This window comes from Ruegeria sp. D7 (assembly GCF_056534355.1).
Genome location: NZ_JBQFPG010000014.1, coordinates 1 through 57,117, shown reverse-complemented (window position 1 = coordinate 57,117; position 57,117 = coordinate 1). Strand labels below are relative to the sequence as shown.

Annotated in this window: 51 protein-coding genes and 2 riboswitches (1 of these 53 only partly in view); of the genes, 27 read left to right on the top strand and 24 right to left on the bottom strand. The window is 56.4% G+C overall.

The genetic code is table 11. The features are described 5' to 3' along the window. Nucleotides 1-701, bottom strand: partial view of an amino acid ABC transporter ATP-binding protein gene (locus ACRZ9U_RS17195; protein ID WP_480902483.1) — the 5' portion only. It extends 46 nt beyond the left edge of the window; 701 of the gene's 747 nt are visible here — the first part of the coding sequence; its start codon is at nt 699-701; the stop codon falls past the left edge of the window. 269 nt (nt 702-970) lie between these two features. Here ACRZ9U_RS17195 and ACRZ9U_RS17190 point away from each other — a divergent pair, with 269 nt between their 5' ends. The 3 genes from ACRZ9U_RS17190 to ACRZ9U_RS17180 are packed head-to-tail and all read left to right on the top strand — an operon-like array spanning nt 971 to nt 3,549. After that, nucleotides 971-1,549: a carboxymuconolactone decarboxylase family protein gene (locus tag ACRZ9U_RS17190; protein ID WP_170393839.1), complete on the top strand. Its 579-nt coding sequence runs from the start codon at nt 971-973 to the stop codon at nt 1,547-1,549. An 11-nt stretch (nt 1,550-1,560) separates the two neighbouring features. Next, entirely contained in the window at nt 1,561-2,148 is a 588-nt protein-coding gene (locus ACRZ9U_RS17185; protein WP_170393837.1) for a helix-turn-helix transcriptional regulator, read from the top strand. 12 nt (nt 2,149-2,160) lie between these two features. Beyond that, a complete protein-coding gene (locus ACRZ9U_RS17180; RefSeq protein ID WP_170407006.1) occupies nt 2,161-3,549 on the top strand; it encodes an MATE family efflux transporter in 1,389 nt (462 codons plus the stop codon). On the opposite strand, the gene ACRZ9U_RS17175 is transcribed toward ACRZ9U_RS17180, so the two are convergent. Genes ACRZ9U_RS17175 through ACRZ9U_RS17160 form a run of 4 tightly spaced genes read right to left on the bottom strand, consistent with a single transcriptional unit; the run spans nt 3,524 to nt 9,843 of the window. After that, nucleotides 3,524-4,768 carry an FAD-dependent oxidoreductase gene (locus ACRZ9U_RS17175; protein ID WP_170407003.1) on the bottom strand — a complete coding sequence of 415 codons (1,245 nt, stop codon included), beginning with the start codon at nt 4,766-4,768 and terminating at the stop codon, nt 3,524-3,526. The two genes, ACRZ9U_RS17180 and ACRZ9U_RS17175, sit on opposite strands and share 26 nt — an antisense overlap. A gap of 11 nt (nt 4,769-4,779) precedes the next feature. After that, nucleotides 4,780-5,793, bottom strand: coding sequence for an Ldh family oxidoreductase (locus ACRZ9U_RS17170; RefSeq protein ID WP_170407000.1), 1,014 nt, complete (start codon nt 5,791-5,793; stop codon nt 4,780-4,782). 60 nt (nt 5,794-5,853) lie between these two features. Beyond that, a complete protein-coding gene (locus tag ACRZ9U_RS17165) occupies nt 5,854-7,374 on the bottom strand; it encodes a trimethylamine methyltransferase family protein (protein ID WP_170393827.1) in 1,521 nt (506 codons plus the stop codon). A 15-nt stretch (nt 7,375-7,389) separates the two neighbouring features. Further along, entirely contained in the window at nt 7,390-9,843 is a 2,454-nt protein-coding gene (locus ACRZ9U_RS17160; RefSeq protein WP_170406997.1) for a GcvT family protein, read from the bottom strand. 255 nt (nt 9,844-10,098) lie between these two features. On the opposite strand from ACRZ9U_RS17160, the gene ACRZ9U_RS17155 reads away from it, so the two are divergent. Then, nucleotides 10,099-10,992, top strand: coding sequence for a LysR substrate-binding domain-containing protein (locus tag ACRZ9U_RS17155; protein ID WP_170406993.1), 894 nt, complete (start codon nt 10,099-10,101; stop codon nt 10,990-10,992). A 54-nt stretch (nt 10,993-11,046) separates the two neighbouring features. Here the strand turns inward: ACRZ9U_RS17155 and ACRZ9U_RS17150 are convergent, their stop codons facing one another. Genes ACRZ9U_RS17150 through ACRZ9U_RS17135 form a run of 4 tightly spaced genes read right to left on the bottom strand, consistent with a single transcriptional unit; the run spans nt 11,047 to nt 14,166 of the window. Beyond that, nucleotides 11,047-12,060 carry an iron ABC transporter permease gene (locus ACRZ9U_RS17150; RefSeq protein WP_170406990.1) on the bottom strand — a complete coding sequence of 338 codons (1,014 nt, stop codon included), beginning with the start codon at nt 12,058-12,060 and terminating at the stop codon, nt 11,047-11,049. 1 nt (nt 12,061) lies between these two features. After that, nucleotides 12,062-13,009 carry an ABC transporter substrate-binding protein gene (locus ACRZ9U_RS17145; protein WP_170406987.1) on the bottom strand — a complete coding sequence of 316 codons (948 nt, stop codon included), beginning with the start codon at nt 13,007-13,009 and terminating at the stop codon, nt 12,062-12,064. A gap of 18 nt (nt 13,010-13,027) precedes the next feature. Continuing rightward, the gene (locus ACRZ9U_RS17140; RefSeq protein WP_170406984.1) at nt 13,028-13,813 is read right to left on the bottom strand and encodes an ABC transporter ATP-binding protein; all 786 of its coding nucleotides are present in this window, start codon (nt 13,811-13,813) and stop codon (nt 13,028-13,030) included. Continuing rightward, the gene (locus tag ACRZ9U_RS17135) at nt 13,810-14,166 is read right to left on the bottom strand and encodes a DUF1636 family protein (RefSeq protein ID WP_170406981.1); all 357 of its coding nucleotides are present in this window, start codon (nt 14,164-14,166) and stop codon (nt 13,810-13,812) included. The genes ACRZ9U_RS17140 and ACRZ9U_RS17135 overlap by 4 nt, the downstream gene beginning before the upstream one ends. Before the next feature lie 102 nt (nt 14,167-14,268). Continuing rightward, nucleotides 14,269-14,476: riboswitch (cobalamin riboswitch) on the bottom strand. Between the two features lie 258 nt (nt 14,477-14,734). Here ACRZ9U_RS17135 and ACRZ9U_RS17130 point away from each other — a divergent pair. Both ACRZ9U_RS17130 and ACRZ9U_RS17125 read left to right on the top strand, forming a co-directional pair. Further along, nucleotides 14,735-15,802: a catalase family protein gene (locus ACRZ9U_RS17130; RefSeq protein ID WP_170406978.1), complete on the top strand. Its 1,068-nt coding sequence runs from the start codon at nt 14,735-14,737 to the stop codon at nt 15,800-15,802. A gap of 18 nt (nt 15,803-15,820) precedes the next feature. Continuing rightward, nucleotides 15,821-17,482, top strand: a complete 1,662-nt coding sequence (locus ACRZ9U_RS17125; RefSeq protein ID WP_170406975.1) for a peroxidase family protein — start codon at nt 15,821-15,823, stop codon at nt 17,480-17,482. On the opposite strand, the gene ACRZ9U_RS17120 is transcribed toward ACRZ9U_RS17125, so the two are convergent. Continuing rightward, nucleotides 17,479-20,481 (bottom strand): AAA family ATPase, encoded by a 3,003-nt coding sequence (locus ACRZ9U_RS17120; protein ID WP_170406971.1) that lies wholly within the window; start codon nt 20,479-20,481, stop codon nt 17,479-17,481. The two genes, ACRZ9U_RS17125 and ACRZ9U_RS17120, sit on opposite strands and share 4 nt — an antisense overlap. Nucleotides 20,482-21,062: 581 nt before the next feature. Here ACRZ9U_RS17120 and ACRZ9U_RS17115 point away from each other — a divergent pair. Further along, nucleotides 21,063-22,379, top strand: a complete 1,317-nt coding sequence (locus ACRZ9U_RS17115) for a UDP-glucose dehydrogenase family protein (protein WP_170406968.1) — start codon at nt 21,063-21,065, stop codon at nt 22,377-22,379. Nucleotides 22,380-22,409: 30 nt separating this feature from the next. Here ACRZ9U_RS17115 and ACRZ9U_RS17110 read toward each other — a convergent pair whose 3' ends face one another. The 6 genes from ACRZ9U_RS17110 to ACRZ9U_RS17085 all read right to left on the bottom strand — a co-directional run bounded on the left by ACRZ9U_RS17110 (nt 22,410) and on the right by ACRZ9U_RS17085 (nt 28,678). After that, entirely contained in the window at nt 22,410-23,222 is an 813-nt protein-coding gene (locus tag ACRZ9U_RS17110) for a hypothetical protein (RefSeq protein ID WP_480902474.1), read from the bottom strand. Between the two features lie 126 nt (nt 23,223-23,348). Further along, a complete protein-coding gene (locus ACRZ9U_RS17105) occupies nt 23,349-24,662 on the bottom strand; it encodes a TRAP transporter large permease subunit (protein WP_170393803.1) in 1,314 nt (437 codons plus the stop codon). Nucleotides 24,663-24,666: 4 nt separating this feature from the next. Beyond that, entirely contained in the window at nt 24,667-25,200 is a 534-nt protein-coding gene (locus ACRZ9U_RS17100) for a TRAP transporter small permease (protein WP_170406962.1), read from the bottom strand. Between the two features lie 70 nt (nt 25,201-25,270). Then, on the bottom strand, nt 25,271-26,245 hold the full coding sequence (locus tag ACRZ9U_RS17095; RefSeq protein ID WP_170393799.1) for a TRAP transporter substrate-binding protein: 975 nt from the start codon (nt 26,243-26,245) through the stop codon (nt 25,271-25,273). Nucleotides 26,246-26,297: 52 nt separating this feature from the next. Then, nucleotides 26,298-27,548 (bottom strand): NAD(P)/FAD-dependent oxidoreductase, encoded by a 1,251-nt coding sequence (locus ACRZ9U_RS17090; protein ID WP_170406959.1) that lies wholly within the window; start codon nt 27,546-27,548, stop codon nt 26,298-26,300. After that, nucleotides 27,545-28,678: an enolase C-terminal domain-like protein gene (locus ACRZ9U_RS17085; RefSeq protein ID WP_170406956.1), complete on the bottom strand. Its 1,134-nt coding sequence runs from the start codon at nt 28,676-28,678 to the stop codon at nt 27,545-27,547. The genes ACRZ9U_RS17090 and ACRZ9U_RS17085 overlap by 4 nt, the downstream gene beginning before the upstream one ends. 96 nt (nt 28,679-28,774) lie before the next feature. On the opposite strand from ACRZ9U_RS17085, the gene ACRZ9U_RS17080 reads away from it, so the two are divergent. Further along, nucleotides 28,775-29,695 (top strand): LysR family transcriptional regulator, encoded by a 921-nt coding sequence (locus tag ACRZ9U_RS17080; RefSeq protein WP_170406952.1) that lies wholly within the window; start codon nt 28,775-28,777, stop codon nt 29,693-29,695. Here the strand turns inward: ACRZ9U_RS17080 and ACRZ9U_RS17075 are convergent. After that, nucleotides 29,656-31,350, bottom strand: a complete 1,695-nt coding sequence (locus tag ACRZ9U_RS17075) for a thiamine pyrophosphate-binding protein (protein WP_170406949.1) — start codon at nt 31,348-31,350, stop codon at nt 29,656-29,658. The genes ACRZ9U_RS17080 and ACRZ9U_RS17075 overlap by 40 nt on opposite strands. Before the next feature lie 111 nt (nt 31,351-31,461). Between ACRZ9U_RS17075 and ACRZ9U_RS17070 the strand changes: the two genes are divergently transcribed. The 7 genes from ACRZ9U_RS17070 (at nt 31,462) to ACRZ9U_RS17040 (ending at nt 38,284) form a co-directional block, all read left to right on the top strand. Then, entirely contained in the window at nt 31,462-32,166 is a 705-nt protein-coding gene (locus ACRZ9U_RS17070) for a GntR family transcriptional regulator (protein WP_170406946.1), read from the top strand. After that, nucleotides 32,163-32,873, top strand: a complete 711-nt coding sequence (locus tag ACRZ9U_RS17065; protein WP_170406943.1) for an aspartate/glutamate racemase family protein — start codon at nt 32,163-32,165, stop codon at nt 32,871-32,873. The genes ACRZ9U_RS17070 and ACRZ9U_RS17065 overlap by 4 nt, the downstream gene beginning before the upstream one ends. A 194-nt stretch (nt 32,874-33,067) precedes the next feature. Beyond that, nucleotides 33,068-34,075: a phosphate acetyltransferase gene (gene pta, locus ACRZ9U_RS17060; RefSeq protein ID WP_170406940.1), complete on the top strand. Its 1,008-nt coding sequence runs from the start codon at nt 33,068-33,070 to the stop codon at nt 34,073-34,075. 69 nt (nt 34,076-34,144) lie between these two features. Further along, a complete protein-coding gene (locus ACRZ9U_RS17055) occupies nt 34,145-35,176 on the top strand; it encodes a putative sulfate exporter family transporter (protein WP_170406937.1) in 1,032 nt (343 codons plus the stop codon). A 170-nt stretch (nt 35,177-35,346) separates the two neighbouring features. Further along, on the top strand, nt 35,347-36,576 hold the full coding sequence (locus ACRZ9U_RS17050; protein ID WP_170406934.1) for an AGE family epimerase/isomerase: 1,230 nt from the start codon (nt 35,347-35,349) through the stop codon (nt 36,574-36,576). 144 nt (nt 36,577-36,720) lie between these two features. Further along, nucleotides 36,721-36,963, top strand: coding sequence for a hypothetical protein (locus ACRZ9U_RS17045; protein WP_170393778.1), 243 nt, complete (start codon nt 36,721-36,723; stop codon nt 36,961-36,963). 46 nt (nt 36,964-37,009) lie between these two features. Next, nucleotides 37,010-38,284 (top strand): hypothetical protein, encoded by a 1,275-nt coding sequence (locus tag ACRZ9U_RS17040; RefSeq protein WP_170406931.1) that lies wholly within the window; start codon nt 37,010-37,012, stop codon nt 38,282-38,284. A 310-nt stretch (nt 38,285-38,594) separates the two neighbouring features. Here ACRZ9U_RS17040 and ACRZ9U_RS17035 read toward each other — a convergent pair whose 3' ends face one another. Then, entirely contained in the window at nt 38,595-40,064 is a 1,470-nt protein-coding gene (locus ACRZ9U_RS17035) for an aminotransferase-like domain-containing protein (protein WP_255612214.1), read from the bottom strand. Between the two features lie 628 nt (nt 40,065-40,692). Between ACRZ9U_RS17035 and ACRZ9U_RS17030 the strand changes: the two genes are divergently transcribed. The 4 genes from ACRZ9U_RS17030 to ACRZ9U_RS17015 all read left to right on the top strand — a co-directional run bounded on the left by ACRZ9U_RS17030 (nt 40,693) and on the right by ACRZ9U_RS17015 (nt 44,203). After that, on the top strand, nt 40,693-41,193 hold the full coding sequence (locus ACRZ9U_RS17030) for a TRAP transporter small permease subunit (RefSeq protein WP_170393772.1): 501 nt from the start codon (nt 40,693-40,695) through the stop codon (nt 41,191-41,193). Nucleotides 41,194-41,261: 68 nt separating this feature from the next. Next, a complete protein-coding gene (locus ACRZ9U_RS17025; RefSeq protein ID WP_170393770.1) occupies nt 41,262-42,311 on the top strand; it encodes a TRAP transporter substrate-binding protein in 1,050 nt (349 codons plus the stop codon). 160 nt (nt 42,312-42,471) lie between these two features. Further along, nucleotides 42,472-43,779 (top strand): TRAP transporter large permease, encoded by a 1,308-nt coding sequence (locus ACRZ9U_RS17020; RefSeq protein WP_170393768.1) that lies wholly within the window; start codon nt 42,472-42,474, stop codon nt 43,777-43,779. A gap of 13 nt (nt 43,780-43,792) precedes the next feature. Then, nucleotides 43,793-44,203, top strand: coding sequence for a universal stress protein (locus ACRZ9U_RS17015; protein ID WP_170393765.1), 411 nt, complete (start codon nt 43,793-43,795; stop codon nt 44,201-44,203). 70 nt (nt 44,204-44,273) lie between these two features. On the opposite strand, the gene ACRZ9U_RS17010 is transcribed toward ACRZ9U_RS17015, so the two are convergent. Together ACRZ9U_RS17010 and ACRZ9U_RS17005 are read right to left on the bottom strand one after the other, a co-directional pair. Continuing rightward, complete coding sequence (locus ACRZ9U_RS17010) at nt 44,274-44,573, bottom strand: CcdB family protein (RefSeq protein WP_170406924.1); 300 nt, start codon at nt 44,571-44,573, stop codon at nt 44,274-44,276. Next, nucleotides 44,573-44,803, bottom strand: coding sequence for a type II toxin-antitoxin system CcdA family antitoxin (locus tag ACRZ9U_RS17005; RefSeq protein ID WP_170406922.1), 231 nt, complete (start codon nt 44,801-44,803; stop codon nt 44,573-44,575). The genes ACRZ9U_RS17010 and ACRZ9U_RS17005 overlap by 1 nt, the downstream gene beginning before the upstream one ends. Nucleotides 44,804-44,982: 179 nt before the next feature. After that, a riboswitch (TPP riboswitch) is annotated at nt 44,983-45,088 on the top strand. Nucleotides 45,089-45,120: 32 nt separating this feature from the next. Between ACRZ9U_RS17005 and thiB the strand changes: the two genes are divergently transcribed. From thiB to ACRZ9U_RS16990, 3 genes are read left to right on the top strand one after another with little or no spacing between them, the layout of a single operon-like run. After that, on the top strand, nt 45,121-46,101 hold the full coding sequence (gene thiB, locus ACRZ9U_RS17000; protein WP_170406919.1) for a thiamine ABC transporter substrate binding subunit: 981 nt from the start codon (nt 45,121-45,123) through the stop codon (nt 46,099-46,101). Then, nucleotides 46,077-47,624, top strand: a complete 1,548-nt coding sequence (locus ACRZ9U_RS16995) for a thiamine/thiamine pyrophosphate ABC transporter permease ThiP (protein ID WP_170406915.1) — start codon at nt 46,077-46,079, stop codon at nt 47,622-47,624. Before thiB ends, ACRZ9U_RS16995 begins: the two co-directional genes overlap by 25 nt. Next, the gene (locus tag ACRZ9U_RS16990) at nt 47,611-48,303 is read left to right on the top strand and encodes an ATP-binding cassette domain-containing protein (RefSeq protein WP_170406911.1); all 693 of its coding nucleotides are present in this window, start codon (nt 47,611-47,613) and stop codon (nt 48,301-48,303) included. The genes ACRZ9U_RS16995 and ACRZ9U_RS16990 overlap by 14 nt, the downstream gene beginning before the upstream one ends. Here ACRZ9U_RS16990 and ACRZ9U_RS16985 read toward each other — a convergent pair. The 4 genes from ACRZ9U_RS16985 to ACRZ9U_RS16970 all read right to left on the bottom strand — a co-directional run bounded on the left by ACRZ9U_RS16985 (nt 48,291) and on the right by ACRZ9U_RS16970 (nt 51,353). Beyond that, a complete protein-coding gene (locus ACRZ9U_RS16985) occupies nt 48,291-48,809 on the bottom strand; it encodes a putative molybdenum carrier protein (RefSeq protein ID WP_170406909.1) in 519 nt (172 codons plus the stop codon). The genes ACRZ9U_RS16990 and ACRZ9U_RS16985 overlap by 13 nt on opposite strands. Continuing rightward, a complete protein-coding gene (locus tag ACRZ9U_RS16980; protein WP_170406906.1) occupies nt 48,806-49,738 on the bottom strand; it encodes a 4-hydroxyproline epimerase in 933 nt (310 codons plus the stop codon). The genes ACRZ9U_RS16985 and ACRZ9U_RS16980 overlap by 4 nt, the downstream gene beginning before the upstream one ends. Further along, on the bottom strand, nt 49,729-50,688 hold the full coding sequence (locus ACRZ9U_RS16975; protein WP_170406903.1) for a dihydrodipicolinate synthase family protein: 960 nt from the start codon (nt 50,686-50,688) through the stop codon (nt 49,729-49,731). The genes ACRZ9U_RS16980 and ACRZ9U_RS16975 overlap by 10 nt, the downstream gene beginning before the upstream one ends. 62 nt (nt 50,689-50,750) lie before the next feature. Then, a complete protein-coding gene (locus tag ACRZ9U_RS16970; protein ID WP_170393747.1) occupies nt 50,751-51,353 on the bottom strand; it encodes a helix-turn-helix domain-containing protein in 603 nt (200 codons plus the stop codon). 147 nt (nt 51,354-51,500) lie between these two features. On the opposite strand from ACRZ9U_RS16970, the gene glyA reads away from it, so the two are divergent. The 5 genes from glyA (at nt 51,501) to ACRZ9U_RS16945 (ending at nt 57,001) form a co-directional block, all read left to right on the top strand. After that, on the top strand, nt 51,501-52,754 hold the full coding sequence (gene glyA, locus ACRZ9U_RS16965) for a serine hydroxymethyltransferase (RefSeq protein ID WP_170406900.1): 1,254 nt from the start codon (nt 51,501-51,503) through the stop codon (nt 52,752-52,754). Nucleotides 52,755-52,765: 11 nt separating this feature from the next. After that, the gene (gene lpdA, locus ACRZ9U_RS16960; protein WP_480902464.1) at nt 52,766-54,145 is read left to right on the top strand and encodes a dihydrolipoyl dehydrogenase; all 1,380 of its coding nucleotides are present in this window, start codon (nt 52,766-52,768) and stop codon (nt 54,143-54,145) included. Between the two features lie 14 nt (nt 54,146-54,159). Further along, nucleotides 54,160-55,104 carry a lipoyl synthase gene (gene lipA, locus ACRZ9U_RS16955; protein ID WP_170406893.1) on the top strand — a complete coding sequence of 315 codons (945 nt, stop codon included), beginning with the start codon at nt 54,160-54,162 and terminating at the stop codon, nt 55,102-55,104. Nucleotides 55,105-55,129: 25 nt separating this feature from the next. Continuing rightward, nucleotides 55,130-56,503, top strand: a complete 1,374-nt coding sequence (locus tag ACRZ9U_RS16950) for an alanine/glycine:cation symporter family protein (protein WP_170393738.1) — start codon at nt 55,130-55,132, stop codon at nt 56,501-56,503. Between the two features lie 75 nt (nt 56,504-56,578). Beyond that, nucleotides 56,579-57,001 (top strand): universal stress protein, encoded by a 423-nt coding sequence (locus ACRZ9U_RS16945; RefSeq protein ID WP_170393736.1) that lies wholly within the window; start codon nt 56,579-56,581, stop codon nt 56,999-57,001. The last annotated feature ends 116 nt before the right edge of the window (nt 57,002-57,117 follow it).

Sequence of the window (57,117 nt, the reverse complement as noted above, 5' to 3'; positions counted from 1 at the left end):
GACGGGTTGGTGAAGAACTGATCGGGCGGCGAGATTTCAACGATCTGCCCCGCCTCCATAAAGACCATCGTGTCGGCGACCTTGCGCGCAAACCCCATCTCATGCGTGACAACCACCATGGTCATGCCCGTATCGGCCAGTTCAACCATCACATCCAGCACCTCATTGATCATTTCGGGATCAAGCGCGGATGTCGGTTCATCAAACAGCATGATCCGTGTTTCCATGCATAAGGACCGCGCGATCGCGACGCGCTGTTGCTGCCCCCCCGACAATTGCGCCGGGTACTTGTCGGCCTGCTCGGGGATGTGAACGCGATCAAGATAGTTGCGCGCGGTTTCCTCGGCCTGCGCCTTGGATAGCTTGCGCACCTTCATCGGTCCGATCATCAGGTTTTCAAGCACAGTCAGGTGCGGAAACAGGTTGAACCGCTGGAAGACCATGCCGACTTCCTGTCGCAGTTCACGGATTTCCTTGGCACCTTCATAGACTTCGATCCCATCGATCACGAGACGCCCGGAATTATGCCACTCTAACCCGTTGAAACAGCGGATCAGCGTGGATTTTCCTGATCCGGACGGGCCGCAGATTACCACCTTCTCGCCCTGATGAACGGTCAGATCGATGTTCTTGAGCGCATGGAAATTCCCATAGAACTTATCCAGATTGGTCACTTCGATCATGGGGGAGAGCTGTGTCATGCCGAACCTGTCAAGATGCGGATCAGCTGGCGTCGCTGATCTATGACGCTGTGGTAGTGCGATCGCAACATGAGGTCATGCACGCATGCGCACGAAGTCATTCGCGGCGATTCAGGCAGAGTGGAGAGATCTGGCAAAGCTTCAGAATCCTCAAATTCGTTGCGCGCTGTTCAATATGGTTGCTTAATGTGCAATATTCGTCAATAAAAAACTCAGCCGAACGGCACACGCCGCGAAAATAGAAACAGAAAACACGAGAGGAAACGTGAATGTCCGCCTGGATTCGGATGATATCTGACGAAGATGCCGACGAGCACCTGAGAGCGACTCTGGATCTGGCGCGCACACCACACGGGACCGTGGACAACGTGATGCGCGTGCATTCACTGCGTCCCAACACCATGAAAGGTCACGTCATTCTGTATCGCGCGTGCCTGCATGATGAAGCCAATTCCATACCCATGTGGTTTCAGGAAGTCATCAGCTCTTACGTATCGACGTTGAACACCTGCCCCTATTCTTATGCCAACCATTGGGCAAACGCCCGACATCTGATCGGTGACGACGCACGCGCCGACGCAATCGAGGCCGCGTTAAAGGCCCATCGTCCGCAGGACGCATTTGAAGGTGCGCAGTTGGCCGCGCTGATCTATGCGCAAAAGCTGACCCTGTCGCCGGGTGCAATGGAGGAATCCGAAGTTCGCGCATTGAAAGATGCCGGCTGGGAAGACGGAGAGATTCTCGAGATCAACCAGATCGTCGGATATTTCAATTATGCCAACCGATTGCTGAATGGTCTGGGTGTCACAACGGAAGGGGACGTGGTGGGCTACTACGCCGAGGATTGACGGATTGAATCATGCACGATGACACGCCGGGAAGACAGATTGATCGCGCTATTGGTGCCTCGCTCAGGGAGCTGCGCCAAAGCCGCAAGCAATCCGCCCGTCGGTTGGCAGAACAGTCTGGTATCTCGGCTGCAATGGTCAGCCGTATCGAAAACGGGTTGGTCTCTCCGTCAATCGATACACTGGCTGCACTTGCCGAAGCGTTAGAGGTACCAATCGTATCGCTGTTTCGCGAAGCACGGACAGACCACACCGACTATACGCTGGTTCGCCATGGCGAAGGGCTAAAGTCTACGCGACTGGCGGGCGGCCATTCGCACGAATACGTCAACCTTGCGCTGCATTCCCGGAAGGACCTGCGCTTTCAGGCCCGTCGTGTCACGTTGTTGCGCGACGAGGGGCAGCCACCCACTTATGTCGGCCATGGCGTCGTGTTTGTTCAGGTTCTCGAAGGGCAGGCCATCTATCGTTATGGCGAGGCCCGATTTACTCTTTCAGCAGGAGACAGCATCAGCGTCGATGCAGAGCTGAATCACGGCTTCGAAGAAGTCCTAACGCCAGAGTTCGTATTCCTGACCGTTCAGGCCGAACGTCCGTAGTGGCCAGTTGATATGGCCATCCCAACTGAAATTGATCTGACGCGCGGGCCAATCTCGACCCATTTCCGAACCCTGGCGATCCCGGGCGCAATCGGGATGTTGTTCAACACTCTCTACAACGTTGTCGACATGTTCTTCGCCGGCCTTCTCTCGACCAGCGCACAGGCTGGATTGGCATTAGGGTTTCAGGCTTTTTTCATTGCCATTTCGGTCGGGGTCGGGTTGGGTGCCGCGATGAGCGCGCTGGTCGGCAACGCGTTAGGCGCTGGAGACACTCGCGCAGCGCGGCGTTTTGCAGCACAGGGAATGATCTATGGTTTCATTGCAGCCTGTGTCCTGGCGGCGGCGGGTCTCTGGTACGGCCCTGCGCTGATAAATCTGGTTTCGGAACCGGGACCTTATCGCGATGCAGGTTTACGTTATTTCCACTGGCTCCTATTGGCCTTGCCCGGATTTCTTCTGGCCTTCGGTTGCAATGGCATTCTTCAGGCACATGGTGACGCGGTATCGATGCAACGCGCCCTCATGGTGGCGTTTTTTGCCAATATCGGTCTGAACCCCCTATTGATCTACGGCATTCCGGGCGTGATCCCGGGCATCGGATTTGATGGCCTCGCTGTATCGACGGTGATCAGCCAGACCGGTGTGATGGTGTTTCTGATCCGTCAGGTCCTCAGACGCCGCAGGATGAGGCGCATGCGCCCCCGAAACTTCATTCCGCGCCTACAGAAGTTCAAGGAGATCTCGGTTCAGGTACTTCCCACAGCGACATCTTTCTTCGTGATGCTGCTGTCAGGTTTCGTCATGCAGTTCGCCCTGAAAATCTTTGGAGAGCACGCAATCGCTGGCTTTGGCATTGCCATTCGGCTTGAGCAGATTTTGCTTTTGCCGGTGCTGGGGGTCACGGGGGCACTGCTACCCATCGCGTCCCAGAATTTCGGTGCCCGCGACTATGAAAGGGTACGCGAGGCACTGTTTTATTGCTGGAAAGTCGGGTTCATCATGACCGCCATCGCAGCCCCCATATTGTGGATTTTTGGCCGCCTTATGATGGGCTTTTTCACCGACGATCCCGAAGTGATCCGCGTCGGACTTAGCTATCTACGTGTCGATAGTCTGATCCTCCCGGTCTACATGATGCTTTTTTCCATCAACTCGCTATTGCAAGCCTTGAAGCGACCGATCTGGACCGTGTGGATTAGCCTATATCGTCAAGGATTTGGCGTCGCCTTTTTTGTCTGGATTTTCGTCGGCCTGCTCGGTTTTAACGAAATTGGTGTCTGGTTCGGCACCGCAGGTGCCGTGGTGACTGGCTGGATGATCGCATTGCTGATGACGTCCCATGTGGCTCAAAAAGAGCTGGGCGGGCTTTGGCTCAGGACGAGAACCGATCTGGGCTGAAGGCTTCTATATCGATGTCCGGTGATCTGCCAGCAATTACATCTGCGATTATCCGCGCCGTCGTCGCGCCTAGTGTCAGGCCAAGCTGTCCGTGACCCGTCGCAAAGGCGACGTTAGCCAGTCGCCTGCTGCGGCCAATGATCGGACGTGTGTCCGGTGTAAACGGGCGGCGACCCATCCGGCGTTCCGCACTATCGGTCTTCAAACCCGGTAATACGCGGCATGCACGCCTGACCAGCACATCGGCTCGGTTCCAATTCGGCTGCGCGTTCAGGTCGGCAAATTCTGCGGTACCAGCCACTGCCAGCGCCTGCTGATACGGTGTAATGCCAAACCCACCTTTGGCATAAAACACCGTGTGGCGGAGCTCGACCCCGCTATCTTTCAACGCAGTCGAATATCCGATCACCCCTTCCATCCTCAATTGAACACCCAGCGTCTTGGCCAAGATTCTAGACGGCGTTCCCGCAGCGATGACGAAATCATCTGCGCTGATCGATCGCCCATCGCTCAGCTTCACGCTTTTCACATGTTGTCCGTCCTGCGTAAAACCGATTGCTCTTCCTGCCACGACTGCCCCACCGCGGCTGCTAAAACTCTGCGTCAGCGTTTCAACCAATACCTTAGGGTCCGTCACAAAACTCCAGTCTCTAAGCAAAGCTGCATGTTTGAAATCAGATGCTATTGCAGGATCGATTTCATGCGCTTCCTGACCCGTAACTTGATCAATTGTGCAACCCAGCTCACGCGCTAGTTCAAAAGCTGCGCGCATGGTCGCAAGGTCATTGTCGTCGTCAAACAACTTGATTACCGGCCGTTCGACCAAAAGCTCAGGATGGCCTACATCTAAAAGCTGAGCCTTGAAATCCGCTGTTGCAGCAAACGTAAGTCTTGCCAGATCGGAGGCGATTGCACGCATTTTCGAGCGACGCGCATTGGCGGTAAACCGTGCAAACCACGGCAGCAGCTTCACTGCTGAAGCCGGGCGCAGTGTCAACGGGGCCTCGGCATCCAGCAACCAGCCCGGCACTTTCATCAGCATCCCCGGCTGCGACAGCGGCACGATCTCACCCACTGCGATACACCCGCAGGAAGCCCAACTCGCGCCCTCACCAACCGGACCCGGTTCTACGACGGTGACCTCGTGGCCCTGCGACTGCAATGTCAGCGCACAGGATATTCCGACGATGCCGCCGCCAATTACAACCACCCGTGCCATTACTGGGACCCCTACAGAAGTTCGCGAAGTTGCTTCATCAAGTCCGCCGTGACGCGAACACCATCCGCTTCGGCGGCAGCACGGTTCTTCAAGCGGCCATCTCCGGGAACGCGGGCATCCCCGTTACCTTCAATCTCAGCGCAGATGCGTTGGACATAGCCTTCAAATGCGGCATTCCCGAAACGCGCCGGATCAATCGCGATCAACGTTGAACCGCCCTTGATATTCAAGGCACCGTGCGCTTCGCGGTTGGCATTGTCCACGGACAATGTTCCACCGGCCAGTGCCGCGCCAAGAACTTCGATCAGGAAGGCGATCGCCGCGCCTTTGTGCTCGCCAAACGGCAACAGACTGCGGGTCTCCAAAATCGCGTTGGGATCGCTGGTTGGCTGACCGTTCGGGTCAAGCCCCGCAGGGCGTGGCAATTCGTGCCCTTCGGCCGCGGCCATCCGGATGTCCATCAGCGCAACCATTGACGAGGCCTGATCCCATACAACCGGCGCACGACCCGGTCGCGGGCAAGCAAAGGACATCGGATTGGTGCCAAAAACAGGGCGGATGCCGCCTTGCGGCACCACCATCGAGAGCGAGTTCACAACACCTAGCGCTACCAGCCCAGCGTCCGCCAGCGGACCTGTATCGAAACGTAGTGCCCCCAGATGGTGGCAATTGGCACAAGTAAACGCGGCAATACCATTCGCGCGCGCCATTTCAATAAGCTCGTTTCGAGCTTTGGCGGCCACGATCTGGTAATAGCCATTGTCACCATCTCCGCGCAGAACCCCCGGTGCGATCCGTTCGACAATCGGGTCGGCCTCGGGGTTGGCATATCCCGAAGAAAAGCTCTGCGCATAAACAGGTAACATCCTTAACCCATGGCTACGCGGGCCGTCGCGCTCGCTCATCCGCACAAGCCCGGCCAGAACCGTGCTGCCATGTTCATCCATGCCTGCTGCCACAAGGACAGATTTTGCCAATTCCTCTACTTCGTCGAGTGAGAGAGCGATCGTCGAGTTATCGGCCATGTGCCTAATCCTGTCGTTGGTTGAGGAAACGGGTACATAAGTGCCCGCTTGCAGATCTGTTTAGGCGCTGTATTCCACCCGCTTCTTAGCGACGAATTCATCCAACGCCCCGCGCTGATCGTCCGGCATTGGTGGCTGGACGTAGGTGTTCAGCATACGCTGCGCCTCTTCCGTGCCAACTGTTTCTGCGGTTTTCGCACCTTCTGCCTCCCACTGTTCAAAACTGTCATTGTTTTGCAAGTGGTTCATATGCATTGGGTTTTCGCGCGTGTGGTCAGTACCAAGGAAGTGCCCACCCGGTCCGATTTTGTCAATGTCGCCCAGCAACGTGTCCAGATTTTCTTCTTGCAGGCCGCTGAAGAAACGGTGGAAGTTCTCCAACTGCAACGCATCCTGCACCCATTTTGAGTAGCTGACCCCAAGCGCGCCTTCAAGGAAGCCTGCTGAGTGTACGATGTAGTTTGCGCCACCCAGCAGCACCGGCCACATGGTGTTTGCGGTGTCGAACGCAGCCTGCATATCCGGGGATTTCGATCCGGTCCACATGGTACAGGTCCGCCATGGCACACCATAAAACCGAGCCATCTGACCCACCAGAAGGTTCATCAGCCCTGGTTCGGGCGAACCCATCATCGGTGCACCTGTCTTCATCGAAACGCCCATGATTGCTACCCCCAGCACCATCGGGGCTCCGCGCCGGATGATCTGGCTGTAGGCCATACCGGCCAGAGATTCTGCAATCAGCAGCGCGACACCACCCTGCGGGCTTGCAGGTGTGCTCGCCCCGGCAAGAACAAAGGGCGACAGCAGGCAGGGCTGGTTGGCGGCGGCATAGACGCGCAGGCTCTGCAACATGGTCTCATCCCAGACCAACGGTGTGTTGCAGTTCAGCAGGGCTGCCATCACCACATTGTTGTCAACAAACTCCTCACCAAACACGATGCGAGTCATCTCTACCGAGTCCAACGCTGCCTGCTCGGATAGAACTGAACCCTTGATCGGTTTGTCGGTCAGCGTCAGTGCGGCATGGACCAGCTCCAGGTGGCGTTGCGGGACGGGTACGTCCTGCGGCTCGACCGGCAAAATACCCGGTACCATCATCGACTGACTCATCTGACTGAGTTTGAAGAAGTTATGCGCATCCTCCAGCATCGAAGGGCGGCGCACACCATCCAGACCATAGACAAATGGCGCGCCATACGCATTGGCAAAGACCGAATGCCGATTGCCCACCCGCAGCGAGCGTTCCGGGTTGCGCGCGGCATAGCCCCATTCCGAGGGAACGGCCGAGATCAGGTCCATCAGCATCTCGCGCCCGATGCGCACTCGCTCACCCTGCACATCCGCACCGTACTTCTTCCAATCAGCTAAGGCCACCGGATCGCGGAACTCAATCCCTGTGGTTTCAAGTATAGTCATGGCCGCGTTGTGGATTTTCTCAACGCCTTCGGGACCAAGCAGATCAATCGGACCAACTTTGCGGTTCAGCGTCGACAAGTAGACAGGGGGCGGGTTGGTGCGAGCCTTGACCCGCGCGGCACGTCCACCGCCACGGCCCGAGCGTGCTTTGACTTCTGCCATCTCAAATCCTCCTGATCAGGCGCGCGCGCGGGCGCTGGTGGGATCAACGGCGCAGGTTTCGATCACTTCTGCCTCGCGCATTTCATTGTGGATGAGCACCTGCATTTTGGTGCCGGGTGCCGTCATCTCGTATGGAACCAGCGCCATCGCAAGGTCGTGGTTGCAGTAATACGAGAACCCGCCCGAAGTGACGCGTCCGATCAGCTTGCCATCGGCATAGACACCTTCGTCAAACATCACCGAGGTGTCGCAGAACGGCAGCTTCAGTGTGACCAGTGTGTTGTATCCACCCTGCTCCTGCTGCTTTTGCAGCGCGGCTTTGCCGACGAAATCGCGTTCGGCCACCTGCCCGCCGATCTTCTCGGTCATTGCAACGAAACGGCCCAAATCGGCCTCATATGGGGTCAGGTCCTTGCAGATTTCGCGGTTGATCGCGCGATAGGATTTCTCAAGCCGCATCGACTCCAACGCTTCAAGCCCGAAGGGTTTCACACCCGATTTCAGCAGCAAATCAACGAGGTGGCGATTGTACCCGACCGGGTGGTGCAATTCCCATCCCAACTCACCGGTGTAGGAGACGCGCAACAAGTGCACGCCTTTGGCATAGCCCACCTCGCCCATCTGTGCCGACAGCCATGGGAATGCTTCGTTCGACAAATCATTATCGGTCAATGGTTGCAGGATGTCCCGTGCCTTGGGCCCGGCCAGTGCGATCACGCCCAGCTGTTCTGAGATATCCTCGATCACCACCGAGCCATCACCTGGCAGCACGCGCTGTAACTGATCCCAATTGTAGGCTCGCCAGTTCGGCGTCGATATCAGGTAGAAATCGTCGTCGGCATAGCGCACGATTGTGTACTCTGCATCCATGCCGCCCTTGTCGTTCAACATCAGCGACAAGGTCATGCGGCCCACCTTGGGCAGCTTGTTGGCCATCAGGCTATCCAGCCATTTGGCGGCACCCGGCCCGCGCACTGTGAACTTGGTCATCGGCGACATTTCGATGAAGCCAGCCTCTTCACGGGTGGTGCGCACCTCTTCCTGAACACGCTCCATATGGTTGGTGCGGCGGAAACTGTGTTCGGGGATCGCCTCTTCGGGCGATTTGGCAAACCAGCGAGGAAATTCGTAGCCGTTAAAGCTGGTCCAAACCGCGCCCTGAGCAGTCAAAAGATCATATGACCCCATGGTCTTCATCGGGCGCGCATCCGGGAAATCCTCACCCGGAACATGCGCATCCATATGGGTGCCCCATGTCTCGCGCACCTTATCCATGGTCCAACGTTTTGAGGCGTAGTCCGAGAATCGACGCGGGTCGAGCTCCGACATATCCATGCCCGGATCGCCATCGACGATCCATTTGGCCAAACGGTTTCCAACGGTGCCGCCCCAGAGGATGCCACCAGGCATGCCTTCGGCCAGCCAAAGGTTCTCATGCCCCGGTGCGGGTCCGGCCAGAGGCAGCTCGTCCGGGGTCATCTGGAACGGGCCACGGGTGTTGGCCTTGATCCCAACCTCACCCAAGGTCGGCACACGTTCGATGGCGCGTTCCCATTGGGTTTCCACGGCATCAAAATCCTCGGGCAACAGATCGGCTCCGAACTCGGGCGGGACACGATCCTCGGCGAATAGTTTGAGGTCTTTGGTGAATTCATACGGCCCGAACTGGATCCCGCCCACATCTTCGCGCAGATAAGCGCCGTAATCCTCATCCCGCAGGATCGGGAATTCGGGCAAGCCTTGCGCCCGGCGCTCTTTCAGCAGCGGCACCGTCTCGGTCGTCCAATACTGGTGAACGATCGGGATACATGGCAGGTCCAGCCCCACGCGGCGCGCATTTTCGCGGGCGTAGTTGCCGGTGGCAAAGATCAGATGCTCGCAGGTGATCTCACCCTGATTGGTGGTCACTTTCCAGTGGCCATTGTCCAGCTTCTCATAAGCCTGCGCTTCGGTGTTCTGGTATACCTTGGCGCCGGCATCCCGCGCGAGCTTGGCCAATGCCATGGTAATGTCGGCGGGATTCACATAGCCGTCTTCCGTGTGCAGGATACCACCCCGAATATCCGGGCTTTGGTTCAGCAAGGGATGAACCTCAGCAATCTCCTCTGGCGTCAGCAGCTTACAAGGCACGCCGGCGGCTTCGGCGATCGAGATATAGGACTGGAACTCATCCCAGCGCTTTTCGGTATTAGCCACCCGCAGCTGTCCTACCTTACGCAGTCCGACCGAACTGCCCATCTTCTCTTCAACCTCGGTGTAGATGCGGATGGTTTCCATCGTCATCTTCGACACGTTGTGCGACCGCACAAAGGTCACTAGCAAACCAGCCGCATGCCACGTCGAACCCGAGGTCAGTGTGGTGCGCTCCAGCATAACGGCATCGGAACACCCATGTTCGGTTAACCCGTACAGAATTGACGCACCGACGCACCCACCTCCGACAACCACGACTTTTGCATGTGACTGCATACTGCAACTCCTTCAACTTGTGCACGACCAACCGGGGGTCGCATTGCATGAGGAAAGATCGATATGAACGCCAAGGGTCTTGAGGACCTTTGATACATCCATTGATCATGTCTCAAACGGTTGTGGCGAATTTTCACCGTGAACCGCTGGCGGGCAATTGCAAAAAGATTCACTTTGAATAAGATCAGCTAAGCCTGATCTTCGGATAGTGCTTATATAATATTGGATGTACAAACCATCACAGGTCAAATCACCTTGCTCAACAGGCCCTACGATCTTCCACCTGTAAGTTCGCTTGTCAGCTTTGAGGCTGCTGCGCGGCATGTAAGCTTCAAGACCGCTGCAGAAGAGCTGAACGTCACGCCGGCCGCAATCAGCCATCAGGTCAAAGCGCTGGAAAACGAGCTGCAATGCGCGCTGTTTCTGCGCCATCATCGCGGCGTGGAACTTACTGAAAGCGGTGCTTATCTTCTTGTTGCCCTTCAACGTGGTCTGGAAGGCATCAGCGAAGCACTTGGGCAGTTGCGGCGTCAATATGACAGAAAAGGTGTGACGATCCGCTCAACCACGGCTGTCAGTTCACTTTGGCTCACCCCGCGCCTTGCGCAATTCTGGAAGCAATACGGACATGTTTCCGTGACGCAGGTCGTGACCGACCTCGGCATCGACACGTCAAAATGCGACCTAAGTATCCATTACGGCGATTCCAGTCGCGAAACGGGCATGTTCAAGACACTATTTCACGACAAGATCATGGCGCTTTGTAGCCCAAGGTTTGCGCAACAGAATCCCATCAAACGTGTTGAAGATATTGCCAGGGTCCCCCTAATTCATCTCGACGCTCCGGATACCGGCTGGACCGACTGGCGTGCCTGGACGCAGAAACTCGGCTATGAAGGCCCGCTGAATTCCGCGCATCGGGTCAACAATTACACGATCGCGCTTCAGGCCGCTCAGGACGATATGGGCGCAGTGCTGGGATGGGAGGGACTGACCTCGGAGCTGACCGCATCCGGAAAACTGGTCAGACTGTTGCCGCAAACCATCTCATCGCAACTGGATTTCTACGTGAAACTGCACAACACCTCATCCGACCGCGCCAAGCTTGTGTTCAAGTGGCTCGGCCAAGCGGCTGACGGAAAGGTTTAAACTCGGCTCAGACCTGATCAGGACGAAATATCTTGGGAGCGAAGATCGAGGGCCTTACCGTTGATTTCTCGCTGTCCTGAATAAAAGCAAGAACACAAACACCGATCCGATTGAAGTTGTGACGATCCCCACCGGCAATTCCTGCGGAGCCAGCAGAAGCCTGCTGAGAATGTCAGAGCCGGTCAACAAGGCAGCACCAACCATAGCGGCGGTAGGTAGAAGGTTTTTGTGCAGGGGACCTGCGATCCCGCGTGCAATATGCGGCACCATCAGACCGACAAAACCAATCACTCCGGCTACGGAAACAAACACGGCCGTTGCCAAAGCTGCGGTGAAAAACATGCTGAACCGCAGACCCCGAACCGGCACACCCAGAGTTGCGGCAGTCAAATCCCCGGTCAGCAGCGCATCCAACCAGCGGCTGCGATAAAGCGAATAGCTCAGGATCAGCAGCAGACCGATGCACACCAGCGGGAACGTCTCCCAACGGGCCAGGCCCAGCCCCCCCAGCATCCAGAAGATGACAGAATGGGCGGCGCGGCTATCACCGGCGAAGATCAGATAGTTGGTGATGGCCGAAAACAAAAATGACACAGCCAGACCCGCAAGGATCAGCTTTTCCGGTGCGCTGGTGCGAAGCCCATGAACCAGCGCCAGCACGATGCCCGACGCCACAAGACCGCCGCAAAAGGCAGCCAGAGGCAGAGTCCAGAAACCCAGAATATCTCCGGTCACGGTAATTACAAACACCGCCCCCGCTGCCGCGCCCGAGGACAGGCCGAACAGAAATGGATCGGCAAGGTCATTACGTGTGGTCGTTTGCAGCACCACGCCAACGATGCCCAGCCCGGCACCGATCACGGCTGCCAACAACGCGCGGGGCAATCGCAGGTCGAATACGATCCTATGCAGCGGCGACATCTCTCCGTCCTGCAACCCGGTACCGCGCAAGATCGCGGTGAAGGTCTCGGACAAAGGTATCGAGGTTGTGCCGTAGATTGTGGAAATCAGCAAAAGGGCGGCCAAAACGACCGCCCCCAGCAACAACGTCAGGCCCAATCGGCCCATATCAGCTCTGACCCGGATGCATCGCGCGCGCCATCTTCGAGATCGCTTCGATATTTGCCGGTCCGGGCGTCAGCTCTTCGTAGCGCAATCCGATCCAGCGTTCGTTCTTGACGGCATCAGTCTGCGACATGACGGGATGTTCCTGCAGGAACTTGAAGGTGTCCTCGGCGCCATTGCCGGTCTGATAATCCAACAAAACCAGGAATTCCGGGTTCGATGCGGCAACGGCCTCCCACGAAGTGCGGCCCCAGCTCGTGTCCATGTCATGAGTGACGTTTTCACCACCAGCGGCTGTGATCATCGCATCGGGAATCGCGAATTTACCGGCGGTAAACGGAGCATCTGCAGGACCATCCAGAAGAAAGACGCGGGGCTTGGGCAGTTCAGCAGTCTTGGCATCGATCGCTGCCAGCTGCTCTTTCCAGCCCGAGACCAGAGCCTCGGCCTTGTCTTCGACTTGCATCACCTTGCCCAAGCGCAACACATCGCCAAACAGAAGATCCATGCTGGCTTCGGGGCGATCCTTGTCCAGATGGACACAGCTTTCCGTTAGAACCAAGGTCTTGATTCCGAACGGTTCCAATGTATCTGGGGTCACATCACCACCCGGCTTCATGCCATAGTACCAACCTGCAAAGAACAGGTCGGGTTCAACCGCCACCAGGTTTTCGACGGTCGGATATTTCGGCGCAAGCTCGGGGATGTCGCCGCGCAGAGCATCAAAATCAGGGCTGGTCTTGTACCAGCCGGTGATGCCGGTCAGGCCGACGATCTTGTCCTGCAGACCCAATGCAAAGGCCATATCGGTCATGTTCATGTCATGCACAACCAGGCGCTCGGGCGCGGTATCAAAAACCAGTGGTTCGCCGCAGTTGTCTACGGTGACTTCTTGCGCAGCAGCACCGCTTGCCATGGCGGTGGCAAACGCCACGGGCCAGATGTATTTCATCTCAGTGTGTTCCTTCGACTAAGTTGAGACTGTGGTTCTTCGAATATCAAGCGCCGGGATCACGCGGCCTTCGTGGAGAAAGCAGAGGAAATCAACGCCAAAAGTTTCGCGGACTCTTTCGGGTGTCAGCACCTTGTCCACCGACCCAAACTCGATCATACGGGTCGATTTCATCAGCGCCACGTGTGTGGCGAATTCGGGGATCATGACCAGATCGTGTACAATCATGACCACGGTGATCCCAAGCTCGGCGACCAAAGACAGCATCCGCCCTTTTGCATCAGGATCCAGATGGTTGGTCGGTTCGTCCAGAAACAGCAACGAAGGGTTCTGCGCCAAAGCACGCGCGATATGGGCACGCTGACGTTCGCCTCCGGACAGTTGGGCCATGCGCTTGTCCGCGAGATTGGCGAGACCGGTCAGGTCTAAAATCCGGTCCAGCTCTTGCGCGTGGCCTTCGGTAGAGCGGTCCGCACGGATGGGTATTTGCCCCAGCGCAACATAATCGCGTAACGCCAAGCGTCCATCGGGCAGTTCCTGCTGACCTACCACTGCGATCATGCGCGCACGCTTTTTGGCGGAGAGCTGTTTCAGACTGCGTCCTTTGATCCGAACATCGCCAAGTGCCAGCGGCTCAGCGCCGCACAACAGATTGAGAAGCGTCGTTTTCCCCGCCCCGTTCGGGCCGGCGATGGCTAGAATGGAACCCTCGTCCAACTCGAACGAGACGCCCTGCAACAGGACATCTCCGTTAAGGGCATAATACTCAAGGTTTTCGGCAATCAGAAAGGGTCGCAACGTCATTGCGATGCCCCCTGTTCGATCCGCGGCATGCGCGAGAGGGTTTTATTGAACAACGCCTGCGGGCGATCAGTGGCATTTGTCCAGCCATCCGGGCTTTCACGATATTGCGCTGCAAACTCAGCCAGCGCCTGCACCTCATCCGCGGTCTGAATGCCACCAAAAAGGTATTGCGCCTTTCCTACGGCCTGGAACCCAACCGTTCTGGGACTATCGCAGCCTGCCATGCAAGACGACGCGCGGATCGCAAAACTGCGATGTAATTTCCCGGTCAACGCATCGCAAATTTCATCAAGGGGCAGCCCTTCAGTGCAGCTTTCGCAGACTAGAATGAAATGATCAGGCGTATCTGGCATGGTCCACTCCACTTGTTTCCAAGCGCATGCGGAAGCTGCCGACAATGTAAACACGCGATTGACGCGCCATCAAAGCCTCCTTCCAGGACGCCCCGCCCCGGGTTGGTTAAACATCTGATGGCAGGTCTCCTGACTTGCGGGTCCGCGCTCGGCCAACCTTCCCGACCCTGTGGACCAGTGGCTGTTTGGCCTTGCTCACCGCTTACAGTTGCGGGGGCAGTTACGGAATTGGCACCTTTTGGCAAACCTCACCGTATTCCCTTTTCATCCCGCGGCAACACCACCGGGAACCATCAATCGATTGAGTGCCCGAGAACACCGGACACGTCAATGATAAAGTCGAAGGCACCCAACTCTGGTCGAGGATCGAGCGCGGGCAACCACGTGTCCGTAGCACCAACCGAATGGGTTGGGCTGCGCGCCGAATTTGTCTGGCCACGGCTGTCCATAGTTGGTGTGTTTGGAAATTAGACAATCTGAGGTAAGCTGAACAAATTTAGAGGTTTAGCTTTGTCAGCGCCTTACCCCTGTTTGATCATTGCCTGGGTTTATCCAAGGAGACGGTTCTTTGACGCATGTTTCGCAAAACGCATTGCCGCCGGATATTGTTGATGATGTCATTGACCACAATCTCGAGGCCGTTGCACGGTGGAAAGGCCATCGCTTAAGGGCTCAGCATGGGCGCAGTCACGGGTGCGTGGCTGCAACATTCACTGTCAGAAACGATCTACCAGAACAGTTCCGTCACGGCCTGTTTGAACAGCCCGCTGCCTATTCAGCCGCACTTCGCTTTTCCAACGGCGCGCATCTGGATGACCGGAAATCGGATGCCCACGGGATGGCGATCAAGCTTTTTGACGTGCCAGGCCCCAAGCTGATCGACGCCGAGGCACTTGCGCATCTGGGGACCACACAACTCAGCGACGAGTTCGATTTCGTATTGGTCGATCAGGATGTGTTTCCCAGCTACGTCCCCGATGAATATGAGCGATTGGGCAGGCTTGTCGCCACATTACAAGCGGTCCAGCACGCGATCAAAGGGCGACGAAAATGGAGCCTTAGGTTGATCACCAAAGGGCTGCGCGCAGGATTTCGCGCCTTCCTCACTCGTGAAGGCAAGCGTCAGTTTCGCGTCGCGAGTGATTTTGCCTCGAACTATATGCACTCGCCTTTTGAGGTCCATTTCTGGTCGACAACACCGTATCGGCTGGGCCCCGATCTAACGGTCAGATACTTGGCCCGCAGCGCGAAACCAAAAATTCCGGCACATCCGGTAGACGACCCAGATGGGATCGGGCAGTGTTTGCGGCAAGACGTGGCCGATGGAGATAATCACTTCGAGCTGTGTGTGATTGAGCCCCCGCGCCCGGCCGACGAATTCGATGTGCTCGACAATCGCATCCGGTGGGCATGCGACCCGCAACCAGATGCACCTCTTGATCCGTACCATCATACCGTCACGCCCGTGGCGGATATCACGATTCCCAAAGGTGCAGAATTTGATCCGCAGAATGGAGACGCGATGAGCTTCGCGCCCTGGCGTGTCACGGCAGATCACGAACCTTTAGGACCGATTAATGCGATCCGGCTCAGAACCTATCTGAGCTTGGCCCGCGCCCGGTTCCCGAATCGATGACCAAACGGAGATGTATTGATGCTGGACGTTGATGATCTGATCAAACTCGGATTCAAGATCTCCCCACCCGTTACGAGCTATTTAGCCGCGATCAGGCTTGCAAACGCCGCGAAGATCCACCGACCGCGGCCCTATACGATGGGCGCAGACTACACGACATGGCCCGGCGTGTTTTCCCATCGCTGGATCGGTCGGCATACAACGCCAGAAGACCTCTCACCCGTCCTGCCGTCGGAAAGCGAAGTTGCTGATCTCTTTCGCCGACGGACACAAATGGATGGCAGCCCGCTTACCTTGATGTGCCCGCAAGGATCGACACTTTTGTTTATCTCGGCCGCACAATGGTTTACCGACAGTTTCCTGCGCACCTTTGGGGCGAAAGGACCGGTTGATCAGACGGATTCGAACCACGAGGTCGATCTGTGCCAAATCTACGGGCTGAACGATTTTCAGACCGACATGCTGCGCGAACGCGATCCCGATACCAATGAATTAACCCACCGGTTGGCCTTTCGTCTGGATACACAAGGCGAGATGTGGGCCCCGAAGCTGTTTCAAAAGAACCAATCCGGTGGTGTTAAGCTTGCGCCCCCCTTTGATGGCAGTCTTGCCACTGGCGAGAATTACGGAAAGCCCCTGCACGATCCATGCAAGCTGTGGAATGCGGTGAAACGGGCGCATCCGGGTCTCAGCGATCACGCGATTGACCAGCTACTGCTCGACTTTCATGCAACCGGGCTCGATAATGGCAATGGTACCATAGGTTATATCGCGATCAATACACTGATGTTGCGCGCCCATAACACCTTTGCCGATCTGTTGTGGCGCGAAAAGCGCGGCATATCAGGCTGGGATAAAGAGCGTGTGTTCCAGACCACACGCTGCACCTTGATCGCATTGCTGATCAAGCTTGTGCTTGAGGATTACATCGCCCACATCGCCAATATGCCTTTCAAACTACCCGTTGGCGTCAATCGCTGGCAACCGTGGCATCATTCCAACCAGATCGCGATTGAGTTCAATTTGCTCTACCGCTGGCATTCGATGATCCCCGAGCGATTCATAATCGACGGCGCACAGGTTGGCCCAGAAGGCTTCAGGTTCAATCCACGACTGGTCGAACAAACGGGCTTGGCGGAAATGATCCGATCTTTGTCGCGCCAACCTGCGGCCCGCATGTCGCTGCGCAACACGCCCGATTTCCTGTTCCAAAGGCCTGCGCCCGGTGCTCCTGCCCCTGTCGAAGCTACAATTGCCCTGACGCGTAAGGCGCGTCTTCCGTCGCTGAACACTTATCGTCATCATTTCTGCCGCAAACCGCATTCAAGCTTTACTGAGATGGTTGGTGATCAGCCGTTTGCGGACGAATTGATTGCCGACCTGAGCCGGCTCTATTGCGACGTCAATAGGGTCGAGTTGTTCCCTGGTCTCTTTGCGGAACAGCACAAGGGCGATGTGATCATGGGCGATCTGATGACATCGATGGTGGCGTATGACGCGATCACGCAGCTTATGAACAACCCGATGGTGTCCAAAAACTTGTACTCAGCTGAGACTTTTTCAGAGAAGGGTTTTCAGTTGTTGAAGAAAACTTCGTCATTCTCGCAGGTGGCGCGTTTTGTTGGCTTGGACCTGCAACCCGAAGACTGCACTTTAGGTCGACGTCCCGGCGGGACCTAAGACGCGACCGCGCGCTCTTCCAGCTCAGCAATCCGCGCGGCAACTTCCGTATCGGCTGGCCGGATGCAGGCAAGATCACTCAGCGCGCGCAATTCATACAGCGCCGCGCCCTGATCATTTGCCACGGCTATAGCTTCACGCAAAGCCGCCTCAGCCGCGTCGAACGGACTACCTTGTTCCAGTAGAAGAGCCGCCTTTATCCGGTGGATTTCGGCCTCATAGTTCCGCTCGTCAGTGTTTTCTGCACATGTCAGACCAGCCTCCACCGCATCCAACCCTTTCTGAATCTCACCCAGAGCAAGATAGCCCCGTGCGAGCTCGGCGTTAACGAGCACGCCAGCCGCCTCGGCACCCGTTGCGTGCATCCTTCCCCAAGCGGCCTGCAGCATGGCCACGCCCTCTGTGGCCTCGCCGGTTCTGATGGCAGCCCCGGCAAGATGGGCCGTCGCAACAGCTTGGTAATAAGGGCCGCCCTTGTCCTGAACAGCCGCGCTCAGCGCCTTGGCCATACGCGCATAATCCGGGTGGTCCATCTGCATGTGGATTTCGGTCAACCAATGCATTGCATTTGCGATGATCAAGGGCTGGCCCGACGCCATCGCGGCGTCAACTGCCCGCTTGGCTTTGGCGAGTGCCGCCTCAGTTTTGCCCTGAAAGCTGTCAACCAGCGCGCTCATACTCTCGATTTGTATCACGGCTGCAATATCGGGGCTGTTTCCAGCTTCGGCGCGATGCGCATCCGCATGAGACGCCGCTTGTTCCAGAGCTGCTGCCGCATCCTGAAACCGACCGCGCGGGGATAGCGCGGCCCCACAGATGTAGTTTCCGACCATTCGGGTGTGGTGATCGTCATACGCATCGATGATCGCTTGCCCCCATTGCTCGGCGTTCTGGTAATCACCTTTGACCATTGCAGCGGTAAACAGACCCCTGCCCGCGCGCACAAGAGTACGTCTGTCGCCCAGCTTTTCAGCCAGTTCAAAACTGCGCCCAAAGGCATCGATTGCGGGCTCGGCACCATAACCGACATGCACGCGTTCGGCAGCGGCCAGAAGGAATTGCAAGTTCAATTCAGCTTTATCTCGTTGGTCTGCGGACAACTCGTCCAACAGCCGCAATCCGTTTCGGGCATGCTGAGCCCCTTCGCGATTTGCGTGGCGCCTCAGGTTCAGCCGCGCGGCCTCCGACCAGGCGGCCACCGCCTTCGTTGTTTCACCGGCCAGTTCCCAGTGCCGCGCTATTTGTTCAGGCTGTCGGGCGGCTTCCGGTTGGGCGGCAAGGGCTTCTGCCGTGCGTCGATGCAAATGAATGCGACGGTCCCGCACAAGGCTTTGATATGCCGCCTCACGCACCAATTCATGGCGGAACCGCCAGATCATTTCTGCGTCGTCATTCGCGCCGGGCAGATGTTGCAAAATACCCGTGGCGGCGAGCCCAAAGATCGCGTCTTCGGACTCGTCTTCAGTCAGTTCACTGATCTGAGCCAGCAAAGGTGCCCCAAAGGCACCACCTATAACAGCGGCCTCGATCGCGGCACGTCGGAGTTCTCCGACCTCGTCCACCTGTTGCGCCAGGAGGTCATGCAACGTGGCGGGAATGTTGTCCACGATACGTTCAGGCGACGCAGCGATGGCGGCAGAGCACTCCTTGATGAAAAGGGGCACACCATTGCCGCGCGCCAAAATCTGCGCCGTGGTGCGGTCGTCAAGGCGCTCACCCGAGGCCGCCTTGGCCAGTTCTGACGATGTCGCATCATCGAGCGGTGGAAGCGACAATTGCTCAAGAGACGGTATGCTCTCTTTGATCGCTGATGGCGCCGGCATCCGCGAAACCATCAACATCAGGACGGGAAGTGATGTCAGATGCTCGGCCACGTCGCGCAGCACCGAAAGGGTCGATGGGTCGACCCATTGCATATCCTCAACCACGACAAGCACCGGCCCCTCTCGGCTGAGTTTTTGGTAGACGCGGATGAATATGTCACTCAGCTGCGCGCGCAGTTCGTCCTCACTGGTCGTCCCGCTGTCGCCGGGGCCCGGGGCAAGAATGAAATACAGCGTGCGAAGTTGCGCGTCGTCCAGAATATCGCTCAGATGTTCTGACAACCGGTTGCGACGCGCGGCAATATCGTCCTGATTGTGGATGCCGCACCACCGTTCGACCTGTGATATGAAGGGAAAGAACGGTGTGCTGACATGGAACGGGCTGCAGTGATAGGTCACCCATGCCTGCGGCCCGACCGACGAACGCAGATCACGGATCAGGTGCGATTTGCCAATCCCTGCCTCACCCAATATGTGAATCACCCGCCCTCTTCCAGCGTCCACATCTTTCCACGCGCGGCGGAGTTGTCCGCGTTCGGCTTTGCGGCCAAGCAACGGGGTGCGGTTATGGCGGCGTGCCTGATCCTTGCCTTCACCGGTCAATCGATAAACTGGAACAGGCCGGTCGAACCCCGCGAGGTTCTGAACGCCTTGCGGCTCGAACTCCATTTGTTCGGCCCCAAGCGCTCGTGTTGCCGCAGAAACCATTGTTCCACCGGGGGTTGCCAACGACTGAAGACGTGCCGCAAGATTTAGCGTCGATCCAAAAATCGCGTCGGGCTGAATATTGGTCCCAAGCGCGATGTCCCCGACAAGCACTACGCCGGATGCGATCCCAATCCGGCACCTGAGATCGAGCGGACCCGCCATTGCGGGCAGATCAGTATGGATGCGCAGCGCAGCGCGTAGAGCGCGCTCGGCATTATTTTCAGACGCAGCAGGCCAACCAAAGGCGACGAGGATACCGTCGCCCACGATCTGCAGCACCCTGCCCCCGAACTCAACGGCAATTTGTTCGACCAGTTTATGATAACGTAATGTCGTAGACAGCAAATCTTCGGGCTCAAGCATTTGAGCCAATACCGTGGACTCGACAAGATCCACCATCATGACAGTCAGATGGCGGTGCTCCATCGCGCCAAGATCAGTTTCCGGGCCAGTGGGGTGCAGCACCATCAGCGCGCTCCGCGACCGGCGCTCATGCGGCGTGGAGATTTAAGGCCAACGCCTTCTCCGGAACCCAAAAACGAGAACATGCCCCCCATCGCGAAGCCTTAAAATAATTAACAGATTGTACGCGCCGCCGCTCGACACCACGAAAACTGATTGTGAGACTATATGAAGCTTCGCATTCTGGCTATGCCCAACGCCTGCTGAAGCGAAGAAGTGCCTGATATTACGTTTAGGATTGAGAATGCGCGCCTGCGGTCGAACGAATGTCATCGTCGGAAATCCGATCTGGCAACGAATCTTGATCGTAACACGCCGTTCTTCGCCGAGACCAGATAGCCAGTTCAACGCAAGCCACGAACAGCACTTGAACAATTCACCACAACAAGCATATTCGGTCGCCAAGAAACAGTCTGATGATTTTGCCCTATCGCCCGCAACACCTCAGAAGTGCCGAGCTGTTGTTGAAAGCAAGCCGGCAAAGCCTAAGCGGTTGTAACTATCGAGCCCTAAAAGCTCTTAATTCAGCGGTTGAAAGAGACCATGAAATACGCCACTGGCGAAACCCAAAGGAAGGAATTCGATAAATGCGCATTGCGATGATTGGCACGGGATATGTCGGTTTGGTGTCCGGGGTTTGCTTTTCGGACTTTGGCCATGATGTGATTTGCGTCGATAAATCCGATCGCAAGATCAAGATGCTTCAGGATGGAGAGGTGCCGATTTACGAGCCGGGCCTTGATGTGCTCATGACTAAGAACGTGGCTGCTGGCCGCCTGACCTTTACCACCGACCTGGCCGCTGCGGTCGACGGCGCGGACGCGGTGTTCATCGCTGTGGGCACACCTACGAGACGCGGGGACGGGCACGCTGATCTGACTTATGTGATGGCCGCCGCCGAAGAAATCGCTCATTCCATCACCGGATATACGGTTGTCGTAACCAAATCGACTGTCCCGGTCGGCACCAACCGCAAGGTTCATGAAGTTGTCTCGGGTGCAAATCCGAAGGCGGAATTCGACGTCGCATCGAACCCCGAATTCCTGCGCGAGGGCGCTGCAATTGATGATTTTATGCGCCCGGATCGTGTTGTCGTAGGGGTCGAAAGCGAACGAGCGGCGGATGTCATGGCCGAGATTTACCGCCCGCTTTATCTGCGTGACTTTCCGATCCTGACCACTGATCTAGAAAGCGCCGAGATGATCAAATACGCGGCGAATGCATTCCTGGCGACCAAAATCACGTTCATCAATGAAATCGCCGGTCTTTGCGAGCGGGCAGGCGGCGATGTCAAAGAGGTGGCGCGCGGTATTGGTCTGGATGGGCGGATCGGCAACAAGTTTCTGCACGCAGGCCCTGGCTATGGCGGCTCGTGTTTTCCGAAAGACACCGCTGCACTTGCCCGGATCGGACAGGATTTTGCCCACCCGATGCAGATCACCGAAACCGTCATTCGTGTGAACGATGAGGTCAAGAAGCGGATGATCGAGAAGATCCGGGATGCCTGCGATGACAGCTTCAATGGCAAGACCGTGGCGGTTCTGGGTGTGACTTTCAAGCCCAACACCGATGATATGCGCGACGCACCTTCCCTGACTATCGTTCCCGCCCTGATCGGTGGCGGTGCCCAGGTCCGCGTTGTCGATCCGCAAGGCCGTGCCGAGGGGGAAGCGCTGCTTCCTGGCGTCAAGTGGATGGATGATCCCTACGCCGCGGCCAAAGATGCGGACGTTGTTGTCTTGCTGACAGAATGGAACGAGTTCCGCGCCCTGAACCTGAGCGAGCTGGCGGAGACGATGAAATCGCCCCGCATGGTCGACTTGCGCAATATCTACTCGTCGACGATGGTTCTGGGATCGGGATTTGAGACCTATGTCGGCGTCGGGGTTGGGGATCAGCGTTAGGGCTGGCACCGCCAATGCCTCTCACCCAAATCAACTGGTTGTGGCAGCCGTCTGATACAGTCGGCGCATGATCAGCGGCGTCAGATACATCGGTATCTGATAGGCCCCGATGAACACCATGATCGGCGCGGTCACTTCAGGTGGCAGTGCCACGAAGAATATCGCGATGTTCCGGTTTCCGGCGATCAGAGACACCGCCGTAGCCTCGGCCCCGGGCATTCGAGTTCGTGTGAATTGGAATGAGACAACCTGAGCCCCAAAGTTGATCAGACAGGCAAACGCGATCCAGAACAGCGCGACACGCGGGTCCACAAGTGCGGTTGCGCTCAATGATGGCATCAGGCCAACAACGAAAACGGACAGAGTAATCGTTGCCGCACCTTCTACGTTCAAAAGCGTAGACTTTGAAGGTTGGCGCAGCACCGTGCGGCGCAATATGACAGCCGCGAGAATCGCTATTGTGATGGTAAGAAAAAGCCGAAGCGCGGTCATCAGGACCGCCCTGAGATCACCCAATTCCGGCATCAGCCAAAAGATCGGTAACGCGGTCAGTGGCAAAACAGCCGTTCCAACCACGACCAGTCGCATCGCCGGTTCCGCAGAATAGCCTATCATCAGGCACATATTGGGGCTGCCGGATATTGATGGGGCTGCAGCCATGACAAGCAATGCCAAAAAAACTGGCGAACCGGTCCATCCGCAGGCAATTCCAATCCCAACGACAGACAACGGCAAAACCAATTGAAAGGCGGCAATCGTTCCCGCAACTTTTCGCAGGTCAACCAGCGAACCCACAATGGCCCCCGGCTGCATTCGCAGCAGCGTCAAAAACAGCAGGAGCATGACCAAGGGCGGTAAGAGAGGCCGCATCGGTGCGGCCAGCCCCGGCAGCAGAAGGCCTGCGGCAAGGCCCGATACTAACACATATGGGCCGTGACGCGCCGCGAGGTGAAGCGGGTTCAACGGCGTCTACCCACCGGGGCTTTGACGCAGGTTTTCGGGCAGCCACGTCGCCAACTCGGGGAACCAGATCAGAACGAACACCATCAGCACCATGATCAGGAACATCGGGATCGCAGCGCGGGCGATATAGCTCATTTCATGGTTAGTCATGCCCTGCATCACGAACAGGTTGAAACCAATAGGAGGTGTGATCTGCGCCATCTCGACAACGACCACGATGAAGATCCCGAACCAGATCAGATCGATCCCGGCGTCCCGGATCATAGGCTCGACAACAGCCATAGTCAGCACAACCGAAGAAATCCCATCAAGGAAGCAGCCCAGAATGACGTAGAAAACCAGCAGAACCATGAGCAGTTCGAACCGGGTCAGTTCCCAGCCCGCGATCAAATCCGCAAGCCCGCGCGGCAGGCCGGTAAAGCCCATCGACAATGACAGGAACGCAGCACCCGCTAGGATCAGCGCAATCATCGCACTGGTGCGGGTTGCGCCCATCAAACTTTCAGTGAAGGTCTTCCAGTTCAACGATCCCTGCCCTGCTGCCAGTAGCAGTCCGCCAATCACACCGAAAGCCGCCGCCTCGGTCGCCGTAGCATAACCCAGATACATCGATCCGATTACCACCATGATCAGCAGGATCACTGGCAACAGAAAGCGAGAGTTCTTAACCTTTTCGGAAAAGGTCAACTTGCTCTCATCGTTGGGGTTCCAGTCTTTGCCAACTTTGGAATAGATGGCGACATAGCCCATGAACATTGCGGCAAGCACAAGACCGGGTAGGATGCCTGCAAAGAACAGCTTGGTGATGGACTCGTTGATCGTAACGCCGTACACGATCAACGTCAGTGACGGTGGGATCATTAGCCCAAGTGTTGCCGCGCCGGTCAGCGTGCCGATGACCATGCGTTCGGGATAGTTGCGCTTTCGCAGTTCCGGGATCGACATCTTGCCAACCGTAGTCAGCGTCGCCGCCGAAGAACCCGAGACCGCAGCAAACACTGTACAGCCTACGATATTCGTGTGGACCAGCCCGCCGGGCAAAGGTGCCATCCACGGCGACAGGCCTTTGAACATGTCTTCGGACAATCGCGTTCGGTAGAGGATCTCGCCCATCCAAATGAACATAGGCAAGGCAGTCAGGGTCCAGGAAGAGGACGCCGACCAGATCGTGGTGATCATGACATCGCCTACGGGGCGCGTCGTGAACAGCTCCATCCCGACCCAGGCGACGCCCATCAGGGCCAGCCCGACCCAGACACCGGTGCCCAGCAAGGTGAAAAGGACAAAGAGGAAGAGGATAATAACGGATATATTTTCCATGCTCTTACTCTCCGTGGCTCTGATCGGCCAGATCACGGGTGATGCGGTGATCACCCTTGAACAGGACATGGAACAGGTGATCGGTCAGCGCGATGGCCAGAATGACCGCTCCGATCAGCATGGTAGATTGCGGTATCCAAAGGGCGGTTTTATCTTGCCCCTGGCTGATATCGTTGAACTTCCAGCTCCAGTAAACAAAGCGATAGGCATACCAGCAGAAATACCACATGACCGCCGAACCAATCGCAAAGCACCAGATTTCCAGAATTCTGCGAAAGCCATCGGGAACCGCGTTCAGGAGAATGGAGACTCTAATATGGCTGCCTCGGTTCAGGGCGTTGGCGAAGGCCAGAAAAGACGCAGCGGCCATCGCATATCCAGCATAGTCTGGCGCGCCGGGAAACACCTCACCGGTCCAACGGGCCAGCATTTGCACAACAATCAACACCAGAATGGCAATCAGGCTGAGCGCCGCCAGAACCCCTGCTGCCAGATAAATGAAATCCAGTACGGACCTGAGCCCTCGCATTGCCGCCATGCTGTCCCCGCTGTGCTTTTTGTGGATTGGGAGCAGACGGCAGGATGAACTGCCGCCCGCATTCGAATGGTTACTGAGAGTTGAACGCGTCGACGATAGCTTTGCCTTCGTCTCCGGCGGCCTCAAGCCATTCGTTGGTCATGGTGACGCCGATTTCTTTCAGCTCATTCGTCATCTGTTCGGATGCAGGACCAACTGTCATGCCGCCATCGCGCAGACCCTGAAGCGTAAAGCCGGTATATTCCTTGGCGCGCCAGTTACCTGCATACTCGGCCAGTTCCGCACAGCCTTTGATGACGTTCTTGTTCGCATCCGAGACACCGGCCCAGACATCCGAGTTCACCATCACGTAGTTGCGCGGCAACCAGGCATCCACTTCATAGAAGTAGTTCAGGCTTTCCCAGACCTTCCGGTCATAGCCGGTCGACCCGGATGATACCATGGAATCCGCTACTCCGGTGGCAAAGGCCTGGCTAATCTCAGCCGCCTCGATGGTGACGGGCAGCATCCCAGTCAGTTCGGCCAGGCGTGAGGTGGCGTTGTTGTAGGAGCGGAACTTGATCCCCTCCATATCCGCAACCGAGTTCACTTCGTTCTTGAAATAAAGCCCTTGAGGCGGCCAAGGCACGGCGTAAAGCAGCGTCAGGTTCTGTTCAGCCAGCAGCTTTTCGATGGACGGCTTTGCCGCATCCCACAGCTTGGCGCTGTCGTCGAACGACGTTGCCAGGAATGGGATCGAGTCAAAGCCGAACAGCGCGTTTTCGTTCTGGTGCCCAGACAGCAGACGCTCACCAATCGGGGCTTGCCCGGTCTGGATCGCACGCTTGATGTCGGCACCTTTGAACAACGAGCCGGACGGGTGTGTGACGATTTCAATCTCACCACCGGTTCCTGTGGTGACACATTTGGCGAACTCCGCGCCGGTGGCCGAATGGAAATTCGATGCCGAATAGGCCATCGGCATATCCCATTTCTCTGCCATTACTGGCGCTGCTGCGGCAGCCGTCAGAGCGGTTGCTGCCAGAAGGCTTGTCAGTTTTTTCATCATGTTTCTCCCTGTTGAGTTTTGAGACGCCGGCGTTCTTCGCCAGTCATTTCTATGTTGCGAAACGCGAGGGCGCGTAGACGCTCATGTCAGTGTTCGGTGTTCTGCCCGCAATTATCTGGGCCAGAAGTCGCCCCGTTTTCGGCCCGCCTGTCAGGCCAATGTGATGGTGCCCAAAGCCCATATACGCACCGCTAATCCCCGGAGCCTCACCGATAATCGGGATCGAGTCGGTTGGTGCTGGGCGGTGCCCCATCCATTCCACTTCCTCCTTCCATGTCAAACCCGGGAAGGCCATCCGGGCATTCTTGCGCATCAATTCAAACGGCGCGCGTGAGGGTGGCGCATCAAGACCGCCAAATTCCACGATGCCAGCCAAACGAATGCGGCCATCCATCGGTGTGGCGACAAATTTGCCGGAAACCACCATGACCGGACTGCGCGGCATGGCAGAAGGCTCCACCAATTCAAGATGATAGCCGCGTTCGGTTTCAAGGGGAACAGAAATGCCCAAAAGCTTAGCCAAAGGCCCCGACCAAACGCCCGCAGTTACAATTGCCGTATCACACGCGATGGTTTCGCCTGCCGCCCGTATACCGGTTACGCGACCATTTTCCTGAACAACGTCATCGACCGCCGCACGTAGGATTGTGCCCCCATGTGCCTCGACATACGCCGCCAGATCTTTGACGTACCGACCTGGATCCGTGATATGGCCATGATCCGAAAGCTTCGCCGCAAATCCAATGTCTTCACTATAGACCGGATCATAGGCGTGAAAGGCAGGGCCTTCCAATTCGTCCCATGTGAATCCGTTCCTGCGCCGAATGTCCCAGCCAAACGCATCATCTTTGAAATGCGCGCGGTCGTTGTACAGGAACAGATAGTCAGAGGGCACGATCCACTTTTCAGCGCCCGTGCCCTCAGCCAGCGCTTTGTGGTCGTTCAGGCTATCGCCAACAATTGGCGTCAAAGCTGACGCGATGCGTTCCACATCTGATGCATTCGCATGACTCAGATATTTTGTTAGCCAAGGAATCAGCTTTGGAAGATACCCCCATCTCAGAAACAACGGTTGTGACGGGCTGAGCAGCATTTTGGGCGCCTTCCGGAGCAGCCCTGGAACAGTCACCGGAACAATCGAGCATGACGCCAATACGCCCCCATTGCCGTGCGAGGTGCCCTCTCCCGGTCCGGCCTTGTCGATCAGGATTACCTCGTGACCATCCCGCTGCAGCCAGATTGCGGCTGAAACGCCAACAATCCCAGCGCCGATGATCGCTATGGTCTTCTTCTCGCTCATGCCCCCACCGCCTTGGCCACTGCATAATGCTCAAGCTTGGTTACATCAGGCCTGTTGCCGAGGCCGGGTGCGTCAGGGACTACAACTTCGCCGCTGCTTACTTGGAAGGGATTTTCCAGAATGTCCTCTTTCAGGAAGTAGGAGGCTTGATAGAACTCGCAGCCCAACGTTATCTCAGGTGTTGCAGCAATCATATGTGTGCCCGCCAGATGCGCCAATCCGGCCTCGAACATATCACCGCCATAGGCTGTCAGACCATGTGCTGCAGCGATACGGGCCACAGTCTGGCCTCGTGTCGGGCCACCGGATTTCATGATTTTCACTGAAACCCCGTCACAGATACCGTCACGCGCTGCCCGCTCCATGTCTTCGGGGCCAAAGACGCTCTCATCAGCCAGAAGTGGGACGTCAATCATCTGTCGCAACTTGCCCATCATGCCGAAATGGTGGGCGCGGACAGGTTGCTCAATGAAATCCGGGGCAAATTGCGCGACATCGCGAACCTGCGCCGGTGCGTCCTCGATACTGAGCCCCTGATTATAATCTACACGAACCCTGAATTCCGGGTGGTTCTGTGCGAGATATTCCAATCGCATGATATCGAAGGCGTGATCCTTGAACCCGGTCTTGAGCTTTACAATCCGAACGCTATCGGCCTGCAATTGTGCCAGCAGCTCAACATCCTGAGCAAAATCCGGGTTCGCAATTGAGCAACTGAGTGGAATGGTTCCACGGCACTTCCCGCCCAGCAGAGACCAAACAGGAACCTTGCTGATTCTGCCCGCAAGATCCAGCAAAGCGGTTTCCAATGCAGCCTTTGCCTCGGTGCAATGAGCCACGGCATAAGCTGCCTGTGCCATGATCGCTGAACGGTCGCCCACTCTGGCCCCAACCACAAGTGGGCGCAAATAGCGATCAAGGGCTGCATAAGTGGCCTCTGGGGTGCCCGTGAAGACAGACCAGGGAGAGGCCTCACCAAATCCTTCATTGCCGTCCTCGGATCTCAGCCGCAGGACGACGACTTCGCATGTTCCTTCGACGGACCCGATGCCATGATCACGGCGAGACGTCACGGGCAACTCAAGGTGCCAGAGATCATAGCCGATGATTTTCTGTGTCAGATCGCCCATTGCACCCCCTGCCAATGGCCGAAGCCTGCCTTGACGGGGATATCATTTCAAATACTATATTATCTAGAGGTCATCAGGAAAAATGATACCATAGCGATGTCCCTGCGATTTCGTCAGCTACAGGCTTTTCACGCCATCATGGAAACCGGCACTGTCACGGGTGCGGCCTCGGTGCTTGGGATTTCACAGCCCGGGATCAGCAATCTGTTGGCACAGCTAGAGCGCGAAGCGCGTTTGCCGCTGTTTGAACGCAACAAAGGCCGGTTGCTGCCTACGCCAGAAGCTGAACTTCTATACCGCGAGGTTGATACGGTTGTTCGGGGGCTGGATCACGTGGCGCAGGCGGTCACGGATCTGCAGAACAAGCATCCGGGTCAATTGCAGATCGCCGCACCACATCTGCTATCCTTCGGCTTCATGCCGCGTGAGATCGCTCGCTTCGCAGAAAGCCGTCCGAACCTGTCGGTAAGCTTTCAGTCGCAGTATTCCTCGAAGATTCAAGAATGGGTAATCTCTGGCCTATTTGAGATCGGCATTGTCGAGATGCCCATTCTGCATGACACACTGAACTATCAGGTTTTTGAATTCGAAACACTGGCGACCTTTCCGGAAACCAGCCCTTTGGCAGATTATGATGTGCTCACACCTGAAATTCTTGAAAACGAACCATTCATCGTGATGGGGCCAGAGCATCAAACCCACCGACGAACTCGGGACATCTTCCAATCAGCGGGGCGCAACTGGCGGACCCAGATTCACACCCATCTGTCAGAAAACCTGCTAAGTTTCGTCAAGCAGGGCATGGGGGTCGCGATGATCGATCCCTTCACTGTCACCTTTGACGACGAGAGCGGGTATCAAACCCGCCCCTTCCGACCGGCTGTGATGCTTGATCTGGCCATTATCACCGCGAAAGGGCGACCCCTATCAACGATTGCACAAGATTTTCTGGCTCAGCTAACCCCTTCGATCGCCTCTTATGCCACCCATTCCGAAACCGGTGCAGCGGCCTCGTGAAGCGGTTGTGAGTGAATGTCGACCAATGTCGGGCCATCATGCTCGATAGCCTGTTTCAGAACTTTGGACAGGTCTTCGGGATCTTTGACAGTCCATGATTTCACACCAAAGGCGCTTGCAACAGCGGCGTGGTCGGTGCGGTTGAAATCAACATTGTAGTATCTCTGCCCAAACCCTGCGTCCTGTCCGGCCTTGATCCAGCCAAAGACCGAGTTCGAGAATACAATTGAGGTGATCGGCATGTTGTGCCGCACCATGGTTTCGAACTCACCACAGGTAAAGCCGAATGAGCCGTCACCCATCACCGACAAGGTCTTGACCGAAGGCCGTCCAACATGCGCACCCATTGCGGCACCCAAGGAATATCCTAACGCCCCATGCGCCCGGTTGGTGATGAAATGCCGCTCCGGTGTCTGCCAGCGGTAATGCGCGCTGAAATATGGGCATGGCGTGCCGGGATCAGCGACAACAATCGCATCATCATCCAGGATATCCATCAGCGAAGCCATGACAGCCTCGGGCCGGATCGGCGTTTCTCGGCTGGCTGCAAGCGGGGCGAACGCAGCTAATTTGGCCGCCCATGCCGCGTTTGATTTGGCCGCCCCGCCCAGCCTGGGCAGGTCTTGGCGTGCCGCCAATGCGTCCGCCAATGCCTCCAGCGCGAGACGCGCGTCGGCACAAATAGCGACTTCGGTCGGATAGTTGGCTCCGATCACCATCGGGTCACTGTCGATATGAATGATGGTGGCATCGCGCGCAGGGCTTCTCCAGCGCTCGGTCGTGACGGATCCTGCGCGACATCCGATGAACAGAACGACATCCGCCGCATCTACCACAGCGCGGGTGGCAGGCACCCCGCCATTCGATCCGACAACACCAAGCGCGAGCGAGTCTGTCTCGGCAATCGAGCCCTGCCCCGACACGGTCGTGGCGACAGGCATATCCAACAGTCCCGCAACCCGGCGCAGTGCGTCGCTTGCCCCTGATAGAACGGGTCCACCGCCACAAACGGCTACGGCGGATTTAGACTTTGAAAGTATCTCTGCTGCCGCCTCGACCGCATCCATGTCGGGGCCTGCACGTTCCGCCGGATAGCTGCGATGTCTTGCATCCGCCCAGATCTCTGCCTCGTCCACCGGCGCTTTCTGAGTATCGAAGGGCAAGGCAAGATGTGTGGCCCCAGGTGTACCGGTGGTCATTGCACGGAATGCCGCACGAACCATGGCCGGCAATCGCCTGGCATCATCCAGCGACGCATTCCACTTGGCCAGCGGCTTGAACAGCGCGGGTTGGTCCAATTCGGTCAGCGGGTACTTTCCCCGGCTGGTTGTCGCCACATCCGAGGTGATCGCAAGAATAGGAACCGAGCTTTCGTTGGCTTCGACCACGCCAGGTAGAATATAGGTCGCCCCGCCTCCAGACGGGCCTTCGCAGACACCCGGCTTACCTGTCACCCTTGCATAACCATCCGCCATGTAGGCCGCATGACGTTCATCCCGCGTCAGAATGTGCTGAATACCGTGATCCATCCGAGATAGCGCATCATAGAATGGCAAGGTTGTATCACCACATAGGCCGAACATGTGCTTCACGCCATGCGCCTCAAGCATACGGACCATTGCCTCGGCTCCGGTCAGGTAATTCGTTCCTGTCATGGTCGGCGACTCCCTCGATCCAATCTGCACACAGACCTGTATACAGTTTTGTATATTGATTTCAAGACTGGCCTGTGGCACCTGTGGGGCAACGACCAAAAGGCAATACCAATGGCAGGTCCACGCGTTGATGATATCTACGATCAGATGAAGGCCATGGCGGTTTCATTCCGCCTGCGTCCCGGCGATCGTTTGAACGAAGTCGCCCTGTCGAAGGAGCTGGGCGTCAGCCGCACCCCTTTGCGCGAAGCACTGAACCGGCTGGTCGCCGAACGTTTGTTCGACTTCCGCCCGGGACAGGGTTTCTTTTGCCGCCCATTGGATGCCCAAAGCATTTTTGACCTGTTCGAGCTGCGCCAAATCATCGAAACCGCCGCCGTCCGCGCAGCGTGCACCAAGGCCACCACAGAACAACTGCAGGCGCTTCACGACGAACTTTATGCGACGGGTATCGATATCACCGGGCTTACCGTTGAAGAGGCCGTCACGCGAGATGAAGCATTTCATCTGGGCATCGCCCGGCTGTCTGGCAACATGGAATTGCTGCAAACCCTGATGCGGATTAATGAGCGCATTCGCTATATCCGATGGATTTCCATGAGTCTGGACCGGGTCCAACGCTCAAAAGACGAACATAAGCGCGTCATGCAGGCCTTGATGAACCGCGACGCTGATGAGGCCGCGCAGGCTTTGGGCACCCATATCAACAAGCGGATGGATCAGGTGCAGGACGCGGTGCGCCATGGGATATCAAGCATCTATATGGAAGGGTCGGACGATATCTCGACCCGCATCATTCAGGAGGCGCAGTCATGATCGCGCAGGGCGGAAAATCCATATACGGCGCATCTGTCGGCATCCTGATGTTGGACGCACATTTTCCGCGTATTCCCGGTGATATGGGCAACGCGCAGACATGGCCGTTTCCCGTTCTCTATCGCATCGTGCGCGACGCTTCGCCTGATCTTGTGGTCCGCAAAGGGGCCGAAGGAATGCTTGGAGCGTTCATTGATGCGGCTCGGGAGCTTGTAAAAGACGGGGTGGACGGGATCACCACCAATTGCGGCTTTCTTTCGCTGTTTCAGGATGAATTGGCCGAGGCAGTGCCGGTGCCGGTCGCGACGTCCTCGATGATGCAGGTCGATATGGTGAACCGTGTCCTTCCTGCAGGAAAGCGCGCCGGAATTCTAACAATCTCTGCCTCAACACTTACAGATGAGCACCTGCGAAAGGCACGGGTCCCCGACGGCACTCCGATTGGCACCACCGAAGGCGGCAGCGAATTCACAACCGCGATCCTCAGAAACGCATTGGCGCTGGATGTGGACAAAGCCCGCGACGACAATGTCGAAGCAGCGCTTGCGCTGCAGGCGGGAAATCCCGACCTTGGTGCAATTGTACTGGAATGTACAAACATGTGCCCTTACGCGGCGGACATACAGCAAGCGACCGGTTTGCCTGTGTTTTCTATCGTCACCTTCATCAACTGGTTTCAGGCCGGGCTGAACCCGACGAGGTTCTGATCAAGTGACCCGTAAGTCCAGAGTAGCCGTCGTCTATAACCAGATGGCGATTCTGGACCTATCGGCAACAGCTTGACGGTGACCAGGAACCAAGCAATCAAGAAACGAAATCGGAACAGCGCCAAAACGACCATCGTCAACCTCAAGGTGACCTGTTCTGACACCACTTAACAACAGTTCAGGAACCGAGACGCATGACGAAAACACCGATCGAGTTGTTGGCCGCCAGCGCCTCGGAAATCCGCCCTGTTGTTGCGCTGAGCGAAGGCGCCGATCCGCGCATCGTTGCCGGAGGATTGGCTGCCCATAAGGCTGGTCTGGCAGATATTATTCTCGTCGGACCCAAGGCCGAAGTAGAAGCCGCGCTAGCGGCAGAGGGTGGCTCAGCCGAGGACGGTATTGCCATCCATGATCCTGCGCATTCGGAACTGACTGACGATTTTGCGGCCGAGTATCATTCTCTGCGCAAACACAAAGGTGTCGATGAAGCCAAGGCGCGCAAGGCCGCAGAATCGCCGCTGGTCTATGCAGCGATGCTGGTACGGCTGGGCCACGCAACCGGGACCGTGGGCGGCGCAGTCCATACCACGGGCGATGTCGTCAGAACTGCCATCCAAGTCATCGGGATGAAGCCCGATGCTGGAATGGTATCCTCGTTCTTCCTGATGTACCCACCCGAGGCCGCCGCTGTGGGCGCTCGCGCCATGCTCTATTCAGATTGCGGCTTGGTGATCGATCCGACATCCGAAGAACTGGCTAACATTGCGGCCGCTTCAGCGGTGTCCGCGCGGGCATTGCTGCAGGAAGAGCCAAAGATCGCGATGTTGAGTTTCTCAACAAAAGGCAGCGCCCAACACCCAGCGGTGGACAAGGTCGTCAACGCGACAGAAATTCTGCGGGCGAAACACCCAGAGTTGAATGTGGATGGAGAGCTGCAATTTGATGCCGCCTTCGTGCCGTCGATTGGTGAGCGAAAATCCCCCGGGTCCTCGGTCGCGGGTCAGTCGAACGTCAAGATTTTCCCAAATCTGGATGCCGGAAATATCGGGTACAAGATGACTCAACGGCTGGGCGGTTATCTGGCGATCGGTCCGGTTTTGCAGGGGCTCGCCAAACCGGCCAATGATCTATCGCGCGGATGCAGCGCGGAAGATGTGACGCAGATCATCGCGGTGACCATCCTGCAGGCGCGCGAACCCTAAACTCGGCAGCCGGCCTGCTTTATCGCGCAGGCCCGCGACCCATTCATTACAAACAAAGGACCATCCGTTATGGCGTCCGCCGATCCCTCAGCCCTATCCCTCACCGAGCGGAGCAAGGAGCGTGTTCGCACGCTCTTTCCCGGCGTCATGATTGCCGTAACCGTTGCCGTCGCCGCCAAGTTCCTGTCCGAGCATTATGCTACCCCGGCCATGCTGCTTGCCCTTCTTTTGGGGATTGCGGTCAGCTTTCTGGGCGAAGAAGGAAAAACCGTTGAGGGGATCGGATTCGCCGCACGCACACTTCTGCGCCTTGGCGTGGCCTTGCTGGGTGTGCGCGTGTCGATGACCCTGATGCTGGGTCTGGGCTGGGACCTGATTGCCCTTGTGATCGTCGGAGTGCTGTTGACCATAGGATTTGGCCTGTCCGTAGCTCGTTTTTTTGGCCACAAATGGCGCTTTGCCTTTCTGACCGCCGGTTCGGTCGCAATCTGCGGTGCATCGGCGGCAATGGCGATCAGTGCAATCCTGCCCAAGGACGAACGCTCGGAAGAGCGTCTGATTTTTACTGTCATGGGCGTGACCGTTTTGTCCACCATCGCCATGATCGCCTATCCGATCCTCGTACGCTCATTAGGGATGAACGATATTGCGGGCGGTGTGTTTCTGGGTGGCACCATCCATGATGTGGCTCAGGTTGTCGGCGCGGGATTTTCGATCTCGGAACAAACCGGAGATACGGCGACGCTGGTCAAATTGTTCCGCGTGGCGATGCTGGCACCGGTGGTTTTGGTCGCTTCACTGATTATTCGTGGCTTTGCTGAAATGGACGCAGACGGGAAACGCCCACCGCTGTTGCCGGGATTCGTGTTAGGATTTCTGGTTCTCGCTGCGGCATCCTCATTCGGATTGATCCCGCCAGCGATTTCAGAATTTCTAAGCCAATGCTCTCGATGGTTGTTGCTTGTTGCGATCGCAGCTGTTGGGATGAAGACAAACCTTAAACAGATCCTGTCGGTCGGTGCAGCCGCAATCGCCCTCATCATAGTGGAGACGTTGTTCATCGCCGTGGTAATTCTGGCCGGGATTAACCTATTAACCTGAAGCAGTTACCAAGAGTTTTCCGCCAACTGCGACGGCTGAACGGCAACCCCTGACAGTCCGGTGCGGGTTTGCCGATTGCCTTCGTTCGCGGTGTTTGGTTCATTGGCGACTGGCGCTTTGCAGCGCTTTTTCGTTCGATTCCGAATGATTCCTCAAGCGAGATGAAGAATATGGACAACACCTTGCCTCTGCCACCTGGCCCGCATTCCGAACCGGGTTTTTGGCTTGATACATCTGAACACCGCACGTGGTTGAAAGATCAGGCTATGCGACAGTTGGCGTTTTTCAGCGCAAGTTGTCGGACCGAGCCAGGATTTTTCATCCTCGACCATGATGGCAGCCCGCTGCCAAACACATTGCAGGAACTGCACACGACTACACGCCTGGTGCATTCTTACGCTCTGGGGCATCTGATTGGATTTCAAGGCGCTGAGCGGATCATCGATCACGGTATGGCCTACCTCAACAGCCACCACAAAGACCGGGATCACGCCGGTTACCTTTGGGCTTTGGATGGCGACAACATCAAAGATGATCGCAAGCTTGCCTACGGGCATGTCTTTGTTCTGCTCGCTGCCTCAAGCGCAAAACAGATAGGGCACCCGGAAGCTGACAAACTGCTGACCGAAGTCCGAGATGTTTTGGACACACATTTCTGGGATGATGAGGCCGGGTTGTACTGTGACGAGTGGAACCGCGATTGGACGCCGTTATCCACATATCGCGGAATGAACGCGAATATGCACGGAGTTGAGGCACTGCTTGCAGCTTTTGAGGCGACAGGCGACGAAATCTATCTTACCCACGCCGGTCGTATTCTGGATTTCTTTATCGGCCGGATCGCTCCTGCTGAAAACTGGCGCTTGCCCGAGCATTTCACCTCAGATTGGCAGATTGACCGGGGCTATGCCGGTGACCCGATGTTCCGTCCCGCGGGCACGACCCCGGGCCATTCGTTCGAGCTTGGGCGACTTCAGCTGCAGCATTGGGATTTATCAGGCCGACCAAACTCGGGCGCGCCCGAGTCATCGCGACGATTGATTGAGCAGGCCCTCAAGGATGCATGGCTGCCCGGCGGCGGCATGGCATATACGCTGGATTTTGGGGGTCGGGTCGCAAATGCGTCGCGGTTCTGGTGGCCAGTAGCTGAAGCCATTGGTGCGGTTGGAGCCCTGATCGCACTGGATAAAAGGCAAGAGGATGAAATTTGGTACAGAAAACTCTGGACCTTTGCGAATGAAACGTTCGTGGATCACCAACATGGCGGCTGGTTCCCGGCGGTGGATGAATCCGGTGACATCGTGACATCCATCTTTGACGGCAAACCGGATATCTATCATTCATTGCAGGCTTGCCTGTTCCCGCTATCGGGGCGCTTATCGCGGATGGTGCCGCTTTAGCGCGCGGATTCAAGCAAAGCGAGACCCGCATCGAGCCGGCTCAATTGAAGAGTCGGGGTAAATCTGCTATGTTAAATACATTCAACACCATCCGACGACCTGCGAATTCGGATGCGTTTCTTGACGAACGGATAGGAGAGTTGAATGGCAAATCAAGCACGTGGAAAGCGAACGACCCGAAAGGGCACACTTGAGGTGAGACCACAACCATCGGCCCATTCCGCCCTGAGCGAACGGGCCGGGGCGTCAGGCCTCATGACCCCGCAAATGCTGAGCGAACGCGATGAGCGCGTCTCAAAAACTCGCAAAAAGGGCGGGCCTGCTTTGGAAGAAGATAATTCGGATCAATCCGGCAATGACGCTGATCCGACGGAACTGGATTACTAATCAATTAAGCACATTTTTTTGACATGAATAGATTACGGAGGCTGCTATGCCCTCGACCCATCAGCCAAGGATTTTCAACACAATAAACCTTACGGATTTCGATACTAACGGCCAAACCTCTACTGTGGGCGAGCCGACAGTTTCCAGCAACGGAGGTCAGATTCTGGCCACTGGCAACTGGTATGCAAGTCGGTCACTGGACGGCGGCCAAAGCTGGTCTCACATGAGTCCTTTCACGTTGTTCCCACCTGTTGACGGGGGGTTTTGCTGCGACCAGACCACGATTTACGACCCAAGCCGGGATCTGCTTATCTGGCTGCTTCAATATATCGAACAGGGGGGCACCAACACACTGCGGGTTGCGGTCAAACAAGGGCGCACCTTGGGGAACGACACATGGAACATTTGGGATTTCACCCCCGCCGGGCTTGATCCCGCGTGGAACAATGAGTGGTTCGACTATAATCACGTTTCGTTGTCCGAAAACTATATGTATGCGGGCACCAATGTGTTCTCGGCCGGGGCTAACCAGTTTACCCGCTCGGTCATTCTGCGGATTTCACTGGACGAACTGGCGACCGCGGCAACGCTATCATTCGACATATTCGAAACAGAAGACAACTTCTCTCTGCGCTGCGTACAAGGCGCACGCGGCGCGATGTACTTTGCCAGCCACAACACGAACTCGCAGATCCGCGTATTCAGATGGGCCGAGAACGCCTCGGACGTAGATGAATTCGACATCGATGTCACGCCTTGGTCCGCAGGCAATTATTCCGCGCAGACCACCGGTGGCGACTGGATGTCGCGCACTGATCCACGCATTATGGCTGGTTGGCTGGGACGCGGCGTTCTGGGCTTTATGTGGACAGCTAATCGTCAGACCAACAGGCCACTCCCTTTCGTCAGGACCGTCCGCATTGACGAAGCAACCATGTCATTGATTGACGAACCGGATATCTGGAACAGTCAGATCGCGTTCGCCTACCCCTCAACAGCTGTAAACCGGGTTGGTGATGTAGGGCTTTCGGTCTTTGCGGGTGGTGGGAATTTGCATCCGAGCCATGTTGTTGGCTCATACGACGATATCGATCTGACTTGGCGGCTGGCCCTCGCTCGACGTGGCACAGACACTCCGGGTCTGGGAAAATGGGGCGACTACACCAACTGTGCCGAGGTTGCCGATGATGGCTTCACCTGGCTGGCAGCCGGGTACACGCTGCAGGGCGGGAACACCCAAACTGACATCGAACCAACCATGACCTGGTTCGCACAACAGCGCTATGACGCACCACGTCGCCATCCGCCCGTTATCGTCTAAAACATTATAACCATTTATAATTCAGGGATCTACATCATGCACAGAGCGATTAAATCACAAGGCGTAAAGTCATTCTTGCGGCAGGAAGCCCCCTGGCTACTTATCGCCTTTGTTATTGCTGACCTATTCTACAAATGGGGGTCATTCGCCCTGGAATGCGTCGGCTTTCTGTTGACTTGGTACGTCCTGAGCCTTCTAGCCAGCCTGGTGTCACGTATGCTGTGGGGGGAAAACTCAGCTGTCGGAGATTGAACCATCGATCAATCTTTTTAAGCTTGCGGACTATTGGTTTGCCTCCCGCCCTGGTACATTACGAGTTTGTTGCGCGTAGGTCTGAAATCACTTCGGACAACAGCTCAATCCCTTTTCGGATAGAACCGGGTTGGATTGACGAGACGCCAAGACGAAAGTGGTATCTCCCTGCGGTTTTATTTGAAAAACAGGGCCCGATCGGCTCCACAATAACACCGCGTTTTAGGGCGGCTTGACATATCGTCATGGCATCCAACCGGGCCTCGGGATCAGAAAGCACAAAAACCGTTCCGCCAAATTCGCCCGTTTTCAGGAAATGGGGTAGCTTTTCACGGATCGTCGTATCAGCCAGATGCCAGCGCAGCTCATAATTCTGGCGAACCCTGCGCAACAAGCCATCATAGTACCCCAAGTTGATAAACGCTGCAGCAGTGTGCTGAAGGATCATCGGCGGATGGCGCATCATCATGCCCCGGCAATCGCGCGCGGCGTCAATAAATTCTGGCGCAGCCGCCAGGTACCCCAGGCGCAAACCTGGTGAAAGACCTTTGGAAAGGCTGCCCAAATAGATCAGTCGATCCGTGTCATCCAGACTGCGCAGCGGCAGCAAAGTAGAATGCCGGTAATCCACATCGCATTCGTAATCGTCTTCGACTATGTAAAAATCATACTCTTCAGCGGCCTGCAGCAAGGCCTTGCGGCGGCGCTCGGACATCGTAACGGTGGTTGGGTGCTGGCGATTGGGGGTTACGAATACCAGGTCAGCCTCGCGCAGAAGTTCATCGACGATCAAACCCTCGCTATCAATGGGTTGAAACCTTACATTCCCAAAATTTGCCTGAAGGATCTTGCGTGCATCCGGATATCCCGGATCCTCCATAACCGCAGTTTTATCGCGCCCGCCGAACAACAGGCTGGTGATAAACAACCCGTTTTGCGAACCCAATGTGATCAGGATTGAGTCGCTGGGTTCAAAAATACCGCGACGGGGCAGGATGCGCTGCCGGACCTGCTCGATAAGTTCAAAGCAATCCTCGTACAGCCCGTCCGCTGACCAGATTTTCAGGTGCTTTCGATTCATGGCCAACCGAGTGCATTCGCGCCAATCCGCAACCGGGAATGCGCCATCATCGATTTGGTTGCACACAAACGGATAGTCGTACTTATACCAGTCATTCGGGCGCTGGATGGTTTCGATTTCTTCGGTGCGGCGCAGTTTGTTCAGTTTCTGGCCAATCGATGTGCGCTGTCTGGTGCTGGTTCGCCCAATCGCATCACCGTCCGTGCGAATCCCCACGTCAGAGCAGACATAATAACCCGAGCGGGGCCGGGCCTCGATCAGTTGCTCTTCTTCAAGCTTTCGATAAGCCGCGACGACCGTATTGATCGAAACATCGAGATCCCGCGCCAACCCCCGACATGAGGCAAGCTTTAGTCCAGACGGCATCAAACCTTCAAAAATGAGTCGTGAAATCTGCGAGACGATCTGATCTCGCAAACCGCTGGACTGAGTTTTGTCGATGCTCAACCGTTGTGTCATGTCCTGTCAGGCTCTAGTCGCAAATTCTGCGACGCGATTTGCAAACTGTATCCATGTTTTCAAGTGCTCCATGCAAAGTGGAAACGACGCCAAATTCCCCAATTCTGTACTGGCAATACTGAAAGCAATAGCGCTCTTACTAAAAGCGGGTTGATGATAACTCAAAAAAGAGACTTCAGCCAACGCTATGTTTTTAAAGTACTTATACAGACCAGAGATGTGCTTAAGCAACCTGCGCTGCCATTGTTGAACTTGTAACATCTTAACGCGCGGGACTGAATCGCGGCATCGAACAGTCACTTGGCGCGATGAAATCTGTACCCATTATTACAAACAACTGTATCTTTCTCAGTCGAACTCCTTCGCGTTTGCTGTAGCGATCCGGGAAGTTCCATGTCGAAATTAGGGATCACCCGGGCCGTTCGATGCGACTAGGGAGGGAGACCGTTCGCATGGTTTTGCAGGAGTGGGATATGCGTCGACTCTGTGAACAGCGATTCAGCAGACGTTTCTCTGATGTCCGTCCGAACCCCGACGCGAAGGGTCCGGTACATCAATTCAGCGCACAGATTTTTTGAGGGAGAACCAGATCCATGAAAAACACAACGAGGTTGGCATGCTGATGCGCGGTCTGGAAAAGCTGACAAGCGCAATCTCAGAAGTCATGGGCCGCATCGGCTGGTTTCTCATCTTGTATTGCATGGCGTTTGGCGTGTCGGACGTATTCATGCGCTATGTACTGAACGCGCCCTCCCAGTGGATCGGCACCACATTGCAAGCTGCGATGGTGTTGTTGGCCTGCACCGGCGGCGTCTATGCGTTGCAGCATGACAGTTTCGTCAAACTCGACCTGTTTTATGCAAACGCCAGCAAGCGGTCAAAAGCGATTTTGGATGTCCTGACGGCACCGATTGCAATCCTGTTTCTGGTCGCATTGATCTGGAAGGGTTACGAAGCCGCATCGCTGTCCTTGATGCTTAATCAGAAGACCCCGACATCCATTCCGATCCCGATTTATCCGATCAAATTTGCGATCCCACTCAGCGGTGCAATGGTTCTCTTGGTGGTCCTGAAACACTTGCTCCGCGATCTGCAAACGATCTTCGGGCGCAGTTAGGCACGCTGGCCTGGGCGCCTGCAAATACATACGAAAATAGACTGATCCACTAACGAGGAGGAATTAACATGAAACCAAACAGGTTTGTGCACACAACCATGTGGGCAGGCGCCATAGCCGTGACCGCAAGCATTGCCGTAGCACAAGATGGGCCGCCGGATGAAGTGACCGAGTGGACCTTCCAGCCCGCATTTGACCAAACCGATGCCGGCTGGGACAACGGTCTGATCCCATGGGTTGAAGCAGTTGAAAAAGCGACTGAAGGCACCGTCAAAATCCGTGTTGAGCCCGCAGGGGCGCTGGTCAGTGGTGCAGAGGCCTTTGGCGCAGCGGCGGCTGGACTGACCGATGGCTACGCGGGCTGGGGTTCAGTCTATGGTGGAGACATGCCCGAAGGCATGCTGGCGTTTGGCATGGCCATGGGCGCCGACAACACCGAAGAAGCGTGGGAAGTGATGTGGGGCAACCCCGACTACCGCGTTGGGGACATCGTGCAAGAGGCCGCCAACGCGCGGAACCTGCAGTGGGCAGGCTGGACCAACCAGGGACCGAACGCAATGTTCACCAAGTTCCGCGTCGAAAAACTGGAAGATCTGGAAGGCCGCAAGATGCGCGCCGGTGGACCCCAGGCCATCTTCCACTCGACCATGGGCGGCGCGCCGGTCTCGATGAACGGTGGTGAGATTTACACCGCAATCAAACTGGGCACCATCGAAGGCACCTACTGGGATACAGGCGGCATCGATGACATGTCGTTCCAGGAAGTTATCGACTATGCGATTATGCCCGGCTGGAACCCTGCTCAGCACCAGGAGATCTTCATCAACCTGCAGAGCTGGAACGCCCTGACCGACTGGCAGCGCGAAAAGATCAACGGTGTTTTCGAAGAAACCTATTTCGAAACCAGCCGCATGCATGCGGAAGGTGTCGAAGAAGCGCTTCAAATCCTGCGCGATGCCGGTGGTGAAGTAATCGAGCTGAGCGATGAAGAAGTTGCTCGTATGCGCGAGAAATCCATTGCCGAAGTGTGGCCGCAAGTTGCAGCCGCATCCGAGGGCAACGCCAAAGGCGTGGAAATCTTCAAGAGGTTCCTGGAAGACAAGGCGAACGCGCAATAATCCCGCGCAATGTCATCTTTCCAATATAGCTAAAACTCTTTCGCTGGCCTGATCGTCGGGCCAGCGGACCAGACGGGCGCATGTCAGTGTTAAAAGCACTGCTGACACACAACCCGGCAAAGACCGCGCGAACGGCCACTAGGTAGGGAAACTAAAGATCATGAGCCTCGAACTAATTACAGCGCTGTATTTCTTAATACTGTTTGGGATCCTTTTCATGGGGCTGCCGGTTGCGTTCGGCTTGGGCGGAACAGCGGTTCTATTTGCCCTGGTTTTCGAACCTCGCGCGCTGTTGTCCGTGCCCAGTGCATTCTATTCAACGCCTTGGAATTCGGTACTGGTCACAGTGCCATTGTTCTTGTTCATGGGCTCACTCATAAGATTTTCGGGGATAGCCGAAACGGCCTATGACGCCGTTTACAAGCTGATCGGCCACATTCATGGTGGTCTCGCGATGGGTACAGTTCAGGTCTGTACTGTTTTTGCTGCAATCACCGGCATCACACCACCGGCGACCACCACGATGGGTCAGATCGCCTATCCTTCGATGATGCGCTACAAATATGATCGCCGTATCGCGATCGGTTGTATCGCGGCAGGCGGTGCGTTGGGTGCTCTGATCCCACCAAGCGTTCCGTTCATCTTCTATGGATTGCTGGCCAAGGTTTCGATCGGTGACCTGTTCATGGCGGGGTTGCTACCCGGCCTGATGCTGGCCACGTTCTACACGATCTACATCGGCGTACGTTGTAAAATCCAGCCCGAGCTGGGCCCCGCCCTGCCCGCTGATCAGAAATTCACCCGCACCGAAAAACTGACCGCCGTTCTCAGCATCTGGCCGTTTGCCTTACTCATCATCATCGTTCTGGGCGTCATCTGGGGCGGTATCGCAACACCGGCGGAAGCTGCCGCATTTGGTGCCGCAGGCGCCTTTGTCATCAACCTGATCTACGGCAAACTGACCTGGGAGGTGCTGAGGGAATCGTTGGTGTCCACCTTGAAGCTCAGCGGTATGGGGCTTTGGATTCTGATTGGTGCCACTGTCTATCTTAATGTGTTCAACACGCTTGGCAGCCAGGACCTGCTGACCAATCTGGTTCTTTCCATGCCCGGCGGTGCAACCGGCATCCTGCTGATGATGATGCTGATCATCCTCGTCCTGGGTATGGTGATGGATGATTGGGCCATCATCATGCTGTGCACACCACTGTTCATCCCGATTATCGACGAATTGGGGATCGACAAGCTGTGGTTTGGCGCGCTGTTCATCGTGAACATCCAAATCGCTTACCTGACACCTCCGTTCGGTTTTGTGCTGTTCTGGATCAAAGGGGTTCTGCCCAAGGATGTCAGCATGGGGGATGTCTACAATTCGGTTGGCCCGTTTGTGGCACTCCAGTTCGTTGGCCTGACCCTAATCTTCATCTTCCCGCAGATCGCCACCTGGTTGCCCAACATCCTGAAATAATCCGGAGGTACAGATGTATAACCATATCCTCGTTCCAGTCGCCCCTGATCACATCAACGACTGTGCCAAATCTCTGGATGCAGCAAGCCGCTTGCTGTCGGATGGCGGGACAGTATCGGTGCTGTCCGTTCTCGAAGAACTACCTTCGTATATCGGGTCGTACTTTCCACCCGAGCAGGTTCAGAAAAGCGTTTCTGATTTTGAGGACAAACTGAACGCATCGATGGAGTCTCCGAAGATCGGCACTCATGTTGTTACAGGTCATCCAACAAATTCCATTCTGGATTGGGCCGAAGAACACAAAGTGGACTGCATAGTGGTGGCGTCACACCAACCGGGCCTTTCGGACTATCTGATCGGTTCAACGGCTGCACGTGTGGTCCGTCATGCACATTGCAGTGTCGTGGTACTGCGCGACAAGTAGAGCAGAAGCATAACACCTGACAGGTGTTATGCGCGCAAAGTGGCTGGCCAATGAGGCCAGCTATTGTCGTTCAGAACCCTTGCATCAGCATGTCTACAGCCACGGTGATCTGCTCGAAATCATCTTTCAGATGACCCACTGGTGATTTGAGGAGTCCCACAGGAACAGCAGCCATGAACTGGGTCATCATTACAACCAGCACACCATCTATCAGGAACTCAGGGTTGAGGCGGGTCGCTGGTTTCGGCGCATGTGCTTTTGGTAAAAGCGGCACCACCATGCGGGTATTCAGATCGCTCAAAAGATCGGTTTGCACATCCAGAAGATAGCCATCGCCGGATGGGTTGGGGAATACATCGTATTTCGGCATCAGAACTGACGAAAGCGGTCCAAGGGCAACCCGTGCCGTTCAACATACGAGTTTGAGCTTTGCAGTGCCTCCGCGTTTTCGGCCCTCCACTGTGCTGCCTTCGCAGCGGCAACGGCGGCACGCACTCCTTCTTCGGCGGCACGCGACAGGTTCACGTTCAGCGCTCTGGCCTCGGTGAGCAAAGCGCTATCAAGTGATAGATTGGTCGGTTTGCGTGGTTGAGCGTTCATTCTGTCTTGGCCTCCATGTGCCTGAGAATACCAATATACTATATGCGCGTCAAATATGCGCATATCTCCTAAAGGACTTCTCTGGCTTCTTGGCTCGTTCTTATTGTATTTCACTCAATGCTTATTGAACGAGAACCTAACGATTTCGGTTGAAATCGTCCTCTCATCCCCCTAATCACGACCCTACCTCGGGGTGCGCTAAAGACCGCGCTGAGATGCCAATTGGCAAACCCGTTGAACCTGAACCGGCTAGAACCGGCGGAGGGAAAGGTACAGGTTTCATCCATCCTTACCCTCTCGCCGCATTGGAGGATGATATGAAACATCTGGCAATTGCTGCGGGAATACTGACTGCGACTTCGGCTGTGGCAGCCGATAAGCCCACGTTGACCGTATATACTTACGACAGCTTCGTTTCGGACTGGGGGCCCGGCCCGAAGGTCGAAGAGGCGTTTGAAGCGCAATGCGAATGCGACCTGAACCTTGTCGGCGTCGAAGATGGCGCGGCACTGCTGTCACGCATTCGGCTGGAAGGCGAAAACAGCGACGCCGATATTGTATTGGGTTTGGATACCAACTTGATATCGGCAGCTAAAGAAACCGGCCTGTTTGCACCTCATTCAGTCACTGCCGAGTATTCTCTGCCCATCGAGTGGACCGACACAGTTTTTGCACCCTACGACTGGGGTTACTTTGCATTTGTTCACAATGCAGATTTTGCCGCTCCTAACAGCTTCCGCGAGTTGGCAGATAGTGACATCAAGATCATCATTCAGGATCCGCGTTCATCGACGCCGGGGCTGGGTCTTCTGCTGTGGGTCAAGGCCGCGTATGGCGATGAAGCCCAAGAAATCTGGGCTGACCTTGCTGACAATATCGTGACGGTTACCAAGGGCTGGTCCGAGTCATATGGCTTGTTCCTTGAAGGTGAGGCCGACATGGTTCTAAGCTATACGACCTCGCCAGCCTATCACCTGATTGCCGAGGAAGATGCCAGCAAAGCAGCAGCAGCCTTTGACGAAGGCCATTATATGCAGGTCGAGGTTGCGGCCAAGCTAGCCAATTCCGATCAGCCCGAGTTGGCAGATCAGTTTCTGAACTTCATGGTGTCTGACGCGTTTCAGACGATCATTCCAACAACCAACTGGATGTACCCGGCCGTAACTCCATCTTCCGGTCTGCCCGAAGGTTTTGAAACTCTAACGATCCCTCAGAAGTCTCTGCTGTTTGATCAGGTCCAAGCCGCCATCGCGCGGGAACAGGCGCTTTCGGAATGGTTGGGCGCACTCAGCCAGTAAACCCACTCCCCGGTGTCAGTGCGGCGGCCATCGTTGCCGCACTGATATTGGGCACGTTGTTCATGGTGGCGGTGCGGGCAGATGCAGGCGGCGGGTTTGGTCCCGCCGACTGGGCTGCCTTACGCTTTACCCTGCTCCAGGCGACGCTCTCTGCAATGTTCAGCGCCGGTCTGGCTATTCCGGTCGCCCGCGCACTAGCGCGCCGCCGGTTCACCGGCAGGCGAGTCCTGATCACGCTGTTGGGTGCACCTTTCATCCTACCGGTCATCGTCGCCATTCTGGGATTGCTTCAGGTCTTTGGCCGGGCAGGATGGATCTCGGACGCGTTAGGCTATTTCGGCCTGCCGCCCATTCGAATCTATGGGCTGCATGGTGTCGTTCTGGCCCACGTATTTTTTAATCTACCTCTGGCAACACGCCTGATCTTGCAGGGTTGGCAGGAGATCCCTGCCGAGCGTTTCCGGCTAGCGGCCCAACTTGGGTGCGAAGGAATGGCAATGTTCCGTTTGATCGAATTGCCAATGCTTCGCCGCATTCTGCCCGGAGTGCTGGCCGTGATCTTCGCCATTTGCCTGACCAGTTTTGCGGTTGCCCTGACGCTGGGTGGAGGGCCGCGCGCCACCACGATTGAACTCGCGATCTATCAGGCCTTTACATATGATTTTGACTTAGGGCGCGCCGCCTTATTATCCGCTTTGCAACTTGTCCTGATTGCAGCGGCTGCGTTGGCAGCCTTAAAGTTCTCGCGCGGCGACGGGTTCGGTACCGGCCTGAATCGTGAGATCCGGCGCTGGGATGGCCGAGGACCGCTGTTGGATGCGTTTTGGATTATCACTGCCGCCGCGTTCCTGCTGCTACCTCTGGCATCCGTCACGATTTCGGGTATCGCTGGGCTGTTTGAGATGCCGGTTTTGGTGTTCCGTGCCGCTATAATTTCAATCTGTGTTGCCGCCGCCAGTACCATGCTCCTATTACTGCTGGCACTGCCCATGGCGACAGCCGTCGCGACAGGCCGGTTCGGCATCGTCGAACTTGGCGGACTTCTTGGCCTCGCCGCCTCGCCCCTGGTCATTGGTACGGGTCTCTTTATTCTGATCCGCCCGCTGGCCAATCCGACAACTCTTGCGTTGCCGGTAACCGCGCTTGTGAACGCGGTCATGGCCTTGCCCTTCGCCCTTCGAATTTTGGTTCCCGCAGCGCGCGATGTGTTGGAACGGCACGGGCGGTTGGCGTTGGCCCTGAACATGAACAACTGGTCCTTTTTCCTGCGTGTCATGCTTCCGCGCCTGCGGCCCCAAATTGGCTTTGCCGCGGGCCTGACCGCAGCACTGTCGATGGGTGATCTGGGTGTGATCGCCCTGTTTGCAGATGCGCAGATCGCAACGCTGCCCCTGCAAATCTACCGCCTGATGGGCGCCTACCAGATGCAGGCAGCAGCAGGAGGCGCGCTGCTGCTGCTTATACTATCGATGGGTGTTTTCTGGGTTCTGGATCGAGGGGGTCGCTGGCATGCTGAAGCTTGACAATTGTATCATCGCAAATGGCGATTTCCAATTAAGCGCTGACCTTGAGGTCAAGGCCGGATCCAGCGTTGCGATCATCGGTCCGTCGGGGGCGGGAAAATCAACACTTCTTGAAACTATCGCCGGTTTTCGAGACCTGAGAAGTGGGCACATCCACTGGAAGGATCATGACCTATCGACATTACCACCAGGCAGTCGACCGATGGCAATGCTGTTTCAGGACGGAAACCTGTTTCCTCACCTGAGCGCCGAACAGAATGTCGCCCTGGGCCTAAGGCCCAATGGAGGTTTGACTGCAGACGACCAACACCACATTCAATCGGCCCTCGGCCGCGTTGGCCTGCAGGGAATGGCGGCCAGAAAGCCCGCCGAATTGTCAGGAGGTCAGCAAAGCCGCGTGGCGCTGGCGAGGATCCTTGTGCAAAAGCGTCAGGTGTTATTGCTCGACGAACCTTTCGCCGCCCTTGGCCCTGCCTTGAAAACTGAGATGCTCGATCTGGTCGCTGAATTAGTCGCCGAGACCAAAACCACCCTGCTTATGGTCAGCCACGACCCACGGGATGCGCTTCGGATAACCGACCAAACCGTATTGGTTGCGGATCAAATCGCACATCCACCTGCTGAGACCGAGACACTCTTCAACAATCCTCCGCCAGCACTGCGCGATTACTTGGGCTGAACAAACTGATCCAGACAGTTGTCCAGTACCTTGCGCACGCGCGGGCCAATCTCGGGGGCCTCAGAAGCGCGCGGGCCTGCAATGTTCAGAACAGTGACAGGGTTGGCGCTCAACCAATCCCGCATCTGTTGCGCGCAATCGGCCTTTCCTTTTCTTATATCCACCACCAGATGCGGTTTTTCAGCATCAACTGCAAACTCTACCGTTTTCCGCGTGCCGGGACTGTCTGATCCGTCGATAAAAACAAGCGTGGCGTCACTGGCAAAGACGTTGAGCCTTGTCCGTTCAGCGACATCTTCAGACTTCGTTTCAACAAGCCCGCTGAGATGCGCCGGAATCAACCCATCCTCATTCGTTCGACCCTTCGGCACCCAGCCACCGAAAGGGATGCCGTTTGCGCGGGCAAACTCCAATGCGGCAGTGTCTACGCCGGTTTGTCCACCTGATACGATTTTCTGAACACGACGCCCGAATGGGATTCCGTCTTGCTCCTCTCCCTGCGTCAACGCGCAATACCAAATTGAAACGGATCATTCTGCGCAAAGAAAAGCTTACCCTCTGCCATCACATGCGCCTGGCCAGTTAGCTGAGGGACAATGCCCCCGCCCTGCCCCGGCTGATAGGACAGCCTGTACGAACTTCCGATGATGCTTTCCTGAACGATTTCTTCCCCAGCGGACAAGCGCCGACTGGCCGCGAGGCAGGCCAGCCGGGCCGAGCTGCCGGTGCCGCAAGGCGAACGGTCATAGTCATCGTCGGGGCACAGAACAAAGTTTCTGCTATGGATACCTGCATTCGGTGAGGTGCCCTGAAAGATCACATGATCAACCGGCTCGCCATTTTCCCCGCCAACTTCTTGCGCAATGCAGGCTTCGCGAATTGCGATAGCCATGTCGGTCAGCGGGCGAATGTTCTCAGGCGCAATCGGGATCGGGCTTGGTTCAACAATGAAGAACCAATTGCCGCCATAAGCAACATCGCCGGTGACGGTGCCATGCTCTGCAGTCTCGACCGTCACGGAATGAAGAACGCGGCGGCTTTCAATGTTGGTGACCTGCACGGTGTTGGCGTCCAGCAGATCAATCTTAACCTCACCTACCGGAGTTTCGATTCGGTGCGCGCCAACCTCGATCTGTCCAAGACGCGCCAATGTTACGCCCAACCCGATCGTCCCATGGCCGCACATGCCCAGTACCGCATCCGCGTCAAAGTAGATCACGCCCGCTTTGCAATCAGCACTGACCGGTTCGACAAGGAGCGCCCCGACCATGCCGGGCTGGCCGCGCGGCTCCAGTAGAACAGACTTGTAGAACCGCTCATGTTCCGTTGCCAGTCGCTTGGCGCGTTCAGCCAGTGATCCTGAACCCAGATCAGGCCCCCCGTCCAGAATGACCCGTGTGGGCATTCCACCGGTATGGCTGTCAATCACATGCATTCCGCAATGACCCCACCCTGACGAACCCAATCGGTAAACCACGACTTAAACAAATTGTACTGTTGCTCGCAGTAATTTCGCTGGGCGTCAGATAACACGTCGGTTTCATTGAAATGCAGGCGGTATTCCTCTTCGCCGTTCAGCACCAGCAAATGCTTGTAATAAAGAACAAGGTCTGTGCCTTCGTCAAAACTTGCCAGAACGCCAAATGCCTCGTCCAGTTCGCGCGCACGCAACCGTGCTTCGGCATGTCCCTCTGCTGCCTTTTTCGAAAGCGCCGCAAGCAACAATGCCTCTTTGGGCAGTGCAGTTCCTATCCCGGTGATCGATCCGGTGGCGCCGCAATTCACAAACCCATGGTAGACTTCAGTATCGACGCCTACCATCAAGGTGACCTGACCGTCTTGCGATGTGATATGTTCTGCGGCATAGCGCAGGTCGCTCTTGCCCCCGAACTCCTTAAAGCCAACCAAATTCGGATGCTCGGCCCGCAGTGCAAAAAACAATTCCGCACGAGTGGCAAACCCATAGACAGGGCTGTTGTAGATGATCGCAGGCACGTCCGCTGCCGCAGAAAGAATAGCCTTGAAGTGGTTCTTTTGCGCGGCAACCGATGAGCCTCGTGACAGAACCCGAGGGATAACCATCAACCCTGCCGCGCCGACCTTCTGTGCATGTGCTGCGTGCGCCACAGCGGAATTCGAGTTGATGGCACCCGTCCCCACGACAACCGGCAAGCCAGCGTCGACCAGTCGTTCCACGCCCTCCATCCGTTGGGCATCCGTCAGAAGCGGCCAATCCCCCATCGAGCCACAATAGACGACAGCGGACATGCCGGCCGCAATCATCTCTTTGCCCTTTTTGACCAGCGCGTCAAAGTCAGGTGTCCTGTCGGCCTTACACGGCGTCATAAGGGCAGGCATAGTTCCAGTGAAAATAGTCCGGTCCATGAGATATCCGTTTGCTCAGGTTGGTATTGGTATTCTGCGCGAAAGCGCCGTGGCCTAACGCGTCATTCCAGCGAAACCCACAAGACCCTGGCGTCTTCCTTACTCGTAGAAATACAGCCATGCCCCATACCGCTATCGTAGTACAGAGAATCTCCGGGTTTCATCGGTAAGGGGCGGTAATGCTCGGATACAAATATCAACTCGCCACTGATAACGTACATGAATTCTTCGCCTGTGTGCCTGATCCAGTTCTCATATTCTGATATGTCACGCGCTTTTATCGTCGCGATATAAGGAAGCATTCGCTTACTGGTCAGGTCCGAGCACAGCAATTCGTGCATGTAGGTCGGCGTATTTCTTATCTCGCCTTGCCCTTTCGGCGTAAAATCACGTCGCCCCGAAATTCCCGATTGGGCGGACTGCAAGAACAGCTGTGGCGTATTCATGTCCAAGGCCTGTGTCAGCCGCCGCACGATCTCGAAACTTGGACGTGTCTGGTTGTTTTCGATCTTTGAAAGTGTTGATCGACCGATTCCCGCTTCGCGCCCGGCCTCCTCCAATGTCCAGCCTTTTGCGCGGCGTGCATCCCGGATCGACCGACCCAAAGCCGCCCCCTCGTCCTGTTCTTCCGGTCCGGCACCATCTTTCAGGTTGTCCTCAGACATGGGAATCTCCTTGTTTTATCACAGCTTACTCATTTCCCCCGAGCCAAACAACTTTACTGTGATGAAATTTTTGTTGCCTTGCGTACATTAATTCCACTATAGGAAACAAAATTTCGTACACTGGAAACGAGATTACAGGAGGAGATCATGTTCACAAAACCGCTCACCGAGGCTGATCCCGTCATCGCTGCATCGATCGCACGCGAGGGCATACGCCAAGCTGAACAGATCGAACTGATCGCTTCCGAGAACATCGTCTCTCAGGCAGTGATCGATGCGCAGGGTTCCGTACTTACAAACAAATACGCCGAGGGCTATCCGGGTCGCCGCTATTATGGCGGGTGTGAATATGTGGATGAGGTTGAGGCCGAAGCCATTGACCGATTGAAGAAGCTGTTTGGCTGTGAATATGCAAACGTTCAGCCGCACTCGGGCGCGCAAGCCAACGGGGCGGTTAAGCTGGCACTACTCAGCCCGGGGGACACGATTCTTGGTATGTCGTTGGATGCTGGGGGTCACCTGACCCATGGCGCAAAACCTGCCCAGTCCGGCAAGTGGTTCCGTCCGGTTCAATATGGCCTGACCCAGGCCGGGCTGATTGACTATGATCAGGTTGAAGAATTGGCGAAAGCCGAAAAGCCCAAACTGATCATTGCAGGCGCATCGGCCTATTCGCAAAAGATCGATTTCGCACGCTTCCGCGCCATTGCCGACGAAGTTGGCGCATGGCTTCTGGCAGACATGGCCCACATCGCCGGCTTGGTTGCGACCGGCCTGCATCCCTCGCCCATCGGGCACGCACACATTGTTACGTCGACTACGCACAAGACGCTACGCGGTCCGCGCGGTGGGATTATTCTTACAAACGATGAAGCGCTGGCAAAAAAGATCAACTCGGCTGTTTTCCCGGGTCTGCAGGGCGGCCCCCTGATGCATGTGATTGCGGGCAAGGCAGTCGCCTTTGGTGAAGCGCTGCAGCCTGAATTCAAAGAATATATGCAGCGCGTTGTCGACAGTGCCTCGGCCCTGGCCAACGTGATGATGGCGCGCGGGTGTGACATCGTTTCGGGTGGCACTGAAAACCACCTTATGCTGGTTGATCTGCGCCCAGTCGGCGTAACCGGCAAAGACGCCGAAGCGGCGCTAGAGCGTGCAGGATTCACCTGCAACAAAAACAGCGTTCCGGGTGATCCCGAAAAGCCCACTGTCACCAGCGGCATCCGTCTTGGTACGGCCGCAGGCTGCAGCCGTGGGTTTGGACCAGAAGAGTTCAAACAGATTGGCCACATGATCGGTGATGTGCTCGACGCGCTGGCACAATCGTCTGACGGTGACGAGACCGTCGAAAAGGAAACCCGTGAAAAGGTCCGCGCGCTCTGCACAAGCCACCCGATCTACTGAAAGAAGACCAAATGACTTACGATCTTATTGTCATCGGGGGCGGTCCGGGCGGCTATGTCGCCGCGATCCGCGCGGCACAGCTGGGCCTGAAAGTCGCTTGCGTTGAAGGCCGCAGTGCGCTTGGCGGGACCTGTTTGAATGTGGGGTGCATACCCTCCAAAGCGTTGCTGACCTCCTCGGCCAAATATGCCGAACTTGCACATCTCTCCTCCCACGGTATTGCGGTCGAGGGGGCCAGCATCGATGTGCCCGCAATGATGGGACGCAAGGACAAGATCGTAGGCGACCTGACCAAGGGCATTGCGTTTTTGTTCAAGAAAAACGGCGTTGATCTGATCGAAGGGTGGGCCAGTATTCCGGCCGCTGGTCAGGTCAAGGTAGGTGACGAAGTCCATGAGGCCAAGAACATCCTCATTGCCACTGGTTCCGAACCTACTCCGTTGCCAGGAATTGAGATTGACGAGCAAGATATCCTCAGTTCGACGAGCGCGATTGCGCTGGAGAGTGTGCCCGAGCATCTGGTGGTGATCGGTGCCGGTGTCATCGGACTGGAACTTGGGCAAGTTTGGGCGCGTCTCGGAGCTAAAGTTACGGTCGTCGAATATCTGGACCGCGTGCTGCCCGGCATGGATGGTGAAATTGCCAAACTGGCGCAACGCGCGCTGTCAAAACGTGGCCTTAAATTCCAGCTGGGCCGGGCACTGAAATCCGTCGACAAAACGGATACTGGTCTGACACTAACTGTGGACCGCGTCGGCAAGGACAAAGAAGAAGTGATCGAGGCCGACAAGGTGTTGATCGCCGTGGGTCGCCGCCCAGTCACACGTGGCCTTGGCTTGGAAGAGCTGGACGTGGCCGTGAACCAACGCGGTTTCATTGAAGTTGATGGCGCATTTCAGACATCTGTCCCGGGCATCTACGCCATCGGTGATTGCGTTCCCGGACCTATGCTGGCGCACAAGGCCGAAGAAGATGGTGTCGCCTGTGTAGAAATGCTGGCAGGCGAAGCTGGCCACGTCGATTACAACACTGTTCCCGGCGTGGTGTACACCGACCCCGAAGTCGCCTCGGTTGGTTTGACCGAAGAAGCACTGAAAGAATCCGGTGCCGAGTATTCGGTCGGCAAATTCGCCTTCATGGCGAACTCGCGCGCGCGTTCGACCGGTGAAACAGACGGTGCAGTGAAGGTTCTGGCAGACCCGAACGGCCAGATCCTGGGTGCGCATATATGCGGAGCCCATGGCGGCGATCTAATCGCTGAACTGGTTCTGGCGATGACAAAGGGCGCAACGGTGTCCGAAGTCGCTGCAACCTGCCATGCGCACCCGGCCATGGGCGAGGCCGTCAAAGAAGCCTGCCTCGACGCCTTGGGCCGCGCGATCCACGCATAAGGGAGACCAGCCAGATGACCATCCAGCTTCGCCCTCGCCACCCGGAAAAAGCCAAAAAGGCCGACAGTGTCATCCCGCGCAAGCCCAAGTGGATTCGCAAGAAAAAGGGCGACAGCGCTGAATACTATGAAACACGACGCCTCATGCGCGAGCATGATCTGGCGACGGTCTGCGAAGAAGCCGCCTGCCCCAATATCGGCGAATGCTGGTCCAAGCGCCACGCCACCATGATGATCATGGGTGAGGTTTGCACGCGGGGTTGTTCGTTCTGCAATGTCTCAACGGGTCGCCCGGATGCTCTGGATGTGTTTGAACCCGGGCGAGTCGCCGCCGCCGTCAAGAAACTGGGCCTGCTTCATGTGGTGATCACCTCGGTCGATCGCGATGATCTAGCAGATGGTGGGGCCGAGCATATCGCTCAGACCATCCGTGCCGTGCGCCATCAGAACCCCGGTACGACTGTCGAGGTTCTGACACCCGATTTTCTTGGAAAAGGCACTGCGTCAGAGATCGTATTTGAAGCGGCGCCGGACGTTTTCAACCACAATCTGGAAACTGTGCCGCACCTTTATCCAACTGTGCGACCGGGTGCACGCTATTACACCTCGCTGCGTCTGCTGGATGATGCCAAACGCGCGAACCCGGAGCTTTTTACCAAATCTGGCCTGATGGTCGGGCTTGGCGAAAGTCTGGACGATGTCCGTCAGGTCATGGACGACCTGCGCGCGGCCAATGTCGATTTCTTAACCGTCGGCCAATATCTGCAACCGACCCCTAAACACCATCCGATTGACCGGTTCTGGACACCGGAAGAATTTGCCCAACTGGAACAGATCGCGCGTTCCAAGGGCTTTTTGCACGTGTCGGCAACGCCGCTGACCCGATCATCGTTCCACGCGGACGAAGACTTTGCCGCCCTCAAGCAGGCCCGCCAGCGGGCTTTGGCGAACAGGGCATAAACCTAACGCAAATGGGAGGGAATCCATGGAAGCGTTAAATTCAATCGTAGGGGCCATCAATGGCGTCGTGTGGGGGCCGCTGATGCTGGTTCTCATTCTCGGCGTTGGCTTCTTCCTGCAGGTCGGCCTGAAGTTCATGCCGATCCTGCGCATTGGCACAGGCTTCAGCCTGCTGTTCAAAGGCCGCGAAGGTCAGGGCGAGGGCCAGATCAGCCCATTCAACGCACTGATGACCTCGCTATCTGCGACTATCGGTACGGGCAACATCGCTGGTGTGGCCACTGCTGTCTTCCTGGGCGGTCCGGGCGCCTTGTTCTGGATGTGGATGACCGCCCTGGTGGGCATGGCCACCAAATATGCCGAAGCTGTCTGCGCGGTGAAATACCGCGAAAAAGACGAGCTTGGTAACTATGTAGGCGGCCCGATGTACTACATCAAAAATGGCCTCGGCGCGAAATGGGCCTGGCTGGGTGTTGCATTTGCTCTGTTCGGCGCAATCGCGGCGTTCGGCATCGGCAACGGTGTACAGGCCAATGGTGTTGCACAGGTTCTGGAGTCGAACTTCGGCCTGAACACTTCGGTTACCGGCGTTGTCCTGATGGTTCTGACCGCGGCCGTGATCCTGGGCGGCATCACCCGCATCGGTGCGGTTGCAGGTAAACTGGTTCCGTTCATGGCGATTGCCTACATCGTCGCAGGCCTGCTGGTTCTACTGATCAACATCGGTAACATCGGCTCCGCTCTGTCGCTTGTTTTCACCTACGCCTTCACCCCGTCGGCCGCCGAAGGTGGTTTCGCGGGTGCTGCCGTTTGGGCCGCGATCCGCTTTGGTGTGGCACGTGGTGTCTTCTCGAACGAAGCCGGTCTGGGTTCCGCTCCGATCGCACACGCCGCAGCCGAGACCAAAGGTCCGGTCAACCAGGGCCTGATCGCGATGTTGGGTACGTTCATCGACACGATCATCGTCTGCACCATCACCGGTCTTGCTATCATCTCGTCGGGTGCCTGGACATCGGGTGAATCCGGTGCAGCACTAACCAGTCACGCGTTCGAACTGTCGCTGCCGGGTATCGGTGGGTATCTGATCGCCATCGCTCTGTCGATCTTTGCCTTTACCACCATTTTAGGCTGGTCCTTCTATGGCGAGAAATGTGTTGAGTTCCTGCTAGGCGTGAAATCCCTGATGCCATACCGCGTCCTGTGGATCGTCATGATCTATTTTGGCGCAACAGCGGATCTGGGCTTCATCTGGCTGCTGGCCGATACGCTGAACGCGATGATGGCCATTCCGAACCTGATCGCCCTGGCGCTGCTGAGCCCGATCGTCTTCAAACTGACGAAAGAGTTCTTTGCCTCAGGTGGCAAGTCCGAGGAGCCAGGCGGCACACCCGCCGAATAATCTCGGATGAAAATACGGGGGGCCATCCCGGCCCCCCGGCTTCAAACAGAATTCCATTTCTCGAGGAGAGACGTGATGGCCACGAAAATCCTGCTGCCGATTGATCACACCGACGACCGTTCGTGGAAGAACGCCCTGCCGCTCGCACAAGAACAAGCAAAGTTCTACGGTGCCGAATTGCACGCGATTGCCGTCATTCCTGAGATCATCCAGTTGCCGAACCTGCCCGCCAACTATGGCGCAGGCGCAAAAGACCACGTGCGCAATGCGGTGCAGGCCATACTGGATCACAACGGTGCATCTGATGTGGCGATCCATATCGAAGAAGGCAGCGTCTATCGTGAGATACTGAAGCTCGCCTACAAAGAGGGCTTTGATCTGATCGTTATGGCTTCGACCAAAGGCGATTTTCCGAACTACGAGATTGGCCCGAACCTGGCCCGTGTCGTGCGCAACGCGCATTGCACCGTCACGGTTGTTCGCGACCAGTCCCGCTGATTGAAAGGTTAGTCTGATGACCGAATTAAAACGCACGCCTCTTTACGCTTTGCATGTTGAGTTGGGGGGTAAGTTGGTTGATTTTGCGGGATGGGAGATGCCTGTTCAGTATCCTT

What these genes read in the sequence shown, in the direction of transcription:
- ACRZ9U_RS17040 (WP_170406931.1), top strand. Translation starts at nt 37,010, where the DNA reads ATGCCCTCGACCCATCAGCCAAGGATTTTCAACACAATAAACCTTACG.
- ACRZ9U_RS16950 (WP_170393738.1), top strand. Translation starts at nt 55,130, where the DNA reads ATGGAAGCGTTAAATTCAATCGTAGGGGCCATCAATGGCGTCGTGTGG.
- ACRZ9U_RS17065 (WP_170406943.1), top strand. Translation starts at nt 32,163, where the DNA reads ATGATCGCGCAGGGCGGAAAATCCATATACGGCGCATCTGTCGGCATC.
- ACRZ9U_RS17190 (WP_170393839.1), top strand. Translation starts at nt 971, where the DNA reads ATGTCCGCCTGGATTCGGATGATATCTGACGAAGATGCCGACGAGCAC.
- ACRZ9U_RS17100 (WP_170406962.1), bottom strand. Translation starts at nt 25,200, where the DNA reads ATGGCGGCAATGCGAGGGCTCAGGTCCGTACTGGATTTCATTTATCTG.
- ACRZ9U_RS17055 (WP_170406937.1), top strand. Translation starts at nt 34,145, where the DNA reads ATGGCGTCCGCCGATCCCTCAGCCCTATCCCTCACCGAGCGGAGCAAG.
- ACRZ9U_RS17030 (WP_170393772.1), top strand. Translation starts at nt 40,693, where the DNA reads ATGCTGATGCGCGGTCTGGAAAAGCTGACAAGCGCAATCTCAGAAGTC.
- ACRZ9U_RS17165 (WP_170393827.1), bottom strand. Translation starts at nt 7,374, where the DNA reads ATGGCAGAAGTCAAAGCACGCTCGGGCCGTGGCGGTGGACGTGCCGCG.
- ACRZ9U_RS17125 (WP_170406975.1), top strand. Translation starts at nt 15,821, where the DNA reads ATGCTGGACGTTGATGATCTGATCAAACTCGGATTCAAGATCTCCCCA.
- ACRZ9U_RS16945 (WP_170393736.1), top strand. Translation starts at nt 56,579, where the DNA reads ATGGCCACGAAAATCCTGCTGCCGATTGATCACACCGACGACCGTTCG.
- ACRZ9U_RS17185 (WP_170393837.1), top strand. Translation starts at nt 1,561, where the DNA reads ATGCACGATGACACGCCGGGAAGACAGATTGATCGCGCTATTGGTGCC.
- ACRZ9U_RS17140 (WP_170406984.1), bottom strand. Translation starts at nt 13,813, where the DNA reads ATGACGTTGCGACCCTTTCTGATTGCCGAAAACCTTGAGTATTATGCC.
- ACRZ9U_RS17015 (WP_170393765.1), top strand. Translation starts at nt 43,793, where the DNA reads ATGTATAACCATATCCTCGTTCCAGTCGCCCCTGATCACATCAACGAC.
- ACRZ9U_RS17115 (WP_170406968.1), top strand. Translation starts at nt 21,063, where the DNA reads ATGCGCATTGCGATGATTGGCACGGGATATGTCGGTTTGGTGTCCGGG.
- ACRZ9U_RS16990 (WP_170406911.1), top strand. Translation starts at nt 47,611, where the DNA reads ATGCTGAAGCTTGACAATTGTATCATCGCAAATGGCGATTTCCAATTA.
- pta (WP_170406940.1), top strand. Translation starts at nt 33,068, where the DNA reads ATGACGAAAACACCGATCGAGTTGTTGGCCGCCAGCGCCTCGGAAATC.
- ACRZ9U_RS17110 (WP_480902474.1), bottom strand. Translation starts at nt 23,222, where the DNA reads ATGCTCCTGCTGTTTTTGACGCTGCTGCGAATGCAGCCGGGGGCCATT.
- ACRZ9U_RS17145 (WP_170406987.1), bottom strand. Translation starts at nt 13,009, where the DNA reads ATGAAATACATCTGGCCCGTGGCGTTTGCCACCGCCATGGCAAGCGGT.
- ACRZ9U_RS17070 (WP_170406946.1), top strand. Translation starts at nt 31,462, where the DNA reads ATGGCAGGTCCACGCGTTGATGATATCTACGATCAGATGAAGGCCATG.
- ACRZ9U_RS17045 (WP_170393778.1), top strand. Translation starts at nt 36,721, where the DNA reads ATGGCAAATCAAGCACGTGGAAAGCGAACGACCCGAAAGGGCACACTT.
- glyA (WP_170406900.1), top strand. Translation starts at nt 51,501, where the DNA reads ATGTTCACAAAACCGCTCACCGAGGCTGATCCCGTCATCGCTGCATCG.
- ACRZ9U_RS17010 (WP_170406924.1), bottom strand. Translation starts at nt 44,573, where the DNA reads ATGCCGAAATACGATGTATTCCCCAACCCATCCGGCGATGGCTATCTT.
- ACRZ9U_RS17005 (WP_170406922.1), bottom strand. Translation starts at nt 44,803, where the DNA reads ATGAACGCTCAACCACGCAAACCGACCAATCTATCACTTGATAGCGCT.
- ACRZ9U_RS17135 (WP_170406981.1), bottom strand. Translation starts at nt 14,166, where the DNA reads ATGCCAGATACGCCTGATCATTTCATTCTAGTCTGCGAAAGCTGCACT.
- ACRZ9U_RS17150 (WP_170406990.1), bottom strand. Translation starts at nt 12,060, where the DNA reads ATGGGCCGATTGGGCCTGACGTTGTTGCTGGGGGCGGTCGTTTTGGCC.
- ACRZ9U_RS16970 (WP_170393747.1), bottom strand. Translation starts at nt 51,353, where the DNA reads ATGTCTGAGGACAACCTGAAAGATGGTGCCGGACCGGAAGAACAGGAC.
- ACRZ9U_RS17160 (WP_170406997.1), bottom strand. Translation starts at nt 9,843, where the DNA reads ATGCAGTCACATGCAAAAGTCGTGGTTGTCGGAGGTGGGTGCGTCGGT.
- ACRZ9U_RS17105 (WP_170393803.1), bottom strand. Translation starts at nt 24,662, where the DNA reads ATGGAAAATATATCCGTTATTATCCTCTTCCTCTTTGTCCTTTTCACC.
- thiB (WP_170406919.1), top strand. Translation starts at nt 45,121, where the DNA reads ATGAAACATCTGGCAATTGCTGCGGGAATACTGACTGCGACTTCGGCT.
- ACRZ9U_RS17095 (WP_170393799.1), bottom strand. Translation starts at nt 26,245, where the DNA reads ATGAAAAAACTGACAAGCCTTCTGGCAGCAACCGCTCTGACGGCTGCC.
- ACRZ9U_RS16975 (WP_170406903.1), bottom strand. Translation starts at nt 50,688, where the DNA reads ATGGACCGGACTATTTTCACTGGAACTATGCCTGCCCTTATGACGCCG.
- ACRZ9U_RS17020 (WP_170393768.1), top strand. Translation starts at nt 42,472, where the DNA reads ATGAGCCTCGAACTAATTACAGCGCTGTATTTCTTAATACTGTTTGGG.
- ACRZ9U_RS17085 (WP_170406956.1), bottom strand. Translation starts at nt 28,678, where the DNA reads ATGGGCGATCTGACACAGAAAATCATCGGCTATGATCTCTGGCACCTT.
- ACRZ9U_RS17075 (WP_170406949.1), bottom strand. Translation starts at nt 31,350, where the DNA reads ATGACAGGAACGAATTACCTGACCGGAGCCGAGGCAATGGTCCGTATG.
- ACRZ9U_RS17180 (WP_170407006.1), top strand. Translation starts at nt 2,161, where the DNA reads ATGGCCATCCCAACTGAAATTGATCTGACGCGCGGGCCAATCTCGACC.
- ACRZ9U_RS16980 (WP_170406906.1), bottom strand. Translation starts at nt 49,738, where the DNA reads ATGCATGTGATTGACAGCCATACCGGTGGAATGCCCACACGGGTCATT.
- ACRZ9U_RS17050 (WP_170406934.1), top strand. Translation starts at nt 35,347, where the DNA reads ATGGACAACACCTTGCCTCTGCCACCTGGCCCGCATTCCGAACCGGGT.
- ACRZ9U_RS16995 (WP_170406915.1), top strand. Translation starts at nt 46,077, where the DNA reads ATGGTTGGGCGCACTCAGCCAGTAAACCCACTCCCCGGTGTCAGTGCG.
- ACRZ9U_RS17120 (WP_170406971.1), bottom strand. Translation starts at nt 20,481, where the DNA reads ATGGTGCTGCACCCCACTGGCCCGGAAACTGATCTTGGCGCGATGGAG.
- ACRZ9U_RS17080 (WP_170406952.1), top strand. Translation starts at nt 28,775, where the DNA reads ATGTCCCTGCGATTTCGTCAGCTACAGGCTTTTCACGCCATCATGGAA.
- ACRZ9U_RS17090 (WP_170406959.1), bottom strand. Translation starts at nt 27,548, where the DNA reads ATGAGCGAGAAGAAGACCATAGCGATCATCGGCGCTGGGATTGTTGGC.
- ACRZ9U_RS17170 (WP_170407000.1), bottom strand. Translation starts at nt 5,793, where the DNA reads ATGGCCGATAACTCGACGATCGCTCTCTCACTCGACGAAGTAGAGGAA.
- ACRZ9U_RS17175 (WP_170407003.1), bottom strand. Translation starts at nt 4,768, where the DNA reads ATGGCACGGGTGGTTGTAATTGGCGGCGGCATCGTCGGAATATCCTGT.
- ACRZ9U_RS17025 (WP_170393770.1), top strand. Translation starts at nt 41,262, where the DNA reads ATGAAACCAAACAGGTTTGTGCACACAACCATGTGGGCAGGCGCCATA.
- lpdA (WP_480902464.1), top strand. Translation starts at nt 52,766, where the DNA reads ATGACTTACGATCTTATTGTCATCGGGGGCGGTCCGGGCGGCTATGTC.
- lipA (WP_170406893.1), top strand. Translation starts at nt 54,160, where the DNA reads ATGACCATCCAGCTTCGCCCTCGCCACCCGGAAAAAGCCAAAAAGGCC.